This is a genomic window from Coprococcus aceti (assembly GCF_025567285.1).
Lineage (GTDB): Bacteria > Bacillota > Clostridia > Lachnospirales > Lachnospiraceae > Coprococcus > Coprococcus aceti.
The window spans coordinates 1-57,671 of record NZ_JAOQJT010000006.1; the positions used below are offsets into that span (position 1 = coordinate 1).

At 44.6% G+C, this 57,671-nt stretch carries 52 protein-coding genes, 1 tRNA gene, 1 pseudogene and 1 riboswitch (1 of these 55 running past the window's edge); of the genes and pseudogenes, 46 read left to right on the forward strand and 8 right to left on the reverse strand.

What is annotated here, in order from left to right; translation table 11 throughout:
* The 6 genes and pseudogenes from OCV54_RS09030 to OCV54_RS09055 all read left to right on the forward strand — a co-directional run.
* Positions 1-445, forward strand: a pseudogene (locus OCV54_RS09030) (hypothetical protein); the annotation flags it as partial.
* Between the two features lie 66 nt (positions 446-511).
* Entirely contained in the window at positions 512-760 is a 249-nt protein-coding gene (locus OCV54_RS09035; RefSeq protein WP_055223659.1) for a hypothetical protein, read from the forward strand.
* A 10-nt stretch (positions 761-770) separates the two neighbouring features.
* Positions 771-1,190: a hypothetical protein gene (locus tag OCV54_RS09040; protein ID WP_055223661.1), complete on the forward strand. Its 420-nt coding sequence runs from the start codon at positions 771-773 to the stop codon at positions 1,188-1,190.
* 583 nt (positions 1,191-1,773) lie between these two features.
* The gene (locus OCV54_RS09045) at positions 1,774-2,982 is read left to right on the forward strand and encodes an ATP-binding protein (protein WP_015533321.1); all 1,209 of its coding nucleotides are present in this window, start codon (positions 1,774-1,776) and stop codon (positions 2,980-2,982) included.
* 165 nt (positions 2,983-3,147) lie between these two features.
* On the forward strand, positions 3,148-3,681 hold the full coding sequence (locus tag OCV54_RS09050; RefSeq protein ID WP_262563281.1) for a hypothetical protein: 534 nt from the start codon (positions 3,148-3,150) through the stop codon (positions 3,679-3,681).
* Positions 3,682-4,232: 551 nt separating this feature from the next.
* Positions 4,233-5,531 carry a CAP domain-containing protein gene (locus OCV54_RS09055; RefSeq protein WP_055223663.1) on the forward strand — a complete coding sequence of 433 codons (1,299 nt, stop codon included), beginning with the start codon at positions 4,233-4,235 and terminating at the stop codon, positions 5,529-5,531.
* Between the two features lie 56 nt (positions 5,532-5,587).
* On the opposite strand, the gene OCV54_RS09060 is transcribed toward OCV54_RS09055, so the two are convergent.
* From OCV54_RS09060 to thiS, 5 genes are all read right to left on the reverse strand, one after another.
* Positions 5,588-6,037, reverse strand: a complete 450-nt coding sequence (locus OCV54_RS09060) for a PadR family transcriptional regulator (RefSeq protein WP_015533318.1) — start codon at positions 6,035-6,037, stop codon at positions 5,588-5,590.
* Positions 6,038-6,159: 122 nt separating this feature from the next.
* A complete protein-coding gene (gene thiE / locus OCV54_RS09065; protein WP_055143818.1) occupies positions 6,160-6,807 on the reverse strand; it encodes a thiamine phosphate synthase in 648 nt (215 codons plus the stop codon).
* Positions 6,808-6,829: 22 nt separating this feature from the next.
* The gene (thiH, locus tag OCV54_RS09070; protein WP_055143820.1) at positions 6,830-8,083 is read right to left on the reverse strand and encodes a 2-iminoacetate synthase ThiH; all 1,254 of its coding nucleotides are present in this window, start codon (positions 8,081-8,083) and stop codon (positions 6,830-6,832) included.
* 14 nt (positions 8,084-8,097) lie between these two features.
* Complete coding sequence (locus OCV54_RS09075; protein ID WP_015533315.1) at positions 8,098-8,868, reverse strand: thiazole synthase; 771 nt, start codon at positions 8,866-8,868, stop codon at positions 8,098-8,100.
* Positions 8,868-9,068, reverse strand: coding sequence for a sulfur carrier protein ThiS (gene thiS, locus OCV54_RS09080; RefSeq protein ID WP_055223665.1), 201 nt, complete (start codon positions 9,066-9,068; stop codon positions 8,868-8,870). Before thiS ends, OCV54_RS09075 begins: the two co-directional genes overlap by 1 nt.
* A gap of 82 nt (positions 9,069-9,150) precedes the next feature.
* A riboswitch (TPP riboswitch) is annotated at positions 9,151-9,256 on the reverse strand.
* A gap of 254 nt (positions 9,257-9,510) precedes the next feature.
* Between thiS and OCV54_RS09085 the strand changes: the two genes are divergently transcribed.
* The 18 genes from OCV54_RS09085 (at position 9,511) to OCV54_RS09170 (ending at position 28,210) form a co-directional block, all read left to right on the forward strand.
* The gene (locus tag OCV54_RS09085; protein WP_070099117.1) at positions 9,511-10,836 is read left to right on the forward strand and encodes a phenylacetate--CoA ligase family protein; all 1,326 of its coding nucleotides are present in this window, start codon (positions 9,511-9,513) and stop codon (positions 10,834-10,836) included.
* Positions 10,837-11,239: 403 nt separating this feature from the next.
* Positions 11,240-12,721 carry a sodium/proline symporter PutP gene (putP, locus tag OCV54_RS09090; protein WP_015533312.1) on the forward strand — a complete coding sequence of 494 codons (1,482 nt, stop codon included), beginning with the start codon at positions 11,240-11,242 and terminating at the stop codon, positions 12,719-12,721.
* Positions 12,722-13,271: 550 nt separating this feature from the next.
* Positions 13,272-13,538, forward strand: a complete 267-nt coding sequence (locus OCV54_RS09095; RefSeq protein WP_022216619.1) for an OmpA family protein — start codon at positions 13,272-13,274, stop codon at positions 13,536-13,538.
* A gap of 46 nt (positions 13,539-13,584) precedes the next feature.
* Positions 13,585-14,574, forward strand: coding sequence for an ion transporter (locus OCV54_RS09100; RefSeq protein ID WP_055223667.1), 990 nt, complete (start codon positions 13,585-13,587; stop codon positions 14,572-14,574).
* A 241-nt stretch (positions 14,575-14,815) separates the two neighbouring features.
* A complete protein-coding gene (gene pckA, locus OCV54_RS09105; RefSeq protein WP_055223669.1) occupies positions 14,816-16,420 on the forward strand; it encodes a phosphoenolpyruvate carboxykinase (ATP) in 1,605 nt (534 codons plus the stop codon).
* 194 nt (positions 16,421-16,614) lie between these two features.
* Positions 16,615-18,144 (forward strand): putative DNA modification/repair radical SAM protein, encoded by a 1,530-nt coding sequence (locus tag OCV54_RS09110; RefSeq protein WP_055143824.1) that lies wholly within the window; start codon positions 16,615-16,617, stop codon positions 18,142-18,144.
* Between the two features lie 11 nt (positions 18,145-18,155).
* Positions 18,156-18,926 carry a TIGR03915 family putative DNA repair protein gene (locus tag OCV54_RS09115; RefSeq protein WP_308936792.1) on the forward strand — a complete coding sequence of 257 codons (771 nt, stop codon included), beginning with the start codon at positions 18,156-18,158 and terminating at the stop codon, positions 18,924-18,926.
* 123 nt (positions 18,927-19,049) lie between these two features.
* Entirely contained in the window at positions 19,050-19,340 is a 291-nt protein-coding gene (gene rpsF / locus OCV54_RS09120; protein WP_015533308.1) for a 30S ribosomal protein S6, read from the forward strand.
* 16 nt (positions 19,341-19,356) lie between these two features.
* Entirely contained in the window at positions 19,357-19,809 is a 453-nt protein-coding gene (locus OCV54_RS09125) for a single-stranded DNA-binding protein (RefSeq protein ID WP_022216615.1), read from the forward strand.
* 17 nt (positions 19,810-19,826) lie between these two features.
* Positions 19,827-20,090 (forward strand): 30S ribosomal protein S18, encoded by a 264-nt coding sequence (gene rpsR / locus OCV54_RS09130; RefSeq protein ID WP_015533306.1) that lies wholly within the window; start codon positions 19,827-19,829, stop codon positions 20,088-20,090.
* Positions 20,091-20,219: 129 nt separating this feature from the next.
* Positions 20,220-21,137, forward strand: a complete 918-nt coding sequence (locus tag OCV54_RS09135) for an ABC transporter ATP-binding protein (RefSeq protein WP_022216614.1) — start codon at positions 20,220-20,222, stop codon at positions 21,135-21,137.
* The gene (locus OCV54_RS09140; RefSeq protein WP_015533304.1) at positions 21,130-21,900 is read left to right on the forward strand and encodes an ABC transporter permease; all 771 of its coding nucleotides are present in this window, start codon (positions 21,130-21,132) and stop codon (positions 21,898-21,900) included. Before OCV54_RS09135 ends, OCV54_RS09140 begins: the two co-directional genes overlap by 8 nt.
* A 147-nt stretch (positions 21,901-22,047) precedes the next feature.
* Complete coding sequence (gene glnA, locus OCV54_RS09145) at positions 22,048-23,379, forward strand: type I glutamate--ammonia ligase (RefSeq protein ID WP_055143826.1); 1,332 nt, start codon at positions 22,048-22,050, stop codon at positions 23,377-23,379.
* A gap of 112 nt (positions 23,380-23,491) precedes the next feature.
* Positions 23,492-24,043, forward strand: coding sequence for an ANTAR domain-containing response regulator (locus tag OCV54_RS09150; protein WP_070097439.1), 552 nt, complete (start codon positions 23,492-23,494; stop codon positions 24,041-24,043).
* Between the two features lie 25 nt (positions 24,044-24,068).
* Positions 24,069-24,869 carry a diaminopimelate epimerase gene (gene dapF, locus OCV54_RS09155; RefSeq protein ID WP_055143828.1) on the forward strand — a complete coding sequence of 267 codons (801 nt, stop codon included), beginning with the start codon at positions 24,069-24,071 and terminating at the stop codon, positions 24,867-24,869.
* Positions 24,870-24,879: 10 nt separating this feature from the next.
* The gene (locus OCV54_RS09160) at positions 24,880-26,097 is read left to right on the forward strand and encodes an LL-diaminopimelate aminotransferase (RefSeq protein WP_015533302.1); all 1,218 of its coding nucleotides are present in this window, start codon (positions 24,880-24,882) and stop codon (positions 26,095-26,097) included.
* Between the two features lie 216 nt (positions 26,098-26,313).
* Positions 26,314-27,813 carry an alpha-amylase gene (locus OCV54_RS09165; RefSeq protein ID WP_015533301.1) on the forward strand — a complete coding sequence of 500 codons (1,500 nt, stop codon included), beginning with the start codon at positions 26,314-26,316 and terminating at the stop codon, positions 27,811-27,813.
* A gap of 67 nt (positions 27,814-27,880) precedes the next feature.
* Complete coding sequence (locus OCV54_RS09170; RefSeq protein WP_015533300.1) at positions 27,881-28,210, forward strand: YerC/YecD family TrpR-related protein; 330 nt, start codon at positions 27,881-27,883, stop codon at positions 28,208-28,210.
* 112 nt (positions 28,211-28,322) lie between these two features.
* Here the strand turns inward: OCV54_RS09170 and OCV54_RS09175 are convergent, their stop codons facing one another.
* Both OCV54_RS09175 and OCV54_RS09180 read right to left on the reverse strand, forming a co-directional pair.
* Positions 28,323-29,024 carry a DUF1836 domain-containing protein gene (locus OCV54_RS09175; RefSeq protein ID WP_055143830.1) on the reverse strand — a complete coding sequence of 234 codons (702 nt, stop codon included), beginning with the start codon at positions 29,022-29,024 and terminating at the stop codon, positions 28,323-28,325.
* 484 nt (positions 29,025-29,508) lie between these two features.
* Positions 29,509-30,813, reverse strand: a complete 1,305-nt coding sequence (locus OCV54_RS09180) for an HlyC/CorC family transporter (protein ID WP_082418014.1) — start codon at positions 30,811-30,813, stop codon at positions 29,509-29,511.
* Between the two features lie 167 nt (positions 30,814-30,980).
* Between OCV54_RS09180 and OCV54_RS09185 the strand changes: the two genes are divergently transcribed.
* Together OCV54_RS09185 and OCV54_RS09190 are read left to right on the forward strand one after the other, a co-directional pair.
* Positions 30,981-31,163 (forward strand): hypothetical protein, encoded by a 183-nt coding sequence (locus OCV54_RS09185; protein ID WP_015533298.1) that lies wholly within the window; start codon positions 30,981-30,983, stop codon positions 31,161-31,163.
* 181 nt (positions 31,164-31,344) lie between these two features.
* The gene (locus OCV54_RS09190) at positions 31,345-32,970 is read left to right on the forward strand and encodes an ABC-F family ATP-binding cassette domain-containing protein (RefSeq protein WP_015533297.1); all 1,626 of its coding nucleotides are present in this window, start codon (positions 31,345-31,347) and stop codon (positions 32,968-32,970) included.
* Positions 32,971-33,052: 82 nt separating this feature from the next.
* Here the strand turns inward: OCV54_RS09190 and OCV54_RS09195 are convergent, their stop codons facing one another.
* The gene (locus OCV54_RS09195) at positions 33,053-33,940 is read right to left on the reverse strand and encodes a hypothetical protein (RefSeq protein WP_022216609.1); all 888 of its coding nucleotides are present in this window, start codon (positions 33,938-33,940) and stop codon (positions 33,053-33,055) included.
* Positions 33,941-34,498: 558 nt separating this feature from the next.
* Here OCV54_RS09195 and OCV54_RS09200 point away from each other — a divergent pair.
* The 20 genes from OCV54_RS09200 to OCV54_RS09295 form a co-directional block, all read left to right on the forward strand.
* On the forward strand, positions 34,499-35,926 hold the full coding sequence (locus tag OCV54_RS09200) for an ABC transporter substrate-binding protein (protein WP_055223671.1): 1,428 nt from the start codon (positions 34,499-34,501) through the stop codon (positions 35,924-35,926).
* A 114-nt stretch (positions 35,927-36,040) separates the two neighbouring features.
* Positions 36,041-36,982 (forward strand): carbohydrate ABC transporter permease, encoded by a 942-nt coding sequence (locus OCV54_RS09205; protein ID WP_015533296.1) that lies wholly within the window; start codon positions 36,041-36,043, stop codon positions 36,980-36,982.
* Between the two features lie 10 nt (positions 36,983-36,992).
* On the forward strand, positions 36,993-37,853 hold the full coding sequence (locus OCV54_RS09210; protein WP_022216607.1) for a carbohydrate ABC transporter permease: 861 nt from the start codon (positions 36,993-36,995) through the stop codon (positions 37,851-37,853).
* A gap of 112 nt (positions 37,854-37,965) precedes the next feature.
* On the forward strand, positions 37,966-38,784 hold the full coding sequence (locus OCV54_RS09215) for a YesL family protein (RefSeq protein ID WP_015533295.1): 819 nt from the start codon (positions 37,966-37,968) through the stop codon (positions 38,782-38,784).
* Between the two features lie 179 nt (positions 38,785-38,963).
* Positions 38,964-39,536, forward strand: coding sequence for an RNA polymerase sigma factor (locus tag OCV54_RS09220; protein ID WP_022216606.1), 573 nt, complete (start codon positions 38,964-38,966; stop codon positions 39,534-39,536).
* A complete protein-coding gene (locus OCV54_RS09225; protein WP_055223673.1) occupies positions 39,526-41,085 on the forward strand; it encodes a hypothetical protein in 1,560 nt (519 codons plus the stop codon). The genes OCV54_RS09220 and OCV54_RS09225 overlap by 11 nt, the downstream gene beginning before the upstream one ends.
* A 2-nt stretch (positions 41,086-41,087) precedes the next feature.
* Positions 41,088-42,482: a hypothetical protein gene (locus tag OCV54_RS09230; RefSeq protein WP_055223676.1), complete on the forward strand. Its 1,395-nt coding sequence runs from the start codon at positions 41,088-41,090 to the stop codon at positions 42,480-42,482.
* Positions 42,483-42,634: 152 nt separating this feature from the next.
* Positions 42,635-43,585 (forward strand): HPr(Ser) kinase/phosphatase, encoded by a 951-nt coding sequence (gene hprK, locus OCV54_RS09235; RefSeq protein WP_015533291.1) that lies wholly within the window; start codon positions 42,635-42,637, stop codon positions 43,583-43,585.
* Between the two features lie 57 nt (positions 43,586-43,642).
* Positions 43,643-44,584 carry an ROK family glucokinase gene (locus tag OCV54_RS09240; protein ID WP_055223838.1) on the forward strand — a complete coding sequence of 314 codons (942 nt, stop codon included), beginning with the start codon at positions 43,643-43,645 and terminating at the stop codon, positions 44,582-44,584.
* A 291-nt stretch (positions 44,585-44,875) separates the two neighbouring features.
* Positions 44,876-45,790: a UDP-N-acetylmuramate dehydrogenase gene (murB, locus tag OCV54_RS09245; protein WP_015533289.1), complete on the forward strand. Its 915-nt coding sequence runs from the start codon at positions 44,876-44,878 to the stop codon at positions 45,788-45,790.
* Positions 45,791-45,817: 27 nt separating this feature from the next.
* Positions 45,818-46,696 (forward strand): RNase adapter RapZ, encoded by an 879-nt coding sequence (gene rapZ / locus OCV54_RS09250; RefSeq protein WP_015533288.1) that lies wholly within the window; start codon positions 45,818-45,820, stop codon positions 46,694-46,696.
* Between the two features lie 32 nt (positions 46,697-46,728).
* Entirely contained in the window at positions 46,729-47,679 is a 951-nt protein-coding gene (gene whiA / locus OCV54_RS09255) for a DNA-binding protein WhiA (RefSeq protein WP_055223678.1), read from the forward strand.
* Between the two features lie 19 nt (positions 47,680-47,698).
* Positions 47,699-47,959, forward strand: coding sequence for an HPr family phosphocarrier protein (locus OCV54_RS09260; RefSeq protein ID WP_015533286.1), 261 nt, complete (start codon positions 47,699-47,701; stop codon positions 47,957-47,959).
* A 78-nt stretch (positions 47,960-48,037) separates the two neighbouring features.
* Positions 48,038-50,758 (forward strand): tetratricopeptide repeat protein, encoded by a 2,721-nt coding sequence (locus OCV54_RS09265; RefSeq protein ID WP_015533285.1) that lies wholly within the window; start codon positions 48,038-48,040, stop codon positions 50,756-50,758.
* Positions 50,759-50,850: 92 nt separating this feature from the next.
* Positions 50,851-51,342, forward strand: coding sequence for a hypothetical protein (locus tag OCV54_RS09270; RefSeq protein WP_015533284.1), 492 nt, complete (start codon positions 50,851-50,853; stop codon positions 51,340-51,342).
* Between the two features lie 117 nt (positions 51,343-51,459).
* Positions 51,460-52,740, forward strand: coding sequence for a DUF4143 domain-containing protein (locus tag OCV54_RS09275; RefSeq protein ID WP_022216601.1), 1,281 nt, complete (start codon positions 51,460-51,462; stop codon positions 52,738-52,740).
* A 29-nt stretch (positions 52,741-52,769) separates the two neighbouring features.
* Positions 52,770-52,842: transfer RNA gene (locus OCV54_RS09280), tRNA-Thr, on the forward strand.
* 74 nt (positions 52,843-52,916) lie between these two features.
* A complete protein-coding gene (locus OCV54_RS09285) occupies positions 52,917-53,462 on the forward strand; it encodes a DUF5662 family protein (protein WP_015533282.1) in 546 nt (181 codons plus the stop codon).
* 11 nt (positions 53,463-53,473) lie between these two features.
* A complete protein-coding gene (locus OCV54_RS09290; RefSeq protein WP_055223680.1) occupies positions 53,474-57,058 on the forward strand; it encodes a DNA polymerase III subunit alpha in 3,585 nt (1,194 codons plus the stop codon).
* A gap of 26 nt (positions 57,059-57,084) precedes the next feature.
* Positions 57,085-57,671, forward strand: partial view of a TrmH family RNA methyltransferase gene (locus tag OCV54_RS09295; RefSeq protein WP_022216600.1) — the 5' portion only. The gene runs 220 nt beyond the window's last position; the window shows 587 of its 807 coding nt (coding positions 1-587); its start codon is at positions 57,085-57,087; its stop codon lies beyond the right edge, outside the window.

Below are 57,671 nucleotides of genomic sequence, written 5' to 3' on the forward strand. Positions count from 1 at the left end.
CATATATCATGAAAACAAATATGATAAAGCAATAACAGGCGGAGATGTAGCCAAGGCCTGGGCAGAGTGTGCAATAACATCATTTGTTTTGCGGTCAGTTTTTGAGGGTGGAAAGTCATCGTCAAAAGCAGATGGAAAGAATAGGGGTATGTCTACTAGCAAAGGACGGGTGGAGTCTGAAAGAAGTATTACTTGTGAGGGTGGAAGTACAACAATAGACGATGTTACAGGAATGGATTGGTATAATTATTATAGGGATACATATGGGAAAGAAAATGTGTGTTGGGAAAGTTGTAATCCATCAGAAGTAGCGTCCGCTTGGCAAGGTAGTTATCCCTATACTGGTGTGGATGCCTATACGAATATAACATTACATGATGGTGATATAATCTATATGGGCGAACCATTCCCAACGGGGTATTCTACAACATCAGAAGTAGCGTAGACTATAGGCAATGATGCTCAAAAGGTCTTTGGAGGATTGCAAGTAAAACCATATTATGAAAAAGGAATGGCTTATGCAGAATACAGAAGTAAGTTAACTCCTTACAAAGTTCATGGAGAACTAAATGTGGCAGATGGAGTCGCTTTGAATAATCCGCAATTTGGTCAAGGAGGATTAACGCAAAGATTTGACCCTAATTTTGATTTTAATTGTGCTAATGGAGTACTGGAAAAATTAGATAATCAAACGATTAGTTTAACAAATACTAAAATATCACTAGAGGAATATTTCGGTATGATGAATGAAATTAAGTAGGAGAAATGCTATGAAAAATGGGAAAATTAAATTGGGAAGATATATTATTGAACCAAAGACGAGTATTGATATATTAAATGCAGATGAATTCAATGTAATAAAATTTAATACTGGAAAAGTATATATATCCAAGGAGCCAATGGAATTAAATAAAGAAAAGTTCTGGACTACTATTTTTTGTGATAATAAGATAATATCAAAAGTTGAATTAAGTAATGCTGAAGAGAAGTACAAAATGAATTATCAAACAATGAATGATAATATTCTGAAAGAATTAAGAAAACATAATAATGATTTTTTGAAAAATGAATTAGGAATTCCAAGTAATGAAAGTATTACAGGAATAGAATATGATTATGCATGGGGAAAAATATTTTCATATTATGATAATAAATCATCGGAGACAGGCATTGTGATTGTTTATATTTAATTATGGTTATACTTTAAGACTTCCTTAGAAGTAAAATCTAATAAATCCAACTACCTCCATAACCATTGCCGAAGGCAAAACTTTTCGGTGACCGATTACTATGAATCGAGTCAGAATTCCGTAGAGGAATTCATAGGTTAAAGCGAAATCAGAGTAGTGCAGTCTTTTTGAACTCATAGTAATTCACTCCTAAAGGTTATTCAGAGTGAATTCAACCGGAATCAATCACAGTTAGAGCAAACGGCTCCAACTACAAATACAGCTGATTCGGAGAGATACTCACTCCTGAAGTGATTATCTAATGAAATGTTGGTGGCGACAAACCGTGCGATTATACATCGCTTACGTTTTCTGGAATTGTATCTGGAAATATTGAATATAATAATGGTATCCAAGAAAAAACAATAAAAGAATAGTTTTTGGAATGAAATCCAATAACTATTGAAAATAAACAAGTTTTTGGATATAATGAATACAGCAAATAAAAAATAAATTAGTCATCGAAAATAGATTCATAAGAAAGAAGGTAAATCCTCTCCTCATCATAGGACTCGGATTTTGTTTCGCAAAACAGGAGGATTATATGAATAAGATAATACTTAGAGACGAGTATCTTCAAACTTTGAAGGAATTTAAAGATAAAGACATTATAAAGATTGTAACAGGTATCAGACGATGTGGCAAATCCACGCTTATGCAGATATTTCAGGGCTATCTGAAAGAATCTGGGGTACAAGCAGACCATATCATTGCTATTAATTTTGAAGACTATGATTATGAAGATTTGAAGCAGCCAAGAGAATTATATAAATACATCAAGGATAGGCTTGTAGATGATGATATGCACTATGTGTTCTTTGATGAAATACAGAATGTGGAAGATTTTCCAAAGGTTGTGGACAGTTTGAATTTAAAGCCAAATGTAGATTTGTATCTGACAGGCTCGAATGCCTATATGCTATCTTCTGAGATTGCAACATTTCTTTCCGGAAGATATGTGGAGGTCAAGATGTTGCCCCTTTCCTTTAAAGAATATGTGAAGGCAACGGGAGATGAAAAAGAACTTTCGCTAAAGTATCAGAAATATTTGAAATTCAGTTCATTTCCATATGCTATGATGTTGGATGAGAAGGAAGAAGTAATTAATCAGTATCTTGAGAGTATCTATAGCACTGTGATGTTAAAGGACATTATTTCAAGAAAGAAGATTACCGATGTGATGATGCTTGAAAGTGTGATACGATTTATGTTTGATAATATTGGTAATCTTACATCGACAAAGAAAATCAGTGACACTATGACATCTGACGGAAGAAAAGTGGATGTAAAAACTGTTGAGAAATACATTACAGCGCTGGAAGAATCATTTGTAGTTTATCAGGCAAAACGATACGATGTGAAGGGTAAGAATTATTTGAAAACTCTTGATAAATATTATGTGGTTGACATTGGACTTCGTTATATGTTACTTGGTTCTAGAAATGCAGACACTGGTCATATTCTGGAAAATATAATCTATCTTGAGCTTATTAGACGAGGATATAAGGTCTATGTCGGCAAGGTGGAATCAGAGGAAGTGGATTTTGTTGCCATGAACAGTAAGGGAATTATTTACTATCAGGTGGCTGCTACGGTCAGAGAGGAATCAACACTTTTAAGAGAGCTAAGACCATTGCAGAAAATTACAGACCATTATCCAAAGTATATCATAACACTGGATGAAGACCCTGATGCTGATTACGATGGTATCAGGAGAATTAATGCGCTGCAGTTCTTACTTGGTGAGGAATAAGATTGAGGGATGAAATACCAAAATCCCACCCAATTTCATAGTAAAGACCTGAATCCGTGAAGTTGATTTGTTTTCGAATTTAGGAAGTGATATAAAACGAGAAGATTATGTCCATATTGTTGATGAATATTGGGTAGATTAGCGAAAAGAGTATGAAAAATGGATGTGCGTGTTAATAAAAATGATAAAATGGTGGAATGGGATGTGGGAGGCAAAACCATCTCGATTTATAACGAATATACCTTATATGCATTTAAGCATGGAAAAGGTATGCTAATGATTAAGGAAAAATATGAAACATCAGATAGTGGATTTAGTGCATATAATGAAGAGGGAAATTTAGTATTTTCGTATAGGAGTTTAGGAAATCATCTTAATTATAGGAATAAGGATATTTCTGTAATCAATGGTGCAATAATATCAGCTGATTATGAAGAAGAGAAAAGAAAATTAATAATTATAAAGGAGTTTAATGAAATAAGGTCACTTTTAATATATGATGATAATGCAGACTTTTTATCAGAGATAAATTGTCCAAAAGGTTATATATTTGTTTCGTTGAAAAATTGTGCTGGTCATATCATGGTAGTAGCACAAGGAATAAATGATTTGACTAGGGATTCATTTGGAAGAAACGATTGGAATTTTGAAATTAATTTTGAAAATTTTTACGTTGAAAGAAAATCTATCACACAGTAATTGATTAGAAAATGGTACCAGAAGGCAAAACTTCATATTAAGTTCCAATTGACCGATATAAACGCACTTTTTGTAACAAGAAAATTTATTATGAAAGACTAACTGTCTTTACCAAAAACTTTCGACTTGCCCTTACGAAGTAATAGGCAATAGCGAAAGTTTTTATAAAGACAGTTCCATAGCAAAATTTTGGGGATGGGTGCACTTAAGGACAGTCAAAATCAAAACCTCATATTTAGTTCCCAAATGCTGAAATCAACAAAAAATGCGACATTATTATTGATGATTATGAAGAAGAGGTTCTTGAATTAGATAAAATACCAATGGCATTAGAGGTAGTAAATCAGTTTATAAAGAGTAACTCAAATAAAGAACTTGGTAAATTGAAAACAATGTTGGATTGTGTTATAGGCGAAAACATAATGCCTGAGTACATAGATTAATGCGATATACTGTATTGTTTAGCAAATAGGCATGCAATAAATCACATAGTGAGTTATAATGAAATCAACAGGCTGATACATATTATAAGAGGAGGACAAATTTAAACTATGGGAGTACAAAAGAAGAAGTTGTTACACCGGATAATGGCTCTGGCGATCGCAGTTGCGGTTGGATTGTCAGTGATCGTGCCGGGAGGAACAAGTGCTGAAGCGGCGACAATACCTGCGGATGTGACAAAACCATCTGCCAATTGCGTGTTTATAGCAATGAAGGGCAAGTATGTGTCGGAGGCTTCGGCTGCAGTGAAGAGGATCAATCAGATCCGTTATGAAGCATGTAAGCAGGGCGTTAAGATTGATGGACGGAAATTGACGCTTGACGACTATGTGCCGATCAAGTGGTCGGCAGGACTTGAGAAGATAGCAAGGATCAGAGCTGCGGAGGCGAGTGTTACAATGTATCACTCAAGACTTAACGGAAAGTCTGTATTTGATTTCAAATATCCGGGAAATGGCTGGCCGACTTCCGAGGTGCTTGCGTGGAACTGGTCAGAGAGCATGCTCATGGGCATTGAGCAGTGGTACAGCGAGAAGGATGCCTATGTGAAGGGAACTCCTGGAGCGGTGACCGGACATTACACATCCATGATAAATCCTGCAAACAGGTATGTGGGTGTTGGTACATTTATAAATAAGAATGCATCTTATCCGAATACGACTGCAGCCCAGTTCATGGGAAGCGGCAGTCAGGCTGAGACTATGGCTAAGTCCACTGGTGAGAGCGATGTTACGGTGGAGGTGCAGAAGGACAATATCACATCGGTTAAGATGACCGGAAATAAGAGCGTGCAGGAGGGACAGAAGGTAACTCTCACACTCAAGGCAGTCCTTGGACAGTATGGAAGTACATCGTATAAGGTGCTTGCGGGAGCTAAGTGGAAAACATCGAATTCCGCTATTGCAAAGGTGTCACCTACAGGAGTGGTAACAGGTCTCAGAAAGGGAACTGTGAAGATCACAGCCACTGTTGGATCACGTTCAGCATCATATACGGTAACAGTAACAGGAAAATGTGCGCATGTATATTCCGGCAAGGTAGTAAAAACAGCAACTACCAGAAGCGATGGCAAGGTGTTACATACATGCAGAAAATGCGGCCAGAAGAAGTATATCGTTGTCAAGAAGATAAAGAGTGTTACATTATCACAGACGAGATATAAGTATGATGGTAAGACAAAGACACCTAAGGTGACTGTGAAGGACAGCAATGGTAAGATAATATCATCAAAATACTACAAGGTGACATATCCTAAGGCGAGAAAGAAAGCCGGAACATATACGGTGAAGATAAAGTTTTCCGGAAGGTATAAGGGTACAGTTTCAAAGAAGTACAGAATAGTAAAATAAAAAAATACCGTTGTTCATAAAAAATATGGACAACGGTATTTTTAATCTGAAAGAAATTATTTCTTCTCAGGCTCTGGAGTATAGTCAAGTATGGATGAAATAGCCTTGTGAACCTTTGTATACTCAGTTATAAGAATATGCATACGCTGGAATCCAGGCTGCTCCAGATGATAATATACTCTGGTCATTCTCTTTCCAACCTGCTCTTTGTGATCGGAGATGAAACCGTATTCAATCAATTTGTACAGTGCAGGATATAGAGAACCGATAGGAATCTTTATCACGCCGTCTGACAGTGAGTCCATGAGCTGTGACAGCTCGTAGCCGTAATAATCTTTCTGGCTGAGCAGATAGAGTACGAGCAGCTCCACGGAACCTCTGATGAAGTTCGGCTTTGCAACGACTCTTGCATGTACAGCCTCAACTGCTGCTTCCTTTGCGGTATCATTACTTTGATCCTGAACCATAATACTGTTGGAATATATGCTGTTTAATACGTTTTCCATTAAAACCACCTCATACAAAAAAAATAGTTACACTTTGTATTGATTGTAATTGCAAAATCATTTAATTGCAACCTTTCTTTTCATTAAAATGAAAATAAGTTGCGTATTTTTGCAATTTTTGCTTATTTGAGAAAGGTTTTTGACTGTAACTGCCTGGATAATGCCAATAGACGGCTGGCAGCATCCTTTGGATCGTCAGCTTTCATTATGGCGGACACCACACAGATGCCGGCGATAGGTATGCCCGAGAGGACATCCAGGTTGGTCGGATTGAGTCCTCCGATGGCATTTACCGGGATGGGAACTGCCTTGCAAATGTCTCTCAGTGTATCCGTGGATGTGAGCACTGTCTTGACCTTGGTGGTGGTTGGGTAGATGGCTCCAACTCCCAGATAATCAGCTCCCTGTTCATACGCCTCCACGGCCTGAGGAACAGTCTTGGTGGTTGCGCCCACGATGCGGTCAGGCCCCATGAGTTTTCTGGCTATGGAGACTGGCATGTCTGTCTGCCCCACATGGACACCTTCGGCATCGGTCGCCAGCGCCACATCTACCCGGTCATCTATGATGAGTGGCACGTTGTAGCGGCGCGCAATTGAGTGCACCTTGTCCGCAAGATGTATGTACTCACGGGTAGTTCTTTCCTTTTCTCTAAGCTGCATGAGTGTCGCACCGCCGTCCAGAGCACACTCCACTCTGTACAGAAATTCCTCCTCGGACAACCCTGTGCTGTCCGTTATAAAATATAAAGTAGGATCAAATGTATACATTTCAAAGTCCTTTCTAAAATTGTTACACATACAGATAGTCATTGAGTACGGGCTGCAGCCCCTCGCCCTCTATGTCTGAATACATATGCTCAAGACTTCTGTTGTCGTTGATCTCGAACTGCTCGTCGCCCTGCTCACTGCAGGAAGTCTTGCCGCTGTATTTGCTTTCGTGATCGCCGATTCCGGTTGACACGCCCGCCGATACCTTGGTCGCTGCGATCTTCACTATGCCGTTCCTGAAGTCTGCACTCTCCCTTGAAGATACCGTTATTCCGGCAAATGGCAGGAATATCCTGTATGCGCACAGTATCTGGCAGAGCTGCTTCTCGTGTACGTCCAGAGGATTGATCTGATCGTTGTTGATGATCGGTCTCAGTCTTGGACAGGAGAGTGACATCTCTGCGTGTGGGTATTTTCTCTGGAGAAAATACGCGTGAAGGGCTGTTGCCAGTGCATCCTTGCGGAAGTCGGAGAGCCCTAACAGTGCTGAGAATGCAACGCCCCGCATTCCGCCCATGAGGGCGCGCTCCTGCGAGTCGAAACGGTATGGCCATACTCTCTTGTGACCCATCAGGTGAAGAGTCTCGTATTTGTCTGCGTCGTAGGTCTCCTGGAACACTGTCACATAGTCCGCACCGCACTCATGGAGGTAGCGGTACTCATCGGTGTTCACCGGATATATTTCAAGGCCTACCATGCGGAAGTATTTCCTTGCAAGCTTGCATGCCTCACCGATATACGTTACGTCACTCTGGCTGCGGCTCTCGCCGGTCAGTATAAGGATCTCTTCCATACCGCTGTCGGCGATGACCTTCATTTCCTTCTCGATCTGCTCTGCTGAGAGCTTCATTCTGTTGATGTGATTGTAGCAGTTGAAGCCGCAGTATACGCAGTAGTTCTCACAGTAGTTGGCTATGTAGAGCGGCGTGAACATGTAGACCGTGTTGCCGAAGTGCCTGCTTGTCTCGCGGCTTGCGCGCTGCGCCATCATCTCAAGAAATGGTTCGGCGGCGGGGGAGAGCAGAGCCTTGAAGTCCTCTATGCTGCACGTCTCGTGTTCAAGGGCAGCCATGACGTCTCTGCCTGTGTAACTGCTGTAGTCGTAGCTGTTCATGTGCTCCATGACCTTGCTGCGGATGTCAGATTCAATAACCTCCATGCCCGGAAGGTATTCCATATGGCTTTTCCTTGACGATGGATCTGTCTCCAGACGGTGCTTGATCTCCAGCGCTTCCGGCGAAAGATATTCCGAGTCTATCAGAAAGTGGTTTTCCATCTGAGTGCACCCCCTTAGTCATGCAGGAATCCGGTCAGTGGATCTGAAGCGGATGCCCCTCTGGTGAGAACTCTTCCAAGACCTGCCAGATAAGCCTTTCGGCCTGAATTTATCGCGTCCTTGAATGCCGATGCCATGAGTGGCAGATTTCCGGCTGTGGCGAGGGCAGTGTTTGCCATGATGGCGGCAGCGCCCATCTCCATGGCTTCACATGCCTGGGATGGCCTTCCGATACCGGCGTCAACTATGATCGGAAGTTCGATCTCGTCGATGAGGATCTGGATGAAGTCTTTGGTAGCTAGTCCTTTGTTGGAACCTATAGGTGATGCCAGTGGCATGACCGCTGCGGCTCCCGCATTTACTAGATCACGGGCGGCATTCAGGTCCGGGTACATGTAAGGCAGTACCACAAATCCTTCATTTGCCAGTGCCTCGGTTGCCTTTATCGTTTCCTGGTTGTCGGGAAGGAGATATTTGCTGTCGCGCATGATCTCCACCTTGACGAAGTCTCCACAGCCCAGAGCCCTTGCAAGCCTTGCTATGCGCACGGCCTCCTCGGCGTTCCTCGCGCCGCTTGTATTTGGCAGGAGAGTAACTCCCTCCGGGATGAAATCGAGAATATTTTCCTCTTCTTTTGTATTTGCACGGCGGACGGCCAGAGTGATGATCTCTGCTCCTGCGTCTTTTATAGCTGATTCGATCAGCTTCATGGAATACTTTCCTGAACCCAGAATAAATCTTGAATTGAATTCATGTCCTCCGATTATCAGCTTGTCTTCTTTCATTATAATGCTCCTCCTCCCATGAAACTCACGACCTCCACACAGTCGCCGTCGTTAAATGTGATGTCTGCGTATGTCTCTCTCGGTATGATCTCCTCGTTGATCTCAACAACTATGCGCACCGGTTTGTAGCCGGATTCTTCAAGAAATGCCGCCAGATTCTGCCCGGCAACGTCGAGATATTTTCCGTTCACTGTTACCATAGCCCTTTCCTCCAAAGTCTTTTATCTGCACAAAAAAAGAGTTACCGATCTGGTAACTCCAATAAAGTCTGCACTTTAACAAACGTCTGCTATCAGGCTTCCCTACGTTGGCATTATCCAAATCAGGTTTCCGGTCGAAGGTCACACCTTCCTCTCAGCCTGTACTACAAGCTCCCGCGTCCTCTTTTTGTTGTCAGATAATAATATACGACCTGAAAACCCGGAATGCAAGAGTAATCTATCAGGCAAAGATGTCATTTGACCGCAAATATTCGAAGTTCTCTCAAAAATATACGGAAAATGTACTGCGATTGATGGCTTTTCCTTGACACAGCCCACATATGTATGTACAATTTAGTTGTTTGGCGCGCTAAAGTGTCATACAAAATCAGCAGGTTGCACAAATGCTGATTTGAGTTATCTTATGGAGGACAGTGAAGTTATGAGACAGAAGAAGATTCATTACATCTATAATAAAGAGATGGAGTGTATGGATCCTGAGGAGAGAAGAAAGCTTCAGGGGGAGAGACTTAGAAAGACAGTAGAACTTGAATATGCAAATGTACCGGCATACAGAGCCAGAATGGACGAGGCGGGAGTAAAGCCGGAGGATATAAACAGCATAGACGATATCGTCAAGCTGCCATTTATGCAGAAGACAGATCTCAGGGATAACTTCCCATTTGGACTGTTTGCAGCAGACAGGAAGGACATCATCAGAATCCAGGGTTCATCAGGAACCACAGGTAAGCCTGTTGTAGCTGGCTACACCCAGAACGATATAGATGTGTGGACGGAGATGGTAGCCAGAGCTATCAAGTGCGCTGGTGGCGGAGAGGATGATGTCATCCAGATAGCTTATGGTTATGGATTGTTCACAGGTGGACTTGGAGCACATCAGGGCGCGACTAAGGTTGGTGCCATGGTAGTTCCGATGTCATCAGGCAACACACAGAGACAGATCATGATGATGAAAGAGCTCGGCGCAACCATGCTTTGCTGTACACCTTCATATGCTACATACCTCGCAGAGACCATCAGGGAGATGGGCATCGATCCATCAGAACTGAAGATCAAGTCAGGCTACTTCGGAGCAGAACCTTGGACAGAGGAGATGAGACAGCACCTTGAGGAGCTTCTTGACTTCGATGCATTTGATATATATGGACTAACAGAGATCGGTGGACCTGGTGTTGCATTTGAGTGCTTTGAGAAGAACGGAATGCACATCAACGAGGATCATGTTCTTGCAGAGATCATTGATCCGGTCACAGAGGAGCCGCTTCCAGACGGAGTTCCTGGAGAGCTTGTGTTTACAACCCTTACCAAGACAGGTACACCTATGATCAGATACAGGACACACGATATATGTACACTTACACACGGCACATGTGCATGTGGAAGAACAACAGTCAAGATGAGCCGTATCACAGGCCGTACAGACGACATGCTTGTAATCCGTGGTGTAAATGTATTCCCTAGTCAGATAGAGTCAGTCCTTCTCGGCGTGGAGGAGGCTTCAGCTCATTATATGATCGTGGTTGATCGTGTGAATTCACAGGATAAGCTGACAGTTCAGGTAGAGCTCAAGGAAGATGTGGATATGGGCGATGTTGCAAAGCTTGCGGCTATTGCATCCCGCATCAAGACAGATATCAAGCAGACACTGCTTATCAGCGCAAAGGTTGAGCTGGTTCCACCTAAGACCATTCCACGTTCAGAGGGCAAGGCAAAGAGGATCACAGATAACAGACATATCGGATTCTAATCGGTAAGATTGAGTAGTCAGACGAATCACAGGACTGAAATGTTTGAGAGCGGAAGACTATAGAGAGAATAAAACAGCCGGCTTAATGGCGAGCTTTCCGGGATCGAGACCGGGCATGCCGCTGTGAGCCGGCTGTTTTATCAGGCAGTGATCAGGCAGGGATCAGGCAGGGATCAGGCAGTGATCTTGGGAGGCTTGCACCAGCAGACATCAGCTGTGAGGCCTGCCGCCGGGAAACTGGCAAAACAGATAAAATCGCCAAATGCTGAAAAACCTTGCATTTTGGTATGTTTCCGTGTAGAATTTGCTTTGTTATGTGCGCTGACAGTGAGATACTGCACTGCAGTGGTAAAGTTGGTGCGGAGCAGATAAATTATAATTATTATGGAAGGTGGATTAACTAATGAATGTTTACGAGATGATTGCGTTTATAGCGTATTTTGTCCTGGTAATCGGTGTAGGAATTTATTTCTTCTTCAAATCCAAGGGGAATGCCGGCGAGAAGGATTATTTTCTTGGAGGAAGAGATATGAATGGTCTGGTGGCTGCACTCAGCGCCGGAGCATCTGATATGAGTGCGTGGGTTCTCATGGGACTGCCCGGAGCATTCTATGCGACAGGACTCAGCAACATGTGGATATCAGTTGGTCTGTTCATCGGAACAGCATGTGCCTGGATATTCATAGCACCGAGACTCAGAAGATTCTCGATAGCGTACAACGATTCGATCACTATACCTCAGTATTTGACAAATCGTTTTCAGTCAGACAATAAGCTGCTTCTCATAATATGTGCAGTTATATTTGTGGTTGCATATTGTATATACGCTGCGTCAAGTATATCGGCCTGCGGTACTCTGTTCAATACTGTTATGGGCATCGACAGGAATACAGCCATGATCGGCGCTGCAGTCATCATCATCGTGTACACATTCCTTGGTGGTTTTAATGCAGTGTGCTGGACGGATTTCTTCCAGGGACTTCTGATGCTTGCAGCTCTCATGATCGCACCTATCATTGCGGTCATCACCATGCAGGGCGCTGGCTTTATAGCACCTGATGTTGTCATTCCAGACAATTATTACAATGCCCTTATAAGTGGTTCATTTGACAAGACCAGTGTGATCAATATCATATCAGGACTTGCATGGGGACTTGGATATATGGGTATGCCACATATTCTTATAAGATATATTTCGATCAAGTCAGAGAAGGAGATGAAGAAGTCCAGAATAGTCGGTACTTGCTGGACGGGAATCATCCTCGTTATGGCATCCGTAGTTGGTATGGTCGGCCTTAAGTATCTTGGCGGTGGACTTACAGATAACTCACAGGTATTCATCAGACTTGTAAGAGGCGTGTTCCCTGCACTTGTAGCTGGTATACTTCTCTCAGCTATCCTTGCAGCGTCCATGAGTACAGCTGATTCACAGCTCCTTGCTTCATCATCAGCATTTTCGTCTGATGTGTACAAGCCTATATTCAGAAAGAGTGCATCCGACAAGGAGATGCTCTGGGCAGGAAGAATTGTGGTCATCATCATCTCAGTTGTGGCACTTGCCATAGCGATGAATCCAGACTGCGAGGGTATCATGGCACTCGTGTCAAATGCATGGGGCGCATTCGGATCGGCATTTGGACCGGTCATCGTTCTGTCATTGTACTGGAAGCGACTGAATTACAATGGAGCACTTGCTTCTATCATAGTCGGATTTGCTGTTGACATGCTCTGGTACAAGTTCCTTGCAACACCAACAGGACTTTATGAGATTGTTCCTGGATTTGCAGCAGCGTTCATTACAGCTATTGTCGTATCACTTCTCACAAAGAAGCCTGACGACAAGGTTGTTGAGATATTCGAGAAGGCTAAGCTTCCTACGGAGTAATTTGCAGTGTAGAGTTATAATGCTGGGATCTTTTGGTGGCGGATGAGTTCGTCTGCACACAAAATTATCTCTAAATCAAAATAAAAGGCTGAAAAGATACAAAATCTGAAGAAATTGTATCTTTTCAGCCTTTTTTGCTAAATAAGAGATAATTTTGTGCGCAAAAAAAGAACCACCTGAATTGCTAGGCGGTTCTTTTTTAAACAACAACTTAAACAACTAAGAGTAAATTACTTTCTCTTGAACAACTGAGTTCAGTATATACACAAAATATGAACAGAATATGTACAGAAAAAAAACGTTTTGCAAAATAAAATCTTCAAAATTTAAAGATTTTATGACACATTTTTCAAAGTGCACAAAAAGAAAATGGCCATTTGTGCGGTATGCACAGAGCCTTGTAAAAACATGTAAATCCCGCATAAATATGTAAATAACAGGTAAAGGAGTAAGTATTTCAACTGGTAAAACAGCCTCTTTTTAATTATGATAGGAGATAGGGCGATTATAAGTGTGTGTATGTTTGCCATAACGGGTGGTATATTCGTGTATGCTTACCATCAACCAGTTCCTGCCGAAGTACTGCAGTGTGCTTCTGCGCGATGATTACAGGGAATACGTTTCGGAGATAATCATAGAGGGACACACGGATACGAATGGTTCCTACATATACAATCTTGAACTTTCACAGCAGCGAGCGTTCTCAGTGGCAAAGTACTGTCTGACGGAGAGCAACGGCATCATAAGCAGTGGACATGGCAGCGTCGAGACGCGTGGAGATCAAGTTCAGGCTTCAGGACGAAGAGATGATAGATGAGATGATGGACATTCTCAAGGACAAATAGATATATAAGAGGAGAGCAATGGCGGTAAACAAGACAAAACTCAAAAAGCAAATATTTGACATAATACAGATAGGGGACAAAAGCAATCTGGCGAGCAGGGCATTTGACATATTCATAGTGGGTGTCATATTGTCGAACATATCGGTGATGTTCCTGCAGACCTACGATCAGCTTGAACCATATTATGGGCTGCTGAGTGTTATCGAGTGGGTGACTACAGGCATATTCTGTGTTGAGTATATTCTCCGCATATGGACGGCGGATTTCCTGTATCCCACATGCACCAGAGGAAAGGCTATAGGAAAGTTCCTCATATCATATGACGGAGTTGTGGATCTGCTCACGATCATACCAGTGTTCTTTCTGTCTGGCTTCGTGGCGTTCAGGATGCTCAGGGTGATCCGTATATTCCATCTTTTCAGGATCAATTCAAAGTACGACAGCTTCAATGTCATCAAGATGGTCCTGCTGAGAAAGAGCAGACAGATCATATCGTCCATGTTCATCATATTTATACTGATGATGGCGAGCAGCCTGTGTATGTACAGCACTGAGCATGCCGCACAGCCGGGAGTGTTCAGCAACGCCTTCAGCGGCATATGGTGGGCGGTATCGACAGTCCTTACCGTGGGGTATGGAGACATTTACCCGATCACGCTGCTGGGCAAATGCATGGCGATAGTCATAGCATTTATGGGAGTTCTGCTGGTAGCGATACCTACAGGTATCATAAGCGCCGGATTTGTAGAACAGTATCAGAACAATGCCAACGAGGAGTCCAAAGTTGTTGATGTGGACGAGATTGGAGAACTGCTCGTAGATGATGTGAGCAAGTTTTGCGGCAGGACCATACTCCAGGCTACGGAGGAGTATGGTGTGAATATATATATGGTACTCAGGGATAATATGTCTATACTGCCGACAGGTGATCTGGAGATACAGACAGGTGATATTCTGATAGTGAAGTCAAAATTTCTTGAGAAGAGACGTGGAAGCTCATTATCTTAGGTTATGCAAGTAATAAATATAAAATTGAGATTATAAATGAGAAGTTTCTGTAAACTACAAAAAAAACTCAATAATCATATTGATTTATTTTGACTAATTGGGTATACTTTCAACTGAATATGAGAGAAAGTGTTCATATTTATTTTCAGATTATTGAGTGCTGTATAGTTGCGGTGCCGGCAGGGTACAGGCGACATGCACCTATCAATGAAATACATTTAAAGAAAAGGAGTTAAGAAAAATGGCAACAGTTGATTTAACTAAGTATGGCATTACAGGCACAACAGAGATCGTACACAATCCTTCATATGAATTGTTATTCGAGGAAGAGACAAAGGCTGACCTTCAGGGATACGAGAAGGGACAGGTTAGTGAGCTCGGCGCAGTTAACGTTATGACTGGTATTTATACAGGCCGTTCACCTAAAGATAAGTATATCGTAGTAGATGAGAACTCAAAGGACACTGTATGGTGGACATCAGATGAGTACAAGAACGATAACCATCCAATGACAGAGGAGACATGGGCATCAGTTAAGGATCTTGCAAAGAAGGAGCTCTCAAACAAGAGACTTTTCGTAGTTGATGCATTCTGCGGAGCAAATGCTGATACTCGTATGGCTATCCGTTTCATCGTTGAGGTTGCTTGGCAGGCTCATTTCGTAACAAACATGTTCATCAAGCCAACTGAGGAAGAGCTTAAGAACTTCGAGCCAGATTTCGTAGTGTACAATGCTTCAAAGGCTAAGGTTGAGAACTACAAGGAGTTAGGACTTAACTCAGAGACATGTGTAGCATTCAACATCACAAGCCATGAGCAGGTTATAGTTAACACATGGTACGGCGGAGAGATGAAGAAGGGTATGTTCTCAATGATGAACTACTACCTTCCACTTAAGGGAATGGCTTCAATGCACTGCTCAGCTAACACAGATATGAACGGTGAGAACACAGCTATCTTCTTCGGCCTTTCAGGAACAGGTAAGACAACACTTTCAACAGATCCAAAGCGTCTCCTCATCGGTGATGATGAGCACGGCTGGGATGACAACGGCGTATTCAACTTCGAGGGTGGATGCTATGCTAAGGTTATCGACCTTGACAAGGATTCAGAGCCAGACATCTACAACGCTATCAAGAGAAACGCTCTTCTTGAGAACGTTACACTTGATGCAAACGGCAAGATCGATTTCACTGATAAGAGCGTAACAGAGAATACTCGTGTATCTTACCCAATAGATCATATCAAGAACATTGTAAGACCTATATCATCAGCACCAGCTGCAAAGAACGTAATCTTCCTTTCAGCAGATGCGTTTGGAGTACTTCCTCCAGTATCAATCCTTACACCAGAGCAGACACAGTACTACTTCCTGTCAGGATTCACAGCAAAGCTTGCTGGTACAGAGAGAGGTATCACAGAGCCAACACCTACATTCTCAGCTTGCTTCGGTCAGGCATTCCTCGAGCTGCATCCTACAAAGTATGCAGAGGAGCTTGTTAAGAAGATGGAGAAGAGTGGTGCTAAGGCATACCTTGTTAACACAGGATGGAATGGAACAGGCAAGAGAATTTCAATCAAGGATACAAGAGGAATCATCGATGCAATCCTCAGTGGTGCTATCAATGAGGCTCCTACAAAGAAGATCCCTATGTTCGGCTTCGAGGTTCCAACAGAGCTTCCTGGCGTAGATCCAGCAATCCTTGACCCACGTGACACATACGCTGATGCTTCAGAGTGGGAGACAAAGGCTAAGGATCTTGCAGCAAGATTCCAGAAGAACTTTGCTAAGTACGAGGGTAATGCAGCAGGTAAGGCATTAGTTGCAGCAGGCCCACAGCTCTAAGATATAGCTTAGGATCATATAGAAGAAAGGAACTGTCATAGTCCAGATCCTTTCGCATAGAGAAGACCGGATACATTCGTTCAGAGTGTGTCCGGTCTTTTTTGTCTGCGCCATCCATAAGTAATATTATGCTTTAACCGGCAACCAGAAATTACCTCTTGCAATACCGAACAAATGTTCGTATAATATTATGCATGAACGAGATAATTACAGGACTTACAACGAAGGAAAAACTGAATATACTGGCGGATGCGGCGAAGTATGATGTGGCGTGTACATCCAGTGGAGTGGACAGGAAGGGACAGAAGGGAGCCCTGGGCAACAGTGTATCATGTGGTATATGTCACAGCTTTGCAGCGGATGGAAGATGTATATCGCTGCTTAAGGTCCTTATGACGAACCATTGTGTATATGACTGCAAGTACTGTCTGAACCGCAGAAGCAATGATGTGCCAAGAGCGACATTTGAACCGGAGGAGCTGTGCGATCTGGTCATAGAGTTCTACAAGAGGAATTATATAGAAGGGTTGTTCCTGAGCTCTGGTGTGCTCAGGGATCCGACATACACTATGCAGAGGATGTGTGAGACTCTGTATCTTCTCAGGACGAAGTACAGGTTCAATGGATATATCCATGTGAAGACCATTCCGGGGGCATCGGATGAGCTTATAAGCATGGTGGGATATTTAGCGGACAGGATAAGTGTTAATATGGAGCTGCCGACTGAGGAGGGTTTGAAGAAGCTTGCCCCGAACAAGAGTTTTGGCACCATACTTGATCCCATGGGCAAGCTGACCAGCACTATAGAATCCCACAGACTGGCGGTGGGCAAGACTGCGCGTATGGAGAGGAGCGGTATCAACAGATACCTTACTGGAAGCATATTCAACGAGAAGAATCTGCAGAAGGATCTGACCGCATACAAAGCAGAGCTGGCAGGGCAGGAAAGACATGGTGCTCTGCAGATGTCAGCAGCAGAGGCACTCACAGATGGAATGACCTCTGATAAAAGAGACATCGGTGCTGCCTCTTCGCCCCTCCCTGTCATGTTTGGGGATACAGACAGGAGACAGGCATTTGCCCCGGCGGGACAGAGCACACAGATGATAGTTGGAGCCAGCGGAGAGTCGGATTACATGCTCATACACACAGCCCAGAGACTGTATCAGCGATACGATCTGAAGCGTGTGTTCTACTCCGCGTATATACCGATCAACGAGGACTCGGCACTCCCTGCGCTGGATACGGCGGTTCCATTGCTCCGTGAGCACAGATTGTATCAGGCGGACTGGCTGCTCAGATATTATGGATTCCACGCTGAGGAGATATTGTCTGAGAACGAGCCGAACCTCGATCAGAGAATGGATCCGAAGTGCAACTGGGCAGTGAGGCATCTTGACCAGTTCCCGGTGGAGGTGCAGACGGCACCGTATGATCTGCTTCTCAGGATTCCCGGCATAGGGCCGAAGTCGGCGGGCAGGATAGTGAGAGCCCGCAGATACGGAAGTCTGGATTTCGATAATCTGAAGAAGATGGGGGTGGTGCTTAAGAGAGCACATTATTTTATAACGTGTGGCGGACGTATGATGTACAGGATCCCTATAGAGAGGGATTACATTGTCAGGGAGATGACGGATCTGAGCCGGGGAGAGAACTGGCAGGCATCACACGGCAATGAACAGTATAGACAGATGACTTTATTTGATATAGGAATGAAGGCGTGAAGGTGGAAGTTATGGACAATATGAAGGTTTTCACATGCAGGGACAGATATGACGATATGGCTACATGCATATATGAGGCGTGGAGTATGGCACTGCAGGTCGGACACGACCATGTGATGCTTATGAAGGAGCCTGTGGAACAACTGGATATGTTCGCTGACTATATACATGTCGAGCCGGATGCGGACAAGGTGCAGAAGTTTACCCGGTCTGTGAAGAAGGTATCCTGGCTGGTGTACCGCAACGTATTCAATGCACTATTGTCGCATCAGGAGGATGCACTGGACACTGTGTACAGATATCTGATACTGGCATTTGCCGAGGGCCGAAAGGTGGAACATATGCTCATAAGTCCGGAGGTGATGCGTATCATGGAGCTTGGGCGGAGTGTGAGCAACGAGGCACATCTATTCAGGGAGATAGCCAGATTCACTGCTGTCCAAGGGCGGGTGTATGTATGTCATATAGAACCAAAGGACGATGTTGCGCTTCTTGTCGCCAGTCATTTTGCGGACAGGATGCCGTCAGAATACTGGCTGATAGTGGATGATGGCAGACGTTACGCCGTGGTGCATCCGGTGGATTCGGATATGTATGTGAGGCGGCTTACAGATCAGGAGATGGAGACGCTGGGCAGTGCAGAATATATGGAGGATGATTACACAGATATGTGGAGAACATTCTTCAGCGCGGTGAGCGTGGAGCAGAGAGAGAACTACAGATGCCAGAGAAGCATGTTCCCTTTGTGGTCGAGAAAGCATGCTACAGAATTTTTGGGATGATCATAGAAAAAATGCTTGAATTGGCTGGAAAAATATGATAGTATCTGAACTTGTGATGTATTAATCATATTTTCCTTGCTCACAGATGACTGTGGGCCAGAGACCATAAGGAGGTGCAATGTAATGAACAAATATGAATTAACTTTAGTTGTTAGTGCAAAGATTGATGAGGAAGCCAGAACAGCTGTAGTTGATAAGGTTAAGTCTTATATTGAGAAGGCTAACGCAACAATTACAGAAGTTAACGAGTGTGGACTCAAGAAGCTTGCTTACGAGATTCAGAAGATGGGCGAAGCATACTACTACTTCATTCAGTTTGATGCAGAGGCTGGAGTTCCAGCTCAGCTTGAGGCTAACATTCGTATTATGGAATCAGTTCTTAGATATCTTTGCGTTAGATTAGACGCCGAGTAATAGGAGGTATTCTATAATGAACAAGGTAATATTGATGGGTCGTCTCACAAGAGACCCGGAAGTTAGATATTCACAGTCAAACACAGGTGATGGCCAGATGGCTATTGCAAGATACACATTGGCTGTAGACAGAAGATTCAATAGAAATGGCGACCAGAGTGCAGACTTCATCGGCTGCGTTGCATTTGGCAGGAGCGCTGAGTTTGCAGAGAAGTACCTGAAGCAGGGAACGAAGATTGCTATAACAGGTAGAATCCAGACTGGAAGCTATACGAATAAGGATGGTAACAAGGTGTACACAACTGATGTTGTTGTTGAGGAGCAGGAGTTTGCTGAGAGCAAGGCTGCAAGCGGACAGGCATCAGGCGGTGGATATCAGCCAGCAGGAAGACCGGCACCTGGCAATGCAGGAGCTGAGGGCTTCATGAGTATACCGGAAGGTATTGAGGACGATTTACCATTCAAGTAAAATAGGAGGTAAATACAATGGCTTACAATAAGACTGATAGAGCTGACGCTCCAATGAAGAGAAGAAATATCCGTAGAAGAAAGAAAGTCTGCGAGTATTGTGCTAATAAAGAGGCTGTGATCGATTACAAGGATTCAAACGCACTCAGAAAGTATATCTCAGAGAGAGGTAAGATCCTTCCAAGAAGAATCACAGGAACATGTGCTAAGCATCAGAGAGCAATCACAATTGCTGTTAAGAGAGCTAGACAGATTGCAATATTACCATACGTTCAGGATTAATTCTTATCATTGATAAGTATATAAAGGACCCGTTGTTCAGCTATGTGCTGGATGACGGGTTTTTGTGTAAATTCATAGAATATTATTTCCTGTAGGCGTATTTTATGAGGACAGAAAGGTGGGGGATAAATGGCAGAGAATGTTGTGAGAGTAAGCGGACTCACGAAGACATTTGGAAAGAATACTGTTTTGTCCAATGTCAATATATCTCTTGAAAGGGGGAAGATATATGGCTTTATAGGACAGAACGGGGCAGGAAAGACTACCCTGATCAATCATATCAATGGTCTGTTGTTTCCTGACGAGGGAGAGATAGAATTATTTGGCGCCAGTGACAGCAAGGGGCTGGTGAATGCCAGAAAGAGGATAGGAACGGTGTGCGAACATGCCGGACTGCACGACAATTATAATGCTGTAGACAACATAAAGCTTAATATGAAGCTGAGGGGGATAAAGAACGACAAGCTCATCGAGCAGACCATAGCAAATGTTGGATTGCAGGGCGTTGGCAAGAAGAAGTTTAGGAATTATTCGATGGGAATGAAGCAGAGGCTGGCGATTGGCTGTGCCATGCTGTCAGGTCCGGATCTCCTGCTATTGGATGAGCCGATAAACGGACTTGATCCGGTTGGAATAGTTGAGATAAGAAATCTTCTCAAGCAGATAAATCAGAGATTTGGTGTGACGATACTTATATCCAGCCATATACTCACAGAGCTTCACGAGCTGGCAACGGACTACATAATGATAGACAGAGGACAGATCATAGACTGCCTCTCTGCAGCGCAGCTTGACGCGAAGTGCCACAGGAGACTGAGATTGCGCACCAATGATGTGAAGAAGGTTCTTGATATACTTGCTATGAGATACAATATAGTGAATGTGTATGTGAATGGCGATGAGATAATCGTGGACCAGCCGGTAAACTCAGACGAGCTGGCATGGGTTCTCTACAATGAGAGGGTGTTTGTCAGTGAGTACCATCTCGAGGAGGAGAGCCTTGAGAACTACTTTATTCACAGGATAGGGGGTGCTCATTATGCGTGAACTGTTGTCGGCTGAATTTTATAAGCTGTATAAGAGCCTGGGCTTCAGGGTGTGCCTGATAGTTTTCTTTGTCCAGGATATAATATATCTGATCTCGGTGGGATTGGTTGGAGATATTCTCGGAATAGAACTCACGGGAGATTTTCAGTTCCAGTATCTGCTGGGCTCGTTTTCTGGAAGCTCGGTGTCCGGCATGCTGTTTGGATTTATTGCGGCGTCGCTCATCACCAGCGATTACAAGTCCAGGGATATCCAGTGTGCGATAGCCCAGGGACACAGCAGGGCACATATAATGTTTTCGAAGATCATAGTATATATAGTGGCGATATGGATACTCTCTCTTGAGGATATACTTGTATATACCATAGGAGGATGCATTTGTGGAGGCTTTGGAAAGGCATTTACCCTGAATGTGGCGGGATATATGCTGAGATCGATAGCGTGCGAGGGCTTTGTGCTTACGATGTTATATATGACATGCGTATTCCTTGCATTTGCGCTGACGTCCAAGGCAGCATCCGTATCCGTGAATCTGCTGCTGTTTTTCCTGGTGGATCTCGGCGTGCAGATCATGCCTGTGCTGTTCCAGTCGGATGTTCTGGAGAAAATACTGGGCTATATGCCGTTCAGCTCTGTGAGGGAGATGAGTCAGGTCGATATAGACTGGAGTCACGCGGGAATATCCCTGGCAGTGGCCGCTGCGTATGGCGCGGTGATGATAGTGGCAACGTGGTTGACATTCAGGAAGAGAGATCTTCGATAGAGAATTATGACAGAATATACATTTGCTCAACCGTTCATCTGTGTTGACAAAAGTTCTGTCAAAGTTTATTATAACTCTAGCTATGAGAAAAACTCATAGGGATTTACATGCAGAGGATCAAACAATGTGTAGAAAAGGAGTATAACGATGGGAAAATACACAAAGGAAGACATACTGAAAAAGGTCAAAGAAGATGATGTTGAGTTTATAAGACTTCAGTTCACAGATATTTTTGGTGACCTTAAGAACGTAGCGATAACCTCAAGCCAGATAGAGAAGGCACTTGACAACAAGATCATGTTCGACGGTTCTTCTATAGAGGGCTTTGCGAGAATTGAGGAGTCAGATATGTATCTGTATCCTGATTATGATACATATGAGACATTCCCTTGGAGACCACAGCAGGGAAAAGTTGCAAGACTTATATGTGATGTATATAAGCCTGATGGAACACCATTTGAGGGCGATCCAAGATATGTACTTAAGAGAGCTCTGGCTGAGGCAAAAGAGATGGGTTACACTATGAATGTAGGTCCTGAGTGTGAGTTCTTCCTCTTCCAGACAGATGAGAACGGAATGCCTACAACTAACACATACGAGAGAGCAAGCTATTTTGATCTCGGACCACTGGATTTCGGTGAGAATGCGAGAAGAGATATGGTTCTTACTCTTGAGCAGATGGGATTTGAGATCGAGGCATCACACCATGAGGTAGCTCCTGCACAGCATGAGATAGATTTCAAGTACGGTGAGGCTTTGAGAACCGCCGACAACATCGAGACATTCAAACTGGTTGTAAAGACTATTGCCAAGAGACATGGTCTCTGCGCAACATTCATGCCAAAGCCAAAGTATGGCGTATGCGGTTCAGGTATGCATATGAACATGTCGCTCCAGAAGGATGGCAAGAACATATTTGCAGATGAGAACGATAAGCTCGGACTTAGCCAGGAGGCTTACTGGTTCATCGCCGGAATCATGGAGCATATGAAGGAGATGACAGCCATCACCAACCCACTTGTAAATTCATACAAGAGACTTGTTCCAGGCTATGAGGCTCCTATTTACATCGCATGGTCAGCAAAGAACAGAAGTCCACTTATCAGAATTCCAAGTGCACGTGGTGCAGGAACAAGAGTTGAGCTCAGATGTCCGGATCCAACAGCTAACCCATACCTTGCCATGGCAGTATGCCTTAAAGCAGGACTTGACGGAATCAAGCGTCAGCTTCCAGTTCCACCAAGTGTAGATACAAATATATTCAACCTCACTGCAGAGGAGAAGAAGACACGTCATATCCACAGCCTTCCTGCAAACCTCAGAGAGGCAACTCTTGCCATGAGCGAGAGCGACTTCATGAAGGAGGCAGTTGGTTCACACATCTTCGAGAGATATACAAGTGCCAAGATGGATGAGTGGAATGAGTACACAAGACAGGTTACAGACTGGGAGATCTCAAACTATCTGTACAAAGTCTGATCTTATACACGAACAATATAAAATGATGAGTAGTATAGGTAAGCGGAGCGAAAGGTCTGCTTACCTATATATTTGATAATAGCTATACATACACGATTGAGAGGGCTTTGATTTGGTAAATGTTATAATAGTTTTTCCGAAAATAGAGGAAGCAAAGAGTATAAAAAACCTGCTCATTCGCAATGGTATAAGTGTTACAAAGGTGTGTACAACCGGAGCCCAGGCGGCGCAGGCTGCGGATGCGTGTGACGATGGAGTCATAATATGTGGATATAAATTCCTGGATATGATGTATTCAGATCTTGAGAATTATATTCCGAAATATTTTGACATGATCGTGCTCAGCAGCAAGAAGAATTATGAGGAAGTCCGGGACAGCGGCGTGGTATGTCTGTCTATGCCGATAAAGTCCATGGACTTTGTGAATACCGTAAGTCTCACCATAGAGAATCTTCTGTGGGAGAGAAAAAAGAGAAAGTCCAGGCCAAAGGAGAGAACCGAGGAAGAGAAGAAGGTCATCAAGGCGGCAAAACTCAAGCTTATGCATGACTTTGAGTATGATGAACAGGACGCTCACAGATATCTGCAAAAGAAGAGCATGGATAACGGTATAAATATAGTCGAGATGGCATATATGATACTGGATAATTCAGATTGTTTCTAAAACAGATCAAGAGGGAGGCTTTCTATTGCGATTCACGAAGATGGAAGGACTTGGAAATGACTACGTGTACGTGAACTGCTTCAGAGAAAAGGTGTATGATCCGGAGATCCTTGCCAGGCTTGTCAGTGACAGGCACAGGGGCATTGGGGGCGACGGACTGATACTTATAGGACCTTCGGCCAGGGCTGATTTTAATATGGATATATACAATGCGGATGGCAGCAGGGCAGAGATGTGTGGAAATGGCATAAGATGCCTTGGCAAGTATGTATACGACCATGGAATGACGGAGAAGACGGAATTTACTGTGGAGACACAGGCGGGTATAAAACGGCTCAGATGCATTCTGCAGGATGGAAGAGTGGTTGCGGTGTGTGTGGATATGGGCAGACCGGATATAGGTGCGGCTGTCGAGATGGCTGTTCTGCCTGATGAAACCGTGGATTTTGTCCGGGTATCCATGGGCAATCCCCATGCGGTTGTGTGGGTAGATGATATATATGTCTGCCAGATGGAGACTCTGGGGCCTGAGATGGAGGTGCATCCCATGTTCCCGAACAGGACAAATGTAGAATTTGTCCAGATCGTTGACGAAGATCATATGAGGATGCGAGTGTGGGAGCGCGGCTCCGGCGAGACATTTGCGTGCGGTACAGGCGCGTGTGCGGCTGTGGCGGCGGGGATAGCTGCCGGCAGGACGAGAGATTCGGTAAAGGTCTCGTTGCTCGGAGGAACTTTAGATATTGATTACGACAGGCAGAATGAAACTATGTACATGACAGGACCGGCAAGGGAAGTATTTGAAGGCTGGACTGATATATATTAGGAGGAAAGATATGTTTAAGGCAAATGAAAATTATTTAAAGCTTCCGGGAAGTTATCTCTTCTCAACAGTTGGAAGAAAGCAGAGAGAGTACAGCGCAGCACACCCTGACAAGAAGGTTATAAGACTCAGTATCGGTGATGTGACTCAGCCACTTGCACCGGCTATCATAGAGCGCCTTCACAAGGCTGTAGACGAGATGGCAGTTGCGGAGACATTCAAGGGATATGCTCCTGATCTCGGCTATGAGTTTCTCAGAAACACCATAGCAAAGAATGACTATGCTGACAGAGGCGTGGACATATCTGCTGATGAGATATTTGTCAGCGACGGGGCAAAGAGTGACTCAGCAAATATCCAGGAGATATTTACAGCAGACAGCAAGATCGCAGTATGTGATCCTGTATACCCTGTATATGTTGATTCAAATGTAATGGCAGGAAGAACAGGAACATACGACAAGAACACAGAGTTGTGGAGCGATGTAATTTACATGCCATGTCTTGCGGACAATAACTTTGCGCCAGAGCTTCCAAAGGAGACACCTGACATCATATATCTGTGTTTCCCAAACAACCCTACAGGAGCAACGATCAAGAAGGATCAGCTTCAGGAGTGGGTAGATTACGCAAATAAGGTCGGAGCAGTCATCATCTACGATGCTGCATACGAGGCATATATCAGCGAGGAGGATGTTCCTCATACAATATATGAGTGCGAGGGCGCAAAGACATGTGCTATCGAGCTCAAGAGCTTTTCTAAGAATGCAGGATTCACAGGAACACGTCTTGGCTATGCTGTAGTTCCAAAGAATCTGAAGGACGCAGATGGCGTGTCAATGCACAGCCTGTGGGCAAGAAGACATGGAACAAAGTTCAATGGCGCTCCATACATTGTTCAGGCAGCAGGAGACGCGGTGTACTCAGACGAGGGCAAGGCTCAGACAAAGGCTCAGATCGCATACTACATGAATAACGCAAAGGTTATCTCACAGGGACTCAAGGATGCGGGTTACACTGTATCAGGCGGTGTAAATGCGCCATACATCTGGCTTAAGACACCGAACAACATGTCATCATGGGATTTCTTCGATTATCTGCTTGAGAATGCAAATGTAGTCGGAACCCCAGGTTCAGGCTTCGGACCAAGCGGTGAGGGATATTTCAGACTTACTGCATTCGGAACTTATGAGAATACAGTTGAGGCTATAGAGAGAATCAAGAATATGTAATACAGCTATAAGCTGTGGTGTATACATGCATGGATCAGCGTGTGTGATCCGATATATATACGTTACAGTACATAGTGTCTTTGGCATGCCTGCAGGCACTCCGGTAAGGGGAGTCTGCGGGCATGTTTTTTGTTATTTGTCGGTCTTTACTCATATATTCAGATTTGATATAATGACTTATAAGGGTGATTAAAAGCCAATAACGGAGGTATTGAGATGAAGGATAACGGACTTTTGGTACAGTATTTTACAGCGAATACGACCGACAGCCAGGATTTATGGAAAAAGGCAGCAGAGGACGCTGCGGTTCTGAAGAAGATGGGGGCTACGGCTGTATGGTTTCCGCCTGCTACAAAGGGAGCACAGGGCAAAGAAGATATGGGGTATGCTCCGTACGATCTGTATGATCTGGGAGAGTTTGACCAGAAGGGTTCAGTTGGAACCAGATATGGAACTAAGGATGAGTATATAGCTGCTATAAAGGCTATGAAGGATCAGGGGATAAATGTCTATGCGGACATTGCGGTCAGACAGAAGCTCGGCGCTGACAGGATAGAGAAGGTTACAGCAGCCGATTTCAACACCAAAGATATTCCACAGATGATCGGCAATAAGAAGACTGTGGGAGCACTTTCAAAGTTTACATTCCCTGGAAGAAAGTCAAAGTATTCCAAGTTCAAGTGGAACTGGAAGCATTTTGCGGGAATAGACTGGAAGCAGGAAGAATTCAAGAAGCGTGTGTGCGCTCTTGAGGGCAAGGATTATGACGAGGCGGACAAGGAATATTCCAAGTATGATTATATAATTGGAAGCGAGATTGATTTCTACAATCAGGAAGTGTATGACGAGCTCATGGCGTGGGCTCAGTGGTACGAGAAGACCACTGATGTGGACGGATTCAGATTCCAGGAGGCGGAGGCTATCCCTGCATGGTTTGTGAAGGATTTTATTGAAGCGACATCTGATGTCCCTGTAGCCGCTAAAAAGAAGGGCGCAGATGAGGCTCCGGAATATGTACATAAGGACATATTTGCTGTCGGTGATTTCTGGCACTGGAATACAGAATATCTGAATGGCTATATCAAGGCCACAGACAATGAGGCATCCATGTTCGATGTGCCATTGCACTTCAATTTCCACGATGCATCTGTGGCAGATGGAGAGTATAACATGGCAGATCTGCTTAAGGGTTCACTTATGATGAGCAATCCGGAGAAGGCTGTTACATTTGTAGATAACCACGAATCCCAGGTCGGAGGAGTTCTGGAATCGTACGTTGAGGATTGGTTCAAGCCTTTGGCGTATGCGGTCATACTGCTCAGAGAGCAGGGCTATCCGTGCCTGTATATCGGCGACTATGCGGGAATACCACAGGTTAAGGTAAAGTCGAAGAAGACGATACTGAATAAGCTGCTCAAGCTCAGAAAGAAATATGCATATGGAACTCAGCACGACTACTTTGATCACAGCGAGGTTGTTGGATGGACCAGAGAGGGCGACGAGGAGCACAAGGATTCAGGACTTGCGGTTGTCATGTCCGATGGAATGGGCGGCACCAAGAGAATGTATGTGGGCAGACAGTTTGCGGGAGCACATTTTGCAGATGTCATGGGTAATGCCAAGTATGACATCAAGATAGATGACGAGGGCTGTGGCGAGTTCTATGTCAACAGAAGAGGCCTTTCAGTCTGGATCAAAAAAGATTGCAAATTATAAGAAAGTGGTATATAGTATATATTACTTTATCACGCTAAAGTCGTGAAAGTCAAAAAGGAGCTTAGACATGGGAAAAACAGTACATACAGAGGCAGTACAGGATCTGTTTGAGGCAATACTTACATTGGAGACAGAAGAGGAGTGCTTTAATTTCTTTGAGGATGTATGCACGGTGAATGAACTGTTATCTATAGCACAGCGTTTTGCAGTGGCCAAGATGCTGAAGGAAGACAACACATATCTGGAGGTTGCGGAGAAGACCGGAGCATCCACAGCCACGATAAGCAGGGTCAACAGATCCCTGAATTATGGCAAGGACGGATATGAGCTTGTATTTTCAAGAATGAAGAGCTTCCAGCAGAATGACAAGCAGAGCAACGAGAAAACCGACAAGTAGTCAGACAAAACCCCTGAACGATTACATTTTATCGTTCAGGGGTTTTATTTGTGTTACAGGCTGGAGTCCTGTGAAATCTGGTCGCAATACTTGTTGGTTGTGCGTAAGCTGACTATTTTTTCTTGCCCTCGGCTGCGGCGTTTGCCTGTGGCTGCTTAGCCTTTGCGGCTTTGGCTGCTGCCTGCTCTCTGGCTTTCTGTGCCTGGGCTTTAGCCTTCGCCTTGGCATCTTCCTCAGATTCCTGTCTGAGCTTGTCTACCAGATGCTCCACATATTTCTTCTTGGCATATATATCAACTGAGAGAAGTGAGATCATGCTGAGATCGTGGAGATAGGAGTCCTTCTCAGGATCGTACATGGCATCAGCCTTGTTGGCTGTTCTCACGATATCCTTGATGATGTCACCGTAATGCTGGGATAGATGCTCATACAAGTGGGCGTATATATCAGAAATATCCTTTCCGTCCTTGTTGGAATCAAAATAACCATCTATAAGAGGCTCAAGCAGAGTCTGTATATCGTTGATGCTGAGCATGTTCTTCAGGTAGTATATATAAATGAGCAGTATAAGGTGCTGCTTAGAATATCTCTTCTTGTTAGGCGATGGCAGAAGATTGTTCTTTGTGTAGTTGTTGATCATGGTCTTGGTCATCACCTTGTCCTCGTCATTGCGCCTGTTCTTTCCAAGCTGATCCTCCATGAAGGTGGTCAACTGATCCATGTACAGGTCAATGGAAGGAATATCCTTAGGGTTTATATAATCAAGGCCACCGGCCATTGATATTATGTCTTTAATATTTGTCTTTTTATCCATATAGACACCTCTTATATTAGTTGGAGCACGCACAGGAACTGCTGTGCGAAAAAGCTGTTCATAAATACCGTTCACAAATTGACATATTCCAACAGTTGTACGTGCTGTGTATGCAGTATGCATTGTTTACGCAGCATGTGCTGTTTTGTGCAGTATGTGTTGTTTATGCAGTGTGTAATACCGCATATAAACAGTTGATTTTGAATCAACACGACATATTATATAGTATTCAAAACTACATTACAAGGTTGTTTTACTATAAAACGTATTAATTTGTTAAAAAATCAAGAGGAAAGAGAATGCTCAGGACGCTAGCTGGCTGCAAGTTTGACGATTGTATCTTTTTGAGCCGAAAAAAGAGAAAAGCACACAAGCTTTTGCAAGCCTGTGTGCTTTTCGTAAATTCCTTCGAGAAATATCACAAAATTGTATCTTTTTCAACGAAAATGTCTGTTTGCGCATAACCCCGCCACCCGGCGCTGACTTACTCGCCATCGGCGTCGCCTGGCTCCTGCGGAGCCAGCGTGATAAGCACTCTGGCGACTCGCTTTTTGTCCATCTCAAGTACCTTGTAGATGCATGAGATGTCGGTGACGGACTCACCCTTGGCTGGAATGTGATCCAGCAGCTCGGTTATGTAACCGCCGAGGGAGTCGTAGTCCTCTGATTCTATCTTTAGATTCAGTGCATCATTCAGATCATCCAGCTTGATGGAGCCATCGACGTTGTAGTGGGTGTCGTCGACCTTGATGATGTTGTTGTGTTCCTCCGTGTCGTACTCATCCTTGATGTCTCCGATGATTTCCTCAATGAGATCCTCAATGGTAATAAGTCCTATGCAGATTCCGTACTCATCGAGCACTATGGCCATGGTATTGGAATCCGACTTCATGGAGTGCAGAAGATCATTGGTCTTCTGATATTCATATACATACAGTGGCTTTCTCATGATGTTACGAACGCTGAAATTATTGATATCATGGGTTGCCTTGTAGAAGAAGAGATCCTTAACATGAAGGATACCGATCACGTTATCTCTGGAGTCCTCATATACAGGAATTCTCGTATACGGTACTTCCATGTAGAGCTTCAGCAGATCATCATAAGCCATATCAACAGAGGCGATGGTCATATCTGCTCTTGGGATCATGACATCCCTTGCAATGGAATCTCCGAAGTCCACCACATTGGTTATCATTTCCTTCTCTTTGTCCTCGATGACGCCTTCCTCCTCACTGACGTTCACCATGCTTATGAGTTCATCCTCGGTCATCTTCTGGTTCCCGCCGTCCTTGTCGAGCCTTATGATCCAGAATATAAAATCAGCGATCTTATTCACTATGAATATCACAGGTGTGAGCACTATCATAAGGAACTGGATTATGTCAATGTATAACAGCGATATCTTCAGGTTATAACGCTGAGCCAGGGTCTTTGGTGTGATTTCTCCGAAGAGGAGAACGATCAGTGTCAGGGCTCCGGTTGCAATACCGACAGCAGAGCTTCCAAATGCCTTTGTTACGAATGTGGTCGTGAGAGAAGATGCTGATATGTTGACAATGTTATTTCCTATAAGAATAGTGCTTATCAGCTTGCCTGAATTCTCTGTGACCTTGAGAACCCGTGAGGCCCGCTTGTTGCCGTTGTCTGCAAGAGACCTGAGCGAGAATTTACTCACCGTTGTGAGTGCTGTTTCAGCTGAAGAAAAGAATGCGGACAGTGCGATCAGCACCACCAGAATGATAATGTTTATTATGGAACCTGCGTCCAAGATTTCATCTCCAATCATTTAAAAAATTTTTAATTCTGATTGTACTTAATATATAGCATATTGTCAAGAATCCGTACCTTGATGTGGCAAAGAATCAGCGAAGAATGAAATGTGGAATAAAAAGCAGAAAAAGACACACAATAATAAGGCAGCAGAAAAATGCATAGCAAAAAGGAGAGAACATCATGAGAAGTTCAACAGAAACCTACAAAGAAGTTGCAGAGAGATGCAGTGCGTATGAGAAGAAGTGTTCTTGTAAGGGCCTTTCAAACGATGTGACGGGTAAGAGTTGTCTTAACTGCGATCATTTTACAGACACAGAGTACTGTGAGCTTGATCTGTATGATCCTATAGTCAAGAATCTCTAGCTGGCAGCCAGAAAATTCTGGTAAAGGATATCAGAATGGAAGAGTGGAGCGGGGCAGGAAAAGCGCCGCTCTGTACATAAAGTAAAGTTGACACATCTGACATGTATTGATATACTTAATCACTGAAAATGGAGACGTCTGCGTGTGCAGACAGAGTAAATAGTGAAAGGTATATACGTCGATGATTAGTGCGAATAACGTAACATTGAGATTTGGTAAGAAGGCTTTATTTGAGGATGTAAATATCAAATTTACAGAGGGTAACTGTTATGGACTGATCGGTGCAAATGGTGCCGGCAAGTCAACTTTCCTGAAGATCCTGTCAGGAGAGATAGAGCCGTCAAAGGGTGATGTGACAATGAATGATGGAGAGAGACTTTCAGTTCTCCAGCAGGATCACTACAAATACGATGAGTACCAGGTGCTTGACACAGTAATCATGGGTAACAAGCGTCTGTATGAGATAATGAAGGAAAAAGATGCTATATATATGAAGGAGGACTTCTCAGACGAGGATGGAGTCAAGGCTGCAGAGCTTGAGGCTGAATTTGCTGAGATGAACGGCTGGGAGGCAGAGTCAGATGCTTCCACACTCCTGAACGGACTTGGAGTAGGCACAGAGTATCACTACAGCCTGATGAAGGATCTGGATGGTGGACTCAAGGTCAAGGTGCTTCTTGCCCAGGCCCTTTTTGGCAATCCGGATGTACTTCTTCTGGATGAGCCTACAAACCACCTTGATATGGATGCCATCGCATGGCTTGAGGAATTTCTCATCAACTTTGAGAACACGGTTATCGTTGTATCGCATGACAGATATTTCCTGAACAAGGTATGTACCCATATAGCAGATATAGATTACAGCAAGATCCAGCTTTACGCAGGTAACTATGACTTCTGGTACGAGTCAAGTCAGCTTATGATCAAGCAGATGAAGGAAGCCAACAAGAAGAAGGAAGAGAAGATCAAAGAGCTCCAGGAGTTCATTCAGAGATTCTCGGCAAATGCTTCCAAGTCCAAGCAGGCTACATCCCGTAAGCGTGCCCTTGAGAAGATCGAGCTGGATGACATCAAGCCATCAAGCAGAAAATATCCATACATTGATTTCAGACCAAAGAGAGACATCGGTAACGAGGTGCTTACCGTATCACATATCTCCAAGACGGTTGACGGAGAAAAGCTTCTGGATGATATCTCGTTCACGGTTGGTCATGACGACAAGATAGCATTTGTCGGACCGAACACCAAGTCAACCACCATGCTCTTCAAGATACTTGCAGGCGAGGAGGAACCGGACGAGGGAAGCTATAAGTGGGGAGTTACTACCTCACAGGGATATTTCCCTAAGGACAACACCAAGGAGTTCGACAACGACCTCGTGATAGTTGACTGGCTGACACAGTATTCAGACGAGAAGGATGCCACATATGTAAGAGGCTTCCTCGGAAGAATGCTCTTTGCAGGTGAGGATGGAGTTAAGAAGGTCAAGGTCCTATCTGGAGGAGAGAAGGTAAGATGTCTTCTGTCCAAGCTGATGATCATGGGTTCAAACACCCTGATTCTCGATGAGCCTACAAACCACCTCGATATGGAGTCCATCACGGCACTCAATAACGGACTTATCAAGTTCCCTGGTGTAGTACTGTTCTCCTCACAGGATCACCAGTTTGTACAGACAACTGCAAACAGAATCATAGAGATTACAAATACAGGTCTCATAGACAAGCAGACAACATACGATGAGTATCTTGCAAATGACGAGCTTGCCAGAAAGAGACAGGTCATGAACATGGATTCAGAGGACTGATATATTGATATATGATCACCTGAATACAGATCATGACAGAAAAAATGGCTGTGACACAACAATATGTCACAGCCATTTTTTCTTATTCTATACCAAGATCAAAAATGTAATTCAACAGCTTGATAATGTGGTCAACATTCTCCTCGCTGTTGCCCGGGAATGAGAGATACACATCGTTGTATCCCAGGTTCATGCGGTTGGCAAAATCCGTTCCGCTGATGTTTATTGCGTATGCGGAAGTGTGATTTGCGGAATCCTGCGCCGTTACTACACGATCCTTGAGCTCTCCCTCGAAGAGAGTTTTGAGAGTGCCATCATATGTATCAAGCGGATGTATCAGATTTATCCAACTGCAGCACTCAACTCCGGCCTTGTCGGATATCAGCACATCATATACATTGTCCTCGCACAGCAGCGGGAAGGAAGAGTATTCCGTTCCATTTGCATCGTAGTCAGCGTCAAATGTAGTCGGATCGTAATGCAGGTTCTGCATATATTTGATCTTGTCCGAGTCCTTATAATTATAGTAGCTCTTATAGTCGTCTATAACGGATGTGTCCACGCTCCATGGATCAGGACTGTTGACCACCGCATATGCAAATACCGTCGGCCGGGTATTGGAATATACCGCCAGTGAGATCCAGGCCAGTGACACTACGATCATCAGTATTCCTATGATCTTCCATTTGTTGCAGTCTATAAAATAATGAAAACGCTGTGAGCGTGTCATGTCCGCTGTCTCAGCCTTTTTTTGTGCCCGTCTGTATCTGCGGCGCTCTGATCTCGTCATGGCGTGAAGCTCAAGACTGTTTTCGGTCGCAAGGTCCGCTTTGGGCGCTGCAGATCTAGGATCTGAGAAACCGTCGGCCACCTCACGCTTGACACCCCTTGGCTGGATCAAAATGTCATCCGGGGCATCCTTCTGTGTGCTTTCCAGCACCTCTTCCTGTGTATTATCTTTTTTGCTCATTCAAAACTCCTCTGCACGAAAAGAGCCGGAGGGCGTCCGGTCTTCCGCGTCAAATATATTTAATAATAGTATACTAACATATAGAAGAGGAGAACAGAACCCCTCCAATAGTGAAAAAAGTCTAAAATTTAAAATTGCACAATAAAACAGATCGGTTTTGCATGCACTATACATAATGACTAAAAGAAAACCTTGTAAATAAGCTGTTTTCTATATATAAAGTACAGTTGCCATATTAGCCGGAAAGGCGCATGGAATGTACGAAAAATAGGCTATTTGACAAAAATGATAAAATACACGCCTTATAGATAAAGTTTAATTAGTTATTTTTTTAGCTTAAAAAAAGGCGAATGTGCAAAAAAGATAAAAAAACTCAAAAAAGGGGTTGCCAAATTAGATAATATGCCCTATAATAAGCCTATGTTGACAAGGACGTTGTCAATAAAATCACAACAGAGGTCATGAAAAAGCATGACACGGCATTCCGGATATGCTCGATAAGGTGATTTTAGAGCATAGCATTGGAATAGCACACATATTTAAAAGGAGGGTTTTTTTGTGAGAAAAATCAAAAAGGCGTTAGCACTTTCATTAGCTATGGCAATGGGATTATCACTCGTTGCATGTGGCGGAAATGATGATGCTACAACAGAGGCAACAACAGAGGCTAAGACAGAGGCAACAGAGGCAGCATCAGATGATGCTACAGAGGCAACAGAGGCAGATGCTTCAGCAACAGGAGCAATTGCAGCACCTAGCACAGATGGCTGGGATGACAGCAAGAAGATCTACGCTTACTCATGGGATGAGGATTTCTCAAAGAAGATGAACGTCGTTCTTGACAAGTTCCCAGAGTACAAGGACTATGTTGAGTTCGTAACACTTGGTGTTGGTGGAACAACAGATGAGTACAAGACAGCTATTGATACAGCTCTTACAAGTGGAGATAAGTATCCTTCACTTATCCCTGCTGATAACGATGTAGCTAAGTACTGGTCAGAGGATGACACAAAGACAGCTAACCTTACAGATCTTGGTTTCACAGATGATGTTATGGCTAACTCATATGACTTCGCTAAGCAGTATGGCACATACAACGGCGAGCTTAAGGCTGTTACATGGCAGGCTACAGCAGGTTCTGTATTCTACAGAAGAGACATTGCTAAGGAAGTTCTTGGATCAGATGATCCTGAGACAGTTCAGGCAGCTCTTGCTGATTGGGACAAGTTCTTCGAGACAGCAGAAAAGTTAAAGGGTGCTGGATACAAGATCGTATCTGGTCCTTCAGATGTTAAGTACGCTATCTGGGATACTCAGTCACAGCCTTGGGTAACAGATGACGGTTCATCAGAGAAGCTTACACTTGACGGTGCAGTTACAGAGTACCTTGAGACAGGTAAGAAGATCTATGATGGTGGATATTCAAACAACACAGCCCTTTGGGATTCATCATGGGCTGCTGATATGGCAAATGATTCAAAGGTATTCTGCTACTTCGGATGTCCTTGGTTCATAGGTTCAATGCAGGGTAACGGCGCTGTAGATGGTAACTGGGGAGCTGTTACAGGCCCTACATCATACCACTGGGGCGGTACATACGTAATGGTCGGTAAGGATACACCAAACCCAGAGCTTTGTGCATTCCTTCTTTACGAGTTAACATGTGATCCAGATGTTGGTGTTGATATCACAAACAAGACAGGTGACTGTGTAAACAACAAGGCAGCTAACGAGAGACTTATCAATGGTGAGCTTTCAAGCGAAAATGCAGCTCAGAAATTCCTTGGCGGACAGAACCCAATCGAGGTATGGGCAGCATCAGCAGAGGGAATCAACCTCAGCAACACAACATACCAGGATGCTTCAATCAAGGCATTCATCGACGAGGCAGCTACAGCTTACAACTCAGGTACATACACATCAGTTGATGATGCTGTTAAGTACATCGAGGACAAGTGTGCTTCAGAGCTTGGTATCTCAAAGTAATCTATCCCTAAAATAAAGGATAAAACTATAAAGTAACAAAATGCACGCATCAGTAATGAAAGTTGCTGGTGCGTGTGTACTATAGACCAATATTTTAAGGGGGCGTATCACACTATGAAAAAGAACAAGACAGTTGAATACGGCAAGTATGGTTTGATGTTCCTCATTCCGTTCTTCCTTGTTTTCCTTATCTTTCAGCTGTATCCACTTATCTATACGTTCTACAACTCATTTATCTACTCAGCTAAGAATGGTAGATATGTGACAACAAGCGTAGGACTCGGTAACTTTACCAATTATGTGTTTGCAAAGACCGGAAGTGAGTTCTGGCAGGCACTTGCTATAACAGTTGTTCTGTGGTTGGTAAACTTCGTACCTCAGATCCTTCTCGCACTTGTTCTTGCTGCCTGGTTCACAGACATCAAGGTTAAGATAAAGGGTCAGGGTGTATTCAAGGTAATCATGTACATGCCTAACATCATTACAGCAGCTACAATCGCCGTTCTCTTCTACGGTATGTTCGAGGTTCAGGGACCTATCACGAGCCTGTTCAGAAGTTGGGGATGGTGTGATGAGGGTGGTATCCTGAATCACGGCTGGGCATCACTTATAATCATTGCTTTTATCCAGTTCTGGATGTGGTATGGTAATACAATGATCGTCCTTTGTGCAGGTATTCTCGGTATCAATCCATCACTTTACGAGGCAGCCAGTGTTGATGGTGCTACATCAAAGCAGCAGTTCTTTAAGATAACACTTCCACTGCTCAAGCCGATCTTACAGTACACACTTGTAACATCAGCTATCGGTGGTCTGCAGATGTACGATATTCCACAGCTCTTCAACGAAGGTAACCCGGTTGTAAGAGTAGGTGGATCGGATGTCAATTCTACAACAACAGTAGTTATGCTTATCAAGAAGTACGTAAGTGCAGGTCCTACACAGGATTATGGTAAAGCTGCAGCTTACTCAGTAATGCTTTTCGCATTCACATTGATTATAAGCTTACTGTTCTACAAGCTGACATCAGAGAAAACAGAAAAACAAGGAAAGTAGGTGAACAAAGTTGGATCAGACAGAATCAAAAGCAACGGGAACGAGGGTTTTAAGATATGTCATCTGTATCATACTTTGTTTCCTGTCAATCATACCGTTTTATATTTTGTTAATTAACTCAACACTTAAGTCCAGTGATATTCTTACAGGAATAAAGCTTGTTCCTGGCTCACAGTTCATCACTAACTTCAAGGGACTTTTAGAGGGTGGTGCGAAGACGAGTGGAGTAAACGTACTTCAGGCTATGCTCAATTCGTTAATTATCACAGTACCTGCAACAGCTCTTCAGATCTACTTCGGTTCTCTGACAGCTTACGCAGTTACAGTTTACAATTTCAAGGCAAAGAATTTTGCATGGGGCTTCATATATGCTATCATGATGATTCCTCAGCAGGTATCTATCGTAGGTTTCATCAAGATATGTAACCTCACACATATTTATGGTTCATATCTTGCAATGATCATTCCAGCGATCGCAGCACCAACAACTGTTTACTTTATGAAGCAGTACATGGAGACTGGCCTCTCAGTAGAGATCGTAGAGGCTGCCAGAATTGATGGATCAGGAGAAATTCATACGTTCAACTCGATCGTACTTCCTCTTCTGAAGCCAGCTATGGCAACTCAGGCAATCTTCGGATTCGTTGCATCATGGAATAACCTGTATACACCTTCTATCATACTTGCTACAGAGAGAAAGAAGCAGACAATGCCAATGTACGTTCAGGCGTTAAAGGCAAATGATAAGTCAAGAGATTGGGGTCAGATCTATTGTGGACTTTTCACAACTGTTATTCCAATCCTCGTAATGTACTTCTTCCTTTCTAAATATATTATTGCAGGTGTTGCACTTGGTGGTGTAAAGGAGTAATATATATTGTAATCAATTAAATATAATGTAGGTATCGATGACTCTTGGGTCGATCGATACCCGCATTATATTATTTTTTTTTACGAAACAATAAGCGAAGAGGACATTTTGAATGAGCGAGATATCAAACAACAGGGAAGAGAGCAGAGAGAATGACAGGGGAAAAGAGAAAGAACCACTTCTGAGACGGGCAATGGATGCGTTTGGAACTATATTTGCACTTAATGTGTGCTTTGTAGTTGGCTGTATACCTATATTTACAGTGGGAGCATCGCTGTCAGCTCTTTATGCTATGTGTATAAGACTGCAGGAGGATGAGGAAGAGACGGTTGTCGCCGGATTTATCCATGAGTTTAAGAGAAACTTTAAACAGTCGACCATAGCGTATTTCTTTATTCTGCTTGCGATATTTGTAATGTATTTTGAATTCCTGCTTGTCAAGAGAGTGACGGGATTCATATCTACATTCTACACAGGAATTCTTGTGACAGAACTTATATTTATGGGACTTATTGTTCCGTTTTTGTTCCCGTTGATAGCCAGATACAACAATAAGCTGGGAACCACGGTGAGAAACTCACTGGCTTTGGCTATCACATATAAGGGCTCATGGTTAAAAGTATTTATCGCATGGTTTGCACCTATATTTATATGCGTGAGATACCCTATGATATTTGTTAATATATGGTATCTGTGGGTTTTATTCATATTTGGTGCGATTGCATACGGAACCAGTACGACGATGAGGAAGATATTCAGACTCAACGAGAAGAAACTGGAGGAAACCGCCCGAAAAGCCGAGGAAGAGGCGAAGAAGGCAAAGGAGGAGGCTGAAGCTGCTGCGAAACTGTTAGAAGCCGAGGCTGAAGCTGAAGAAAAGGATAAAGAGGATACAGGGAATAAAGAAGACTTGGATTCGGAACAGGCATAAAGCCTGAAGATAGTGATATTTCCCATAAAAGAGGTTAAAGAGAAATCTTTAACCTCTTTTTTTATGAAAAAGTGTCACATTTATGATAATGTAATCGTTATATATAGTGAACGTTCAAAAAAGACAGAATATCAAGGGGTGTTCATGGCGGGGAACACATGAAAAAGGATAGGGAAATTATGCATAATGATAAGAAAGACAGCGAATTGATAGCAGAATATTATGACAAGTACGAACAGAAGTTATACAGGCTGTCGTATGCCGTATTGGGAGATATATGGCAGGCGGAGGAGGCTGTACAGGAGACATTTCTGAAAGTCATAAGATACAGGAATATGATAAAAAGGATGCCGGAGGAGAAGAGGTCGGCGTACATAACCAAGACTGCAAGAAATATCGCTGTTGATATGTACAGGAAAAATAAAAGAGATAAAGAGGCTGTGTGCAGTCTGCAGGGGGATGACGATTCCACGGAACTTGCAGACAACATCCTGTGGAGTCATGCCGATCCATCGGTGAAGAGCAATATGGCTGATGAGGTGGAGAACAGACAGTTGATAACAGGCATACTTGGAAGATTATCTGATGATGATGCCCTAGTGCTCCAGCTAAGGATAGTGCGGCAGCTCAGTGTAAGAGAGACAGCTGATCTGATGCGGCTGACAGAGGCTGCGGTCCGGAAGAAATATGAGCGGGCGGTAAAGAGAGCGCGAAAACTGCTGATGAAGGAGATGATGCTGGATGGAGAATAGGAATATGGAGAATGTTGATAACACGGACAATACGGATAATATGGACAAGCTGTCTGAACATGAATTTTCGGCAGAATACAAAGCTAAAAAGGAAAATCTGCTCGCCGGAATGAGAGATATGGAGGAGTCCGGCAGACCGACAGGCCTCGGGAAAAGACATGGAGGAATGGAGAGATTTATCAAGGTTGCAGCACTGCTGCTGTGTGGTGTGATCCTTATACCGGTATCGATCCATGCTGCGGTCAGCGTGTATAGATTTACGATCGAGAAGAATGGTGATTATGCAAGTGGAACGATAGAGCTCAATGACGATGGTGTTGCCACAGCTGCAGATGATACCGAGAGCACGGAGACTCTGGACGCGATGAAAAAGAGAATGGCGGAGGAGGAAGAAAATGGAACACAGAGCATAATGAAAGGAAGCGATGGTAATTCATACATGATAAATTCTGGCAAAAGATACGTGGAGATCACTCTTGATTATCTGCCGGAAGGCGTGGTTCAGGTCGAGGAATGTAAGTATGACAGCCCGGACAGGAAAGGATATATGGGAATATCCATAGCGGCAACCCAGTGGAATGGACAGTCGAATACTGTGATAAACCGAAGCATCGAGGATGCCACAGTCAGACAGGCGGGAAGTTATGAGTACCTGTTGTTTGAGAGGGGAGGAGTTGATTGGGGATTTGATAGAGTGCTGTACGTTCCGATAAAAGAAGAGTCCGTTATTCTGACTGTGTATATCGGCTGCGATATAACGGATGAGGAACTGGACAAGATCGTGACCGGAATAAATGTCAAGGATGCTGAGGGCGATGATCCATCTAACTGGGTCGGAGTTGACTCAACATTTTATGATGACAATCCGGATAATGTTGATACGATCCAGGTGGATGACAAGTACACATTTATAGGATTGGACGAGTCGTTTGTTGTGGATGGCGTAGAGATGACGGTAAACAGTGTGAACGTATACGATGACACCCGGGGAATAGATCCTACGGATATGCTCTATGTTGTGGGAGATCTCAAGGAGAAAGGTCTGGTGGATACGGACGGAAACTTTGTGGATGTCAGATGTCGGAGGATGAACGAAGCGACAGATAACAGCTTTACAAGCTGGGGAGATTATAATAACAGCAGCTTGCGGATGGTTGCGGTGGATATCACATATAAAGCGGACTACAGAGCATATCCGTATGACGATATAGTTATAGATCTTGAGAGGGGAGAAAAACTCTCGGGGGACAATCTGGCGCCACCGGTTGACACGAATTATTATTGCGGAGATGGTGAGCCTCGTGCGAGTTATGGAAGACGGATGACATATGGGGTACCTGCGTATGTAGTAGATGACGGCACAGAGATTGCTGAAAAGAGCGTGGATGGCTACTGCTGCCTGAAGAGGGATGGCGAAGAACATTTGCTGACGGTGTATTTCCTTGTTGACGAGAGTGAGCTTGAGGATTGTTACATGCAGGTAAGTCCGAGCAGTTCAATGGCAGATTATTATGAGTATATGACAATATATCTTGGCGAAGGAGAGTAAATATGAGGAAAAGAAGATGGATGATATGTGCAGCTTTGGTTTGCCTTGCGATGGCGTGCGGTGGCTGCGCGGATAAGAAAAAGGAAGCAAACACGGCGGTCATAGAGGGCGATGATATCAAGGAATACAGCAGCGGAACGGACACGTCCGGGGACACCGAGAAGGATGCAGATTATGATGACAGTGTGGGTGGACTTGCCAGAACACTCAGCATTCCGACCAGCGTAAGTGTTGATATACCTGTTGAAAATTGCGGAACTTTGGAGTCTGCAAGCATCAAAGCGTCGGAGATCAAGACTCCGGATGCCGATAAGATGTATACGAAGAAGTTCACCATGGGCAGCATAGGAGCTGAAGACAGGGAGACGATACTCAAAAGCATATTTGACGAGGAGGATGGAGTTTTCGAGTATCCATATGATATGAAGGACAGTGTGACACAGGAGCAGAGAGATGAACTGTTCGCTCATAGGGGTGCGGATGTGGATTACAGCAAGGATTATTTTATTGGAAAGATAGATGGAGTTGAGTACATACTGTATTTCTATGATCAGTCGTGGATATCAGATGAGGGATTTTCCATCCAGCTTGCGGCGACGGATCCGGTTCCTGAAGATATGGCGGACAAGGGTGCGACATTCACGGAGTATACCTCATGGGATCCCGCGGAACTGATAACGGCAAATGAAGGGAATCCGTCGGACGTTCAGACTGATGAATCCAATATGAGTGGCATGGATGAGGATGCCGGAATGGTAAAAGCGCTGGACTACATGGACAAATGGGGCTTTAATGATGTGGTCCCTACATCACAGTCGGAGCTTTACCGCCAATATAGTGATGAGTATGGAGAGGTTGTAGGATATGAGAAGGATGGATACTCTGTGACATTTCAGGCGTCCGTGAATGGACAGCCGCTCTATCAGCCGGATGCATTTGGCATAGACACCATCTCAAACCAGAAGAATGCGGAGGACAGTGGTTCGTTTTCTGCAGAGAAATACTACTATACGGAGCAGTCCACATACAGTATCGCATTTACAGGAGAGAAACTTACGGGATTTACATGTACTTGGCCGATGAAGTCCGCGGGGGATATTCGGGATGCAGGGACACTGATCACCTGGGATTCTGCGGTGACAAGCCTCAAGGGAGTCATGGAGAGCCACTTTGCGGATTATACCGGATATAATTCAGTGGAGTTCAACGATGTGAGACTCACATATTTCAGGATAAAGACAGGGGACGGCGAGTATGAGGCTATACCTGTGTACTCATTTGCACAGTTGGATTCGGATCATTCCGACACTTACCCGATACAGCTTGTACTGATAGATGCGAGGGATGGAAGCGAGGTCAGCATGGTTCAGGATGAGGCGAGATTCCTGAATAAATAGACCACAAATGAGTTGCATATTTGGCTGTGTAATTGTGCATGTCTGCTTGACAACAGAGAGCGTACATAAGTATAATTAATTGCGATAAAATAAGTCATATTGACTATATTAGGAAAGGAAAAACATCGGTTTCGGTGTTGCAGAGGGTTTATATGGTTTACAGTGTTACGGTTACACAGCTTATAGAGAAGATGGATCTCAAGAACCATACTCCGGAGATCGATACGGATAAGATACTTATCCAGGATCCGGGTATGAACAGACCGGCAGTACAGTTTGGTGGATTCTTCGAGCACTTTGATGCAGGAAGAATACAGATTTGTGGTAATGTTGAGCATGCCTATGTGGCAGCTATGCATACTGAGGAGGAGAACAAGCGCATCATGGATGAGTTCTTCTCATACAAGCCGCCATGCCTTATATTCTGCCGAGGCCTTGAGCCATATCCATTTATCATAGAGATGGCGAAGAAGCATGGGGTTCCGGTACTCACATCCGATGCGGTCACATCTGCATTTGTACATGAGGTGGACAGATGGCTGCATGTGGAGCTGGCTCCAAGAATATCGGTGCATGCGGTTCTTGTCGATGTATACGGCGAGGGCGTACTGATCATGGGTGAGAGTGGAATCGGTAAGTCGGAGGCGGCGCTGGAGCTTCTGAAGAGAGGACACAGACTTGTTGCGGACGACGTGGTTGAGATCAAGAAGGTCAGCGATGCAACTCTTGTAGGAAGAGCTCCTGACATAACAAGGCATTTTATTGAGCTCAGAGGAATTGGAATAATAGATGTGAAATCACTGTTTGGTGTTGAGTGCGTTAAGATAGATCAGAATATCGATCTTGTCATCAACCTGGAGGAGTGGAGCAAAGATACAGAATACGACAGACTCGGACTTGAGGACAATTATATGGAGTTCCTGGGAAATAAGGTGGTAAGTCACAACATACCTATCAGACCGGGAAGAAATATCGCGATCATAGTTGAGTCGGCGGCTGTAAACCACAGACAGAAGAAGATGGGATACAATGCAGCTCAGGAGCTTTATAACAGAGTTACACAGAATATTATGAAGGGCAACGGCGGTGGTGACAAGCAGTAAATGACTGCCGGCCGTGATATTACAATAAAAAGCGGAGAATGTGGAAGGAGAAAAAACATGGCTAAGTATGTATTTGGAGTTGATGTTGGAGGAACTACAGTAAAGATGGGACTTTTTACCGTTGAGGGCGAACTGCTCGACAAGTGGGAGATCAAGACCCGCACAGAGGACGGTGGAAAGAATGTTCTTCCGGACATTGCTGATTCTATAAAGGAAGTTATTGAAAGCAAGAAGCTTGCAAAGGAAGATGTTGAGGGCGTTGGAATCGGAGTTCCGGGACCTGTCAAGGAGGATGGAACGGTTCTCAAGTGTGTAAACCTCGGATGGGGAATACTGAATGTTGAGGACGAGCTGGAGAAGCTGATCGGATATCCTGTAAAAGCTGGAAATGACGCAAATGTCGCTGCGCTCGGAGAGATGTGGCAGGGCGGTGGCAAGGGCCACAGCAATCTGGTAATGGTAACACTTGGAACAGGTGTTGGCGGCGGAATCATACTCAACGGCAAGATGCTGTTCGGCGTGAATGGTGCCGGCGGTGAGATCGGACATATATGTGTTGACGATTCAGAGACTGAGACATGTGGATGCGGAAACAAGGGATGTCTGGAGCAGTACACATCTGCAACAGGCGTGGTAAGACTTGCGGGCAGAGCTATGGCAGCTTCAGATAAGAAGTCAACTCTCCGTGAGCTCGAGGCTGTTACTGCAAAGGATGTATTTGACGCAGCAAAGGCAGGAGACGAGCTTGCACTTGAGATAGTTGATACACAGGCACGTATCCTGGGTCGTGCGCTTGCACAGATAGCATGTGTAGTTGATCCTGAGATATTTGTAATCGGTGGAGGCGTGTCAAAGGCGGGCTCCATACTTACAGATTCGGTAAAGAAGTATTTCGAGCATTATGCATTCCATGCATGCAGACAGACAAAGTTCGCACTTGCACAGCTTGGCAATGATGCAGGTATTTATGGAAGTGCATGCAGCATACTTGGAAGGTAATTGACCTGAATGTAATTTCGGTAAAATTTACCAGTAGAATTTGTGAAAATATCCAAAGGTTTTGCAAAAGATGGTAAATTTATATTAAATTTTAATATTGAATTATAAAAGTCTTTAATGTATGATGAATTTAATGGTGATGAATAGTGCCGTAAAATTCAATATATTAAAGACTTTTATTGTGTATGTTAAGAAAAAAGCAGTTCTCTGTGACAGAGGGTGCTTTTACTTTTGTTTTAAAATACATGCACATGTGAATAAAATATAGAAGACAGATTGTATGAGGTTGACATGTCAGATTTAGAAATATTGAACAGTATTCGAGAGATAACCGGAGAGAAGAATGCAAGCGCAGATGAGGTGATGAGCGCACACACTACCTTCAGGGTGGGCGGTCCTGCCGACTATTTTGCGAGTCCTTCTGATGCAGATCAGGTTGCGGGGCTTATAGAACTTTGTCGGAAATGTGAGATACCGTATTTTGTTCTTGGTAATGGCAGTAATCTGCTTGTGTCGGATGCTGGCTACAGGGGCATGATAATCAATATAATGGACAATATGAATGGGATAACAGTTGACGGTGATGTGATAACAGCCCAGGCCGGGGCAAAGCTGGTGAGAGTCAGCAGACTGGCAAGGGATAATTCGCTGACCGGTCTTGAGTTTGCTTCCGGGATTCCCGGTACTATAGGCGGTGCGGTGTATATGAATGCGGGAGCTTATGGTGGTGAGATGAAGGACGTTGTCACCAGTGTCAAGGTGATGGATGCCGATGGACATATATATGATATGTCGTCGGATGAACTGGATTTTTCGTACAGACACAGTGCTGTGGAGGCTGAGGGGCTCATAGTTCTTGAGGTTACCATGAAGCTGGCAGCAGGTGTGCAGCAGGATATAGATGACAGAATGAAGGAATTGTCGGATTCCAGAAGAACAAAGCAGCCGCTTGAGTATCCGTCGGCGGGCTCTACATTCAAGAGACCTGAGGGATATTTTGCGGGTAAACTTATAATGGAAGCAGGACTCAGGGGATATTCTGTGGGAGGAGCACAGGTGTCCGAGAAGCACTGCGGATTTGTTGTGAACAGGGGCGGTGCAACCGCTGCTGATGTGACAGGTCTGATCCATGATGTACAGAAGAAGGTTATGGATCAGTTTGGCGTGATGCTGGAGCCTGAGGTGAAGATGCTTGGCGATTTCTAGCATTTAGTGAGACAGGGAGAACAGAGCATGAGATTTGTTATTGTGACAGGAATGAGTGGAGCAGGAAAGGCAACGGCGCTTAAGACGCTTGAGGATGCCGGATTTTTCTGTGTTGATAATCTGCCTATCCAGCTTATAAAAAGATTTGCCGAGATCGCTTATGATGAGCAGATCCAGGTGGATGATGTTGCTATCAGTGTTGATATCAGAAGTGGAAGGGCTTTGTCACAGCTCAATTCGTGCCTGGCGGATATCAGAAGAGAGGGCATGAATTATGAGATCCTGTTCATTGAGTGTTCCAATGCAACTCTGGTAAAGCGTTATAAAGAGACTAGAAGAAACCATCCTCTTTCGGTCAAGGGTGGGCGAATAATAGATGGAATAAACAAGGAGCGTGAGCTTATCGGCTTCCTCAAGGAGGAGGCTGATTATATAATCGATACTACCAACCTCCTTGTGAGAGAGTTTAAGGCGGAGCTTGACAAGATATTTGTGCAGAATGAGGAGTATTCGAATTTCATAATTACGGTCATGTCATTTGGCTTTAAGTATGGAATACCGAGGGATTCTGATATAGTTCAGGATGTGAGATTTCTGCCTAATCCGTACTATGACCTTGAACTCAGGGAGAAAACGGGAAACGACAAAGAGATACAGGACTATGTTATGAACTGCAAGGAGGGCCCTGAGTATCTGGAAAAGTTTATAGATCTGATAACATTTTTGATACCGAATTATATCAAGGAAGGCAAAAATCAGTTGGTCATTTCCATCGGCTGCACAGGCGGAAAACACAGATCCGTCACGATAGCCAATGCTGTCTATGCCCGTTTGCAGAAGTCAAAGTATACAGTGAGGATAGTTCACAGGGATATTTTGAAGGATTCAATAGTCAAGAAGTTGTAGCATGTAATAACAGATAGTATAGCAGGTGGAATATGTCATTTTCTTCAGACGTTAAGATGGAGCTGGCAGGGAATGTCCCGGGAGCGAGGCATTGTCAGATAGCTGAGCTGGCTGCGATGATCTCAATGGTGGCATATGTGAGATATTGGGCTGGCAGACCGGCCGGGCTGGTGATAGTTACAGAGAGAAGTGTTATCGCAAAGGAGATAGCTTCCCTGATAAAGAGGCTGTTCAGATATATTCCGGACTCAAGTGTAAGAAGGACCGGAGCTGACAGCAGAGTATACAGGATGGAGATCAATTCTCCAGAGATTGTCAATACGATACTGATGACCTTGAAGATAGAAAACGAACATGAGTGTGAAGGACTGATACAGTGTCAGCTCATGAAGGTCAGCAGGATGGATGTTCAGCAGGATTGCTGCAGAAGAGCATATATAAAAGGAGTGTTCATGACCTCGGGATCAATCAGTGATCCGAACAAGGGCTACCACATGGAGGTGGTGTGCGAGAACGAGGGAAGGGCACAGTTCATACAGGAGATAATAAACGAATTTGGTGTGGAAGCCCGCATAATACAGCGGAAGAAATACTACGTCGTCTATCTGAAGGATGGAGAGATGATAGTTGATATGCTGGGAATAATGGGGGCACACATATCCCTGATGAATATGGAGAACATAAGGATCAGGAAGGATATCCGTAACAATATCAACCGCAGGGTCAACTGTGAGGCCGCAAACCTCAACAAGACCGTGAGCGCTGCTGTAAAGCAGATGAATGACATTAATTACATAATAGAGACAAAGGGCATAGGATATCTGCCCGATAACCTTCAGGAGCTGGCGCTTGCCAGACTGGAGAATGAGGATGCTTCCCTTAAGGAGCTTGGTGAGATGATGACGCCGCCGATCGGTAAGTCGGGGGTTAATCATAGATTAAGAAAAATAAGTGAAATCGCAGAAGAAATGCGGGGCTGTTGATGAGCCCAAGGAGGATGTAATGATCGAAAAGACAGTTGTTGTATCAATGATGGGAGAGGCAGAGGAAAGACCTGTTGCAGTTCTTGTACAGATTGCAAGTCAGTATGACAGCAAGGTTCACCTTGTTACCGGAGATAAGAGAATCAATGCTAAGAGCATTATGGGTATGATGAGCATGAACTTCGAGAATGGCAGTGAGCTCACTATAGTTGCAGACGGTGCTGACGAAGAGGCAGCAGTCAATGCACTTTCAGAATATCTGACAAAAAACAATAAGTAATTTGGATGATTTATTGCACCTCGGATGTGTATGTGGTAAAATAAATTTATCAATGGACATTTGTCGGAGGAACAGGATATGGGATTTTTTGACGGATTATTAAAGAAGATACCATTCGTATCCAGATTTTCCAAAAAGAAGGAACCGGTCAACAATGTGGAGCTCCAGTTCAACAAGGCCATGAACCTTATGGACAACGGAGATGCTGAGGAATCAGTAAACATACTTGAACAGGTTGCAGACATAGGAATAATGGATGCGCAGTATAAGTCATATGGGGATGATGCTCTTCTTGCACTTGCAGAGTTTTATGAGAAGGGAAAGTACCGCAACGCAGTTGTGGATGTGGATCTGAATAAAGCTACCAAGTATTACGAGAAGTATGTGAATCAGAACCATGACGGCGATGTTATATTCAAGCTTGCCAAGATGCTTCTGGAGGTTCAGAACTTCTCAAAGGCAATCAAGTATTATGAGCTTGCAGCCACAGATTACGGTATAAAGGCAGCGTATATGAGCCTCGGTTCAATATACGAGAGCGGACTTAACAGAGTGGATGAGTACGGCAACAAGAGTGATTATGTTGTGCCTATCGATCTGGACAAGGCCATGATGTGGTACAAGAAGCTTGCTGATACCGGTGATGCCAAGGCAAAGGCTTCATACGAGAGAGTTGAGTACATGAGTACCCATGGTGACAGCCTTGAGTTCGAGGAGAAGGACAAGCTGTACACGGATATAGCAGAGGCCAGAAAGGCAAAGGGAAAGGAGCCGCGTTACAAGGTTATCGAGGCTTCAAGACTTCAGTATCAGTACACATATGTACATGATCAGGTTGAGGGATTCATACACAAGCTTCCAAAGGGCTGGGTGAAGACGATCAACGAGTCGACAGGCGAGGAGTATTACGCACCAAGTCTTACATATAAGGATTTTGCAATGTATGTATATTATGACAGTGTGCCAAAGGATTCAAAGATGACTCTTGAGAACTACCTGAGATACTGTAACGATGCGTTTGACGAAGAGCTGCAGCTCAAGGCGTATGTCACAGAGTATGCAGATGGAATATGTACGACTTACTATCACAAGGACATGGAGAAGGGAATCGTGTCATTTGCTTTCTATCATGGACGTAGACTGGCATGTATGAGATTCGTATGTGCTACTATGGAGATCATAGAGCAGTACGAGGAGATCATATTTGAGACAGCCAACTCATTTGCGTTTGTAGATCCTACACTGGCCAGTGACCACAGTGCCAACAGAAAGGATATGCAGTATTATAACGAGGCTATATACTGCTACTACCTTGAGGATTATGAGGGTGCCATGAGAGCCGCAAAGCAGGCTCTTAAGCTTGGAAGCATAAAGGCAAGTTACCTTCTGATAGAGCTGTACTACGATGAGGACAGCCCGTACAGGGATGTTGAGAAGACTATAAGCTATGCAAAGCAGTTGTTTGAGGCGACTAAGGATCCTGAGCTTGCATTCCTTCTTGGAATCGTATACGACCAGCAGCTCAAGGATTATGTGAAGGCAGTTAACTGGTATGAGAATGCAGAGCGTCTTGGACACAAGAGAGTTGCATTCTATCTTGGAAGAATATATTACTACGGTCTGCTCAGAACGAAGAGAGACGGAGGCAAGGCACTGTCTTACTTCAAGAAGGCCAGAGAGAACGGTATTCAGGAGGCTGAGGGCTATATCAAGGATCTTGAGGATCTCAAGGGAGAGGACCTTCAGACAGCCGTTGAGAAGTGGGAGCGTGCAGTGGAGGCCGGAAGCGAGTCGGCGGCTATCAAGATAGCCATGATGAAGCAGAGACAGATCTTCTACATTGCAACACCATATGAGATTGAGAAGGCTTATCTTGAGGCACTTGGCCTTGGAAGCGCCCGTGCCGGATATGAGCTCGGAAGAATCTATCAGGTACAGGAGAAGCAGGATAACTACAGGGGCGAAATCAAGAGTATCAAGTATTTCGAGAAGGCGTTCAATGCGAACTTCGATGACTGGGATAAGGAGAACCTGTTCAAGGTCATCAATTACAAGGTTGAGAAGGGCCTGGCAAACGACGAGGCCATCAAGTTGTACATAGAGAATGCAAGTATGGGATATGTTCCGGCTATAGAGAAACTTATCGGACTTGTGCCTACAACTACCCAGCAGATATGGAGCCTGTATGACGCTCTTATCGATCTTGCTGAGACCGGCGATGAGTCAGCGATAGTTGCCATGAACAAGCTGGAGATGAACTATGTAGACCTCATACTCAGAGAGCCGGCCAAGGGACAGAAGGTTGTGGAGAACAAGTTCTTCAGACTCTGTGTTCCAAAGGAGTGTAACTCAGTCATCAACGATGACGGCGGTACTATCAAGATGGCTGATTCAGTCGTTGAGTTTGCAGTTGCTGAGATGCCTGTCAATGCTACGGCAGAGCAGGATTACCTGAAGATCTACAAGCTGATAGTTTCAGAGTATCTGCCTGATGAGAATGCGGATGTGATCATTGCAAACTCAAGAATGATCGGATCTGCAATAAGGGCTTCAAAGGATAACGTACATACATTCAGCATCCTTCTGATAAGCTCCAAGAACCAGTACATATTCAAACTGAGTTCCAAGGACAGGCGTCAGATGATGCAGTTCAAGGATGTCGTAGTTGCAATAGCCAAGTCTCTTGTTGAGACAGGTGAGATCTACAAGGCGACAGAGGAGGGCAAGAAGAACATCGGTCTTGCATTCCTGCTGAAGGCTAATGAGAGTGGATTCCTGTCGATCGGCAAGGGAGAGTAATACAACAGGATATCAATTAGATCAGAATGATCCCGGAGGACATATCTCCTCCGGGTTTTTTACCCCATAGGGATAGAGAAAGGGAGCATATTATGCCGGGACTTAACAAGAGAGAGCTCACGAGCAAGCCTTTGAGAATGGATTCCAGAATGGCGAGGGATTTGGAGAGATTATCTGATTATACCGGTTATTCTCAGAATGAGATCATTCTCATGTCCATAAAGAAATATCTCTTTGAAAATCGTGGGTATTTCCTGCGGGATATGGTTGAGGAGAAATGCCTTTTGCGCATTGAGAAGGAAGTAAGGATCATGCGTGGAGAGACCCATCTGAAGTATGGAGACATGACGGTGGATGTGGTGAAGTCAGAGAATGCAAATGGTAATATCAACTTATATGTAGCGACTATAAGACTTCGTAATAAGCTTGGAGAGATATTCTATGAGGATGTACAGGAGCTGGATATGTCGGGAAAAGACTGGGAATATTATAAGGAGTTCCTGTATGAGGTTGTGATGAAGTATATGGATATCGATGAACCAGCACTTAAGACGTATTTCAGGGAAAAATTCCTGTATGAATAGTATAAAGTGATAAAAAATCAGAGAGTGCAATGATATGGGTTTAACTATTTACATTGCAAATTTTTAGTGGTATCCTATAATAGATTTGGAAAAAGTGGTCGAATCGAGGTGAGATGCTTGTTTAGAAATGTTATGAATGACCTTGCAACATGGTATGAGACCGGAGCGGATAAGATTGCAGTTGTCCGTGGTGGCAAGTTTGTTGGCAAGACATGGGCTGTGGCTGATTTTGCCATGGGATTTTTTGAGGATCATATAATAATAGATATGGACAAGTATCCGGACTTTGCCGCATATGCAGCAAAGGAGAGGAGGCCGGAGAAGCTTCATGCCAAGCTTACAACGTCGCTTGACAAGTATGATTTCAAGGATAAGCTTCTTATATTTGACAATGCGCAGAACTGTGTGGGACTGCTCGGCAACCTTGTTGAGTACAGCAGATACAATACTGACTGCAGGATCTGTGTCATTGCGACATCCTGTGGACCAATCCCGGGAGAGGAAGAGTGCCAGGATGACATATGCGTATATGAGATGATGCCTATGAACTTTGAGGAATTCCTGAAAGCGGGAAAGGGCAGAAAGCTCTGTGCATTTATAGAGAACCAGAAGATCACACCGATGCCGGATGAGGTCAGGGACAGCGTCCAGACAATGCTTGAGACTTTCTTCGTGACCGGAGGAATGCCGGAGGCGGTGGATGAATATTATAAGACAGGAGATCTCAGAAGAGTTGATGTGGTTTTGAAGTCTATACTTGACAGAACTACTGAATATCTGATAAACTCCACTCCGAAGAGATATCTTACCAAGGTCATGGCGATATGGAACAGTATTCCGGTTCAGCTTACCAAGGAGAACAAGAAGTTCATGTATGGATACGTTGATCCGAAGGCCCGTGCCAGGGAGTACGAGGCGTCAGTTGATCAGATCGTCAGGATGGGCGTTGTGCGTCAGGTGTACAGAGTCAGGAATGGAGTGCTTCCTCTGGCAAACCAGAAGGATGACAAGTCATTTGAGCTGTATCATCTTGATCATGGTCTGCTCAGGGTCATGGCTGGTATTCTGGTTCAGGATATTGACACAGATAATGTTCTTGATATGATGGATGGAGTTATAGCAGAGCAGTACGCTCTTGCAGAGCTGTATGTGAACAGGAGTATCGGTGATCTGTATTTCTGGATCTCATCGGCCACAGCGAAGGTTGATTTCGTGTATGAGGGCGATGGAGAGGTCATTCCAGTGGATGTTCAGACAAGTCCGCACACCAAGGCCCAGAGCTCCAGAGTATTCAAACAGAGATATGACAATCAGACTTCAGTGAGGATATCTACAGATGACATGTTTGTCGATAAAGGATTGGTAAATATACCGCTATATGGTATCTGGTGTTTCTAACCGATAGCGTATGGTAGTAATTTATAGATGCCGAAATAGCTCAGTTGGTAGAGCAACGCATTCGTAATGCGTGGGTCGAGGGTTCGAGTCCCTTTTTCGGCTTCAATATTGAGGAAGGCTGCCTGCAAAAGTTTTTGCGGCAGCCTTTTGTACTCAGTGGGAAAGGACGGGATGATATGGATGCTCCAAAATGGTACAGACATTTGAAAACCATAAACAGACATAAGAGAATGGTCATGCATAACTGCTTTAAGTGCGGATTATACTGGCAGGGGCTTGTGCACGATCTGTCAAAGTATTCGTGGACTGAGTTCTCAGTCGGGGCAAAGTATTATCAGGGAACAAGAAGCCCGAATGATGCGGAGCGCGAGAGCAAGGGATATTCAAGCGCATGGCTGCACCACAAGGGAAGAAACAAGCACCATCTGGAATACTGGGTAGATTACAGTGTTGACAGGAACTGTGTGGAGCTGGTGGGAATGCGCATGCCGGAGAAGTACGTTGTGGAGATGTTCTGCGACAGGGTGGCTGCCAGCAAGAATTATAATGGTGATAAGTATACGGATTCATTTCCGCTTGAGTATTATCTGAGGGGCAGATCCAGACATCATCTGCACCCTGAATCGGCGGATCTGCTGGAGGACATGCTAACGACTCTGGCTGAGAAGGGCGAAGATTATACATTTGACTATATAAGGCGGGAGATACTGCATAACAAATAAGGAGGAGACATATGGAGTTTACACATCTGCATGTGCATACAGGCTACAGTCTGCTGGACGGTGCGGCGAAGATAGACGGACTTGTGCGCAGGGCAAAGGAACTGGGATATGATTCCCTCGCAATAACGGATCACGGCGTCATGTACGGTGTTATAGAGTTCTATGAGACTTGTCTCAGAGAGGGGATAAAACCTATTCTCGGATGTGAGGTGTATGTCAGTCCGGGATCACGATTTGACAGGGAAGTTGGAAAGGGTGATGACAGATATTATCACCTCGTCCTTCTGGCGGAGAATGATCTGGGATATCACAATCTGTCCAAGATCGTGACCAGAGGATTTACCGAGGGCTTTTACTATAAGCCGAGGGTCGATATGGAGGTGCTGGAGAAGTACCATGAGGGAATTATTGCGCTCAGCGCCTGTCTTGCCGGTGAGGTTGCGACAAAGCTCAGAAAGGGCGACTATGACGGTGCGAAGGAGACTGCGATAAGATACAGGAATATATTTGGCGAGGAAAACTATTTTCTGGAGATGCAGGATCACGGAATACCTGAGCAGGCAACTGTGAATGCGGGGATCATGCGTCTGTCAAAGGAACTGGGTATCCCTATGGTCGTGACAAATGATTCGCACTACATCTATGCCGAGGACTGGGAGGCACATGATGTTCTCCTGTGTATACAGACTAACCATAAGGTTCAGGACGAGAACAGAATGCGCTATGAGGGAGGTCAGTTCTACCTCAAATCAAAGGAGGAGATGGCTGAGCTGTTCCCATATGCCCTGGAGGCTCTGGAGAATACACATAAGATCGCAGAGCGGTGTAATGTGAATATCGTATTTGGCGAGCAGAAGGTTCCGAGATTCGATGTGCCGGAGGGATATACCGCGGAGGAATATCTGGATCATCTGGTATATGAGGGTATGGAGAAAAAGTACGGACTTACATATGAGGAGTCCGGTAAGATGGCCGAGGGAACCCACGGCTACGAGGTCAGACAGAGAATAGATTATGAGCTGTCTGTCATAAAGAGCATGGGATTTGTGGATTATTTCCTGATAGTGTGGGATTTCATTCATTTTGCAAAATCGCAGGGAATCGCAGTTGGACCTGGAAGAGGTTCGGCGGTTGGCAGTGTGGTTGCTTACTGTCTGGATATAACGACAATTGAGCCTTTGCAGTACAACCTTCTCTTCGAGAGATTCCTGAACCCGGAGCGAGTATCCATGCCGGATATTGATATAGATTTCTGTTATATCAGACGTCAGGAGGTTATCGACTACTGTGTAAGGAAATATGGCGAGGAGTGCGTGACACAGATAATAGCATATCAGACCATGGGCGCAAGAAACGTCATAAGAGACGTTGGAAGAGCCATGGATCTCCCGTATGCGGTGTGTGATTCCCTTGCAAAGGCAATACCTGCAGAGAAGGATATGACTATAGATATAGCACTCAAGACGAGCAAGGATTTCAGGGATATGTACGAGGGCTCGGACGAGATCAAGAAGCTTGTGGATATAGCCAGAAAGCTTGAGGGACTCCCTAGAAATGCAGGAATGCATGCGGCGGGAGTGGTTATAGGCCGTGAAGCCATAGAGGAGTACGCGCCTTTGTCAGTCGGAGCCGAGGGCGCGGTGGTAACCCAGTTTGAGAAGAACACGGTGGAGCATCTGGGAATGCTCAAGATGGACTTCCTGGGACTCCGTACGGCGACTGTTGTGCAGGATACAGTCAAGCTGGTCAAGCAGACAACAGGCAAGGATATAGACATAGACAATATAGATTACGATGATCCGAATATACTTGGACTCATGGGACAGGGAAAGACCGAGGGTATGTTCCAGCTCGAAAGTGAGGGCATGAGAAACTTCATGATGAAGCTGAAGCCGCAGAGTCTGGACGATGTAATTGCCGGTGTTGCTCTGTTTAGACCGGGTCCTATGCAGTTCATAGACGACTACATCAGGGGCAAGGAGAACCGTGAGCTGGTTCACTATGATACCCCTGAGCTTGAGGAGATACTTGAGCCGACTTACGGATGTATCATTTACCAGGAGCAGGTAATGCAGATCGTTATGAAGCTGGCGGGCTATACGCTGGGAAGAAGTGACCTTGTGCGCCGAGCCATGGCGAAGAAGAAGCCTGAGGAGATGGAGAAGGAGCGTCATAACTTTGTGTACGGCAACAAGGAGCTCAATGTTCCGGGATGTGTGGCAAATGGAATCTCGGAGACCGTGGCAAATAAGATATTTGACGAGATGATGAAGTTCGCGGAGTACGCATTTAACAAGTCCCACTCCGTGGCATATGCGGTACTTGCGGCGCAGACAGCGTACCTGAAGTATTACTATCCGGTGGAGTTCATGGCTGCGCTGATGTCATCGGTAATTGACAACAATGGCAAGGTTGCAAAGTATATAAGCGTGTGCAAGCAGATGGGTGTTGAGGTGCTCCCTCCGGATATAAATGAGGGAGTGGCAAAGTTCTCCATAAGCAACGGCAAGATAAGATACGGCCTCTCCGGTATCAAGAGTGTCGGAGGCGCTGTTGTCGACAGGATAGAGGCGGAGAGAACCAAGAATGGACCGTTTAAGGATCTCAGGAATTTCCTCACAAGGATGCCTTCAAAGGATACAAATAAGAAAACTGTGGAAGCTCTGATACTCAGCGGTGCATTTGATGATATGGGGGCAAACAGAAAGCAGATGATGATGGCTCTTCCGGCCATAGCGGAGGAAGCAGCAAGGGAGAGAAAGAGCAGGGAGTCCGGGCAGATGTCTCTGTTTGACCTGATGGGAGACGATTTTGTGCAGAGCAATCTTGTACCTTACCCTGATGTGGAGGAGTATTCGGATCAGGAGAAGCTGGCGCTTGAGAAGTCTGTGCTCGGAGTGTATATATCGGGACATCCGCTTGGCAAATATATCGAGCTTATGCAGAGAACATGCACGGCTCAGGCGACGGATTTCGTGGTGGACACCGAGGATGACGATGAGATGAGCCGGGATCAGGGTGACGGAGATGGACAGAAGCTTCAGGACAATGCAATGTATGTCATCGGCGGACTCATATCAAGGGTGACGGTGAAGCTCACCAAGAACAATCAGAATATGGCGTATGTGACGATAGAGGATCTGGTCGGACAGGTCGAGGTTATAGTATTCCCGAGGGATTTCGAGAAGTTCAGGGACAGACTTCTGGTGGATTCCAGAGTGTTTGTCAGGGGCAGGGCGAATCTCGGTGAGAAGGAAAACAAGCTCATATTGTCGGATATGATAAGCTTTGAGGAGGCAGAAGGTGGCAAGAGCTTTCAGTCGGGGAAGCCATGGAACAACAGACAGAAGCCTGTTCAGAGCAACAGCCAGCTCTGGGTATTGTTCGATGATGTGGACGAATACATGAAGAACGAGTCTGCATTTATGTCGATCCTTGAGGAGTACAAGGGCACATGTCCGGTGTACGTGCAGCTCAAGAAGTCCAGACAGGCGAAGAATATGGGCCGGGGATTCTGTGTGGATGAGAATTCCGGCGTGGTGTACGCGCTCCAGATGGAATACGGCAAAGACAGGGTATTGCTCAGAAAAGTGTGACAGAAATACCGCAAAAGGAGAAAAAAGTGGAAGTAATTACAGCAAACAGTAATCCGAGGATAAAAGAACTTAATAAGCTGAACAAGGATGCAAAGCTCAGAAAGGACAGAGACGTGTTCGTGGTCGAGGGGATACGCATGTTCAGGGAGCTTCCGCTTCAGAATGTTCAGGAGGTGTATCTGTCGGAGAGTGCGCTTAAGGAATACAGGGATGAATTCAAGAGCATGGGTGTGCTTGATGGCAGGAATACCTGGATACTCAGCGACGGAGTGTTCGCAGGGGTGTCACAGACCAAGACTCCACAGGGGTGTATGGCTGTGGTGAAATGCATGCATTATCAGCTTGATTCCGTGCTCGGCAGGAATGACAGAGAGACATTTCTTGTGCTGGATACGCTCCAGGATCCCGGAAATATGGGAACTATATTCAGAAGCGCCGAGGCAGCAGGTGTGACCGCCGTGCTTATAGGAAAAGGTTCTTGCGATCCGTACAATCCGAAGGTAGTCAGATCGACGATGGGTGCCATATTCAGGGTGCCATTTGTCATGTGCGATGACCTGCCCGGGACCGTGGAGGAGCTGAGACGGTCAGGCGTTGTGGTGTACGGAGCACA

Excerpts from the sequence above, each read along its gene's own strand:
- OCV54_RS09095 (WP_022216619.1), top strand. The coding sequence starts at position 13,272 with ATGCTTACCATCAACCAGTTCCTGCCGAAGTACTGCAGTGTGCTTCTG.
- OCV54_RS09140 (WP_015533304.1), top strand. The coding sequence starts at position 21,130 with ATGCGTGAACTGTTGTCGGCTGAATTTTATAAGCTGTATAAGAGCCTG.
- OCV54_RS09135 (WP_022216614.1), top strand. The coding sequence starts at position 20,220 with ATGGCAGAGAATGTTGTGAGAGTAAGCGGACTCACGAAGACATTTGGA.
- OCV54_RS09285 (WP_015533282.1), top strand. The coding sequence starts at position 52,917 with ATGGATGCTCCAAAATGGTACAGACATTTGAAAACCATAAACAGACAT.
- OCV54_RS09195 (WP_022216609.1), bottom strand. The coding sequence starts at position 33,940 with ATGAGCAAAAAAGATAATACACAGGAAGAGGTGCTGGAAAGCACACAG.
- rapZ (WP_015533288.1), top strand. The coding sequence starts at position 45,818 with ATGAGATTTGTTATTGTGACAGGAATGAGTGGAGCAGGAAAGGCAACG.
- OCV54_RS09085 (WP_070099117.1), top strand. The coding sequence starts at position 9,511 with ATGAGACAGAAGAAGATTCATTACATCTATAATAAAGAGATGGAGTGT.
- putP (WP_015533312.1), top strand. The coding sequence starts at position 11,240 with ATGAATGTTTACGAGATGATTGCGTTTATAGCGTATTTTGTCCTGGTA.
- pckA (WP_055223669.1), top strand. The coding sequence starts at position 14,816 with ATGGCAACAGTTGATTTAACTAAGTATGGCATTACAGGCACAACAGAG.
- OCV54_RS09055 (WP_055223663.1), top strand. The coding sequence starts at position 4,233 with ATGGGAGTACAAAAGAAGAAGTTGTTACACCGGATAATGGCTCTGGCG.
- OCV54_RS09170 (WP_015533300.1), top strand. The coding sequence starts at position 27,881 with ATGGGAAAAACAGTACATACAGAGGCAGTACAGGATCTGTTTGAGGCA.
- rpsF (WP_015533308.1), top strand. The coding sequence starts at position 19,050 with ATGAACAAATATGAATTAACTTTAGTTGTTAGTGCAAAGATTGATGAG.
- OCV54_RS09075 (WP_015533315.1), bottom strand. The coding sequence starts at position 8,868 with ATGAAAGAAGACAAGCTGATAATCGGAGGACATGAATTCAATTCAAGA.
- OCV54_RS09180 (WP_082418014.1), bottom strand. The coding sequence starts at position 30,813 with ATGATTGGAGATGAAATCTTGGACGCAGGTTCCATAATAAACATTATC.
- OCV54_RS09205 (WP_015533296.1), top strand. The coding sequence starts at position 36,041 with ATGAAAAAGAACAAGACAGTTGAATACGGCAAGTATGGTTTGATGTTC.
- hprK (WP_015533291.1), top strand. The coding sequence starts at position 42,635 with ATGGTTTACAGTGTTACGGTTACACAGCTTATAGAGAAGATGGATCTC.
- OCV54_RS09035 (WP_055223659.1), top strand. The coding sequence starts at position 512 with ATGGCTTATGCAGAATACAGAAGTAAGTTAACTCCTTACAAAGTTCAT.
- thiS (WP_055223665.1), bottom strand. The coding sequence starts at position 9,068 with ATGGTAACAGTGAACGGAAAATATCTCGACGTTGCCGGGCAGAATCTG.
- OCV54_RS09260 (WP_015533286.1), top strand. The coding sequence starts at position 47,699 with ATGATCGAAAAGACAGTTGTTGTATCAATGATGGGAGAGGCAGAGGAA.
- OCV54_RS09115 (WP_308936792.1), top strand. The coding sequence starts at position 18,156 with ATGGACAATATGAAGGTTTTCACATGCAGGGACAGATATGACGATATG.
- OCV54_RS09160 (WP_015533302.1), top strand. The coding sequence starts at position 24,880 with ATGTTTAAGGCAAATGAAAATTATTTAAAGCTTCCGGGAAGTTATCTC.
- rpsR (WP_015533306.1), top strand. The coding sequence starts at position 19,827 with ATGGCTTACAATAAGACTGATAGAGCTGACGCTCCAATGAAGAGAAGA.
- OCV54_RS09040 (WP_055223661.1), top strand. The coding sequence starts at position 771 with ATGAAAAATGGGAAAATTAAATTGGGAAGATATATTATTGAACCAAAG.
- OCV54_RS09175 (WP_055143830.1), bottom strand. The coding sequence starts at position 29,024 with ATGGATAAAAAGACAAATATTAAAGACATAATATCAATGGCCGGTGGC.
- OCV54_RS09185 (WP_015533298.1), top strand. The coding sequence starts at position 30,981 with ATGAGAAGTTCAACAGAAACCTACAAAGAAGTTGCAGAGAGATGCAGT.
- OCV54_RS09125 (WP_022216615.1), top strand. The coding sequence starts at position 19,357 with ATGAACAAGGTAATATTGATGGGTCGTCTCACAAGAGACCCGGAAGTT.
- OCV54_RS09230 (WP_055223676.1), top strand. The coding sequence starts at position 41,088 with ATGAGGAAAAGAAGATGGATGATATGTGCAGCTTTGGTTTGCCTTGCG.
- OCV54_RS09045 (WP_015533321.1), top strand. The coding sequence starts at position 1,774 with ATGAATAAGATAATACTTAGAGACGAGTATCTTCAAACTTTGAAGGAA.
- glnA (WP_055143826.1), top strand. The coding sequence starts at position 22,048 with ATGGGAAAATACACAAAGGAAGACATACTGAAAAAGGTCAAAGAAGAT.
- OCV54_RS09290 (WP_055223680.1), top strand. The coding sequence starts at position 53,474 with ATGGAGTTTACACATCTGCATGTGCATACAGGCTACAGTCTGCTGGAC.
- OCV54_RS09240 (WP_055223838.1), top strand. The coding sequence starts at position 43,643 with ATGGCTAAGTATGTATTTGGAGTTGATGTTGGAGGAACTACAGTAAAG.
- OCV54_RS09220 (WP_022216606.1), top strand. The coding sequence starts at position 38,964 with ATGCATAATGATAAGAAAGACAGCGAATTGATAGCAGAATATTATGAC.
- OCV54_RS09190 (WP_015533297.1), top strand. The coding sequence starts at position 31,345 with ATGATTAGTGCGAATAACGTAACATTGAGATTTGGTAAGAAGGCTTTA.
- OCV54_RS09265 (WP_015533285.1), top strand. The coding sequence starts at position 48,038 with ATGGGATTTTTTGACGGATTATTAAAGAAGATACCATTCGTATCCAGA.
- OCV54_RS09060 (WP_015533318.1), bottom strand. The coding sequence starts at position 6,037 with ATGGAAAACGTATTAAACAGCATATATTCCAACAGTATTATGGTTCAG.
- OCV54_RS09110 (WP_055143824.1), top strand. The coding sequence starts at position 16,615 with ATGAACGAGATAATTACAGGACTTACAACGAAGGAAAAACTGAATATA.
- OCV54_RS09100 (WP_055223667.1), top strand. The coding sequence starts at position 13,585 with ATGGCGGTAAACAAGACAAAACTCAAAAAGCAAATATTTGACATAATA.
- OCV54_RS09225 (WP_055223673.1), top strand. The coding sequence starts at position 39,526 with ATGGAGAATAGGAATATGGAGAATGTTGATAACACGGACAATACGGAT.
- thiE (WP_055143818.1), bottom strand. The coding sequence starts at position 6,807 with ATGTATACATTTGATCCTACTTTATATTTTATAACGGACAGCACAGGG.
- thiH (WP_055143820.1), bottom strand. The coding sequence starts at position 8,083 with ATGGAAAACCACTTTCTGATAGACTCGGAATATCTTTCGCCGGAAGCG.
- murB (WP_015533289.1), top strand. The coding sequence starts at position 44,876 with ATGTCAGATTTAGAAATATTGAACAGTATTCGAGAGATAACCGGAGAG.
- OCV54_RS09165 (WP_015533301.1), top strand. The coding sequence starts at position 26,314 with ATGAAGGATAACGGACTTTTGGTACAGTATTTTACAGCGAATACGACC.
- whiA (WP_055223678.1), top strand. The coding sequence starts at position 46,729 with ATGTCATTTTCTTCAGACGTTAAGATGGAGCTGGCAGGGAATGTCCCG.
- OCV54_RS09270 (WP_015533284.1), top strand. The coding sequence starts at position 50,851 with ATGCCGGGACTTAACAAGAGAGAGCTCACGAGCAAGCCTTTGAGAATG.
- OCV54_RS09215 (WP_015533295.1), top strand. The coding sequence starts at position 37,966 with ATGAGCGAGATATCAAACAACAGGGAAGAGAGCAGAGAGAATGACAGG.